57 protein-coding genes (2 of these 57 running past the window's edge) are annotated in these 57,671 nt (G+C 44.7%); 40 read left to right on the top strand and 17 right to left on the bottom strand.

Going from position 1 to position 57,671, the window contains the following annotated elements; all coding sequences use genetic code 11:
* The 8 genes from OZ660_RS13725 to OZ660_RS13690 all read right to left on the bottom strand — a co-directional run.
* Window positions 1-410: the 5' portion of a rhomboid family intramembrane serine protease gene (locus OZ660_RS13725; RefSeq protein WP_226432974.1), read on the bottom strand. The gene continues 130 nt to the left of window position 1, outside the view; only the first 410 of its 540 coding nucleotides appear in the window; its start codon is at window positions 408-410; the stop codon falls past the left edge of the window.
* 18 nt (window positions 411-428) lie between these two features.
* Window positions 429-1,595 carry a glutathionylspermidine synthase family protein gene (locus tag OZ660_RS13720; RefSeq protein ID WP_274741279.1) on the bottom strand — a complete coding sequence of 389 codons (1,167 nt, stop codon included), beginning with the start codon at window positions 1,593-1,595 and terminating at the stop codon, window positions 429-431.
* Window positions 1,596-1,597: 2 nt separating this feature from the next.
* Complete coding sequence (locus OZ660_RS13715) at window positions 1,598-2,230, bottom strand: DUF1190 family protein (RefSeq protein WP_159627071.1); 633 nt, start codon at window positions 2,228-2,230, stop codon at window positions 1,598-1,600.
* 10 nt (window positions 2,231-2,240) lie between these two features.
* Window positions 2,241-2,657, bottom strand: coding sequence for a DUF350 domain-containing protein (locus OZ660_RS13710; RefSeq protein ID WP_159627070.1), 417 nt, complete (start codon window positions 2,655-2,657; stop codon window positions 2,241-2,243).
* Window positions 2,658-2,670: 13 nt separating this feature from the next.
* Window positions 2,671-3,315 carry a YjfK family protein gene (locus OZ660_RS13705; protein WP_274741278.1) on the bottom strand — a complete coding sequence of 215 codons (645 nt, stop codon included), beginning with the start codon at window positions 3,313-3,315 and terminating at the stop codon, window positions 2,671-2,673.
* 12 nt (window positions 3,316-3,327) lie between these two features.
* On the bottom strand, window positions 3,328-4,383 hold the full coding sequence (locus tag OZ660_RS13700) for a potassium channel protein (protein WP_274741277.1): 1,056 nt from the start codon (window positions 4,381-4,383) through the stop codon (window positions 3,328-3,330).
* 129 nt (window positions 4,384-4,512) lie between these two features.
* Window positions 4,513-5,193 carry a PspA/IM30 family protein gene (locus OZ660_RS13695; RefSeq protein WP_274741276.1) on the bottom strand — a complete coding sequence of 227 codons (681 nt, stop codon included), beginning with the start codon at window positions 5,191-5,193 and terminating at the stop codon, window positions 4,513-4,515.
* Between the two features lie 23 nt (window positions 5,194-5,216).
* Window positions 5,217-5,606 (bottom strand): DUF2170 family protein, encoded by a 390-nt coding sequence (locus OZ660_RS13690; RefSeq protein ID WP_159627067.1) that lies wholly within the window; start codon window positions 5,604-5,606, stop codon window positions 5,217-5,219.
* A 276-nt stretch (window positions 5,607-5,882) separates the two neighbouring features.
* On the opposite strand from OZ660_RS13690, the gene OZ660_RS13685 reads away from it, so the two are divergent.
* The 6 genes from OZ660_RS13685 to secF all read left to right on the top strand — a co-directional run bounded on the left by OZ660_RS13685 (window position 5,883) and on the right by secF (window position 12,003).
* The gene (locus OZ660_RS13685; protein ID WP_232369772.1) at window positions 5,883-6,086 is read left to right on the top strand and encodes a DUF6471 domain-containing protein; all 204 of its coding nucleotides are present in this window, start codon (window positions 5,883-5,885) and stop codon (window positions 6,084-6,086) included.
* Window positions 6,087-6,471: 385 nt separating this feature from the next.
* Window positions 6,472-7,518, top strand: coding sequence for a tRNA preQ1(34) S-adenosylmethionine ribosyltransferase-isomerase QueA (queA, locus tag OZ660_RS13680; protein ID WP_202262058.1), 1,047 nt, complete (start codon window positions 6,472-6,474; stop codon window positions 7,516-7,518).
* Window positions 7,519-7,675: 157 nt separating this feature from the next.
* On the top strand, window positions 7,676-8,788 hold the full coding sequence (gene tgt, locus OZ660_RS13675) for a tRNA guanosine(34) transglycosylase Tgt (RefSeq protein ID WP_202262057.1): 1,113 nt from the start codon (window positions 7,676-7,678) through the stop codon (window positions 8,786-8,788).
* 24 nt (window positions 8,789-8,812) lie between these two features.
* Window positions 8,813-9,151 carry a preprotein translocase subunit YajC gene (gene yajC, locus OZ660_RS13670; protein WP_274741275.1) on the top strand — a complete coding sequence of 113 codons (339 nt, stop codon included), beginning with the start codon at window positions 8,813-8,815 and terminating at the stop codon, window positions 9,149-9,151.
* Window positions 9,152-9,206: 55 nt separating this feature from the next.
* Window positions 9,207-11,051 carry a protein translocase subunit SecD gene (gene secD, locus OZ660_RS13665; RefSeq protein ID WP_274741274.1) on the top strand — a complete coding sequence of 615 codons (1,845 nt, stop codon included), beginning with the start codon at window positions 9,207-9,209 and terminating at the stop codon, window positions 11,049-11,051.
* A gap of 10 nt (window positions 11,052-11,061) precedes the next feature.
* Window positions 11,062-12,003 carry a protein translocase subunit SecF gene (gene secF, locus OZ660_RS13660; RefSeq protein ID WP_202262056.1) on the top strand — a complete coding sequence of 314 codons (942 nt, stop codon included), beginning with the start codon at window positions 11,062-11,064 and terminating at the stop codon, window positions 12,001-12,003.
* Between the two features lie 79 nt (window positions 12,004-12,082).
* Here secF and OZ660_RS13655 read toward each other — a convergent pair whose 3' ends face one another.
* The gene (locus OZ660_RS13655; protein ID WP_274741273.1) at window positions 12,083-12,973 is read right to left on the bottom strand and encodes a LytR/AlgR family response regulator transcription factor; all 891 of its coding nucleotides are present in this window, start codon (window positions 12,971-12,973) and stop codon (window positions 12,083-12,085) included.
* Window positions 12,974-13,082: 109 nt separating this feature from the next.
* On the opposite strand from OZ660_RS13655, the gene OZ660_RS13650 reads away from it, so the two are divergent.
* On the top strand, window positions 13,083-14,366 hold the full coding sequence (locus tag OZ660_RS13650) for an acyltransferase family protein (protein ID WP_274741272.1): 1,284 nt from the start codon (window positions 13,083-13,085) through the stop codon (window positions 14,364-14,366).
* A gap of 152 nt (window positions 14,367-14,518) precedes the next feature.
* On the opposite strand, the gene suhB is transcribed toward OZ660_RS13650, so the two are convergent.
* Window positions 14,519-15,295 carry an inositol-1-monophosphatase gene (suhB, locus tag OZ660_RS13645; RefSeq protein ID WP_274741271.1) on the bottom strand — a complete coding sequence of 259 codons (777 nt, stop codon included), beginning with the start codon at window positions 15,293-15,295 and terminating at the stop codon, window positions 14,519-14,521.
* Window positions 15,296-15,562: 267 nt separating this feature from the next.
* Here suhB and trmJ point away from each other — a divergent pair, with 267 nt between their 5' ends.
* From trmJ to OZ660_RS13535, 22 genes are all read left to right on the top strand, one after another.
* Window positions 15,563-16,324, top strand: a complete 762-nt coding sequence (gene trmJ / locus OZ660_RS13640) for a tRNA (cytosine(32)/uridine(32)-2'-O)-methyltransferase TrmJ (RefSeq protein WP_274741270.1) — start codon at window positions 15,563-15,565, stop codon at window positions 16,322-16,324.
* A gap of 6 nt (window positions 16,325-16,330) precedes the next feature.
* Window positions 16,331-17,155 carry a serine O-acetyltransferase gene (cysE, locus tag OZ660_RS13635; RefSeq protein ID WP_202262052.1) on the top strand — a complete coding sequence of 275 codons (825 nt, stop codon included), beginning with the start codon at window positions 16,331-16,333 and terminating at the stop codon, window positions 17,153-17,155.
* Window positions 17,156-17,266: 111 nt separating this feature from the next.
* Entirely contained in the window at window positions 17,267-17,752 is a 486-nt protein-coding gene (gene iscR / locus OZ660_RS13630) for a Fe-S cluster assembly transcriptional regulator IscR (RefSeq protein WP_202262051.1), read from the top strand.
* An 18-nt stretch (window positions 17,753-17,770) separates the two neighbouring features.
* Window positions 17,771-18,937, top strand: coding sequence for an IscS subfamily cysteine desulfurase (locus OZ660_RS13625; RefSeq protein ID WP_274741268.1), 1,167 nt, complete (start codon window positions 17,771-17,773; stop codon window positions 18,935-18,937).
* A 280-nt stretch (window positions 18,938-19,217) separates the two neighbouring features.
* The gene (sufB, locus tag OZ660_RS13620) at window positions 19,218-20,654 is read left to right on the top strand and encodes a Fe-S cluster assembly protein SufB (RefSeq protein WP_159627053.1); all 1,437 of its coding nucleotides are present in this window, start codon (window positions 19,218-19,220) and stop codon (window positions 20,652-20,654) included.
* Between the two features lie 3 nt (window positions 20,655-20,657).
* Window positions 20,658-21,419 carry a Fe-S cluster assembly ATPase SufC gene (sufC, locus tag OZ660_RS13615; protein WP_274741266.1) on the top strand — a complete coding sequence of 254 codons (762 nt, stop codon included), beginning with the start codon at window positions 20,658-20,660 and terminating at the stop codon, window positions 21,417-21,419.
* Window positions 21,416-22,672 (top strand): Fe-S cluster assembly protein SufD, encoded by a 1,257-nt coding sequence (gene sufD, locus OZ660_RS13610; RefSeq protein ID WP_274741264.1) that lies wholly within the window; start codon window positions 21,416-21,418, stop codon window positions 22,670-22,672. The genes sufC and sufD overlap by 4 nt, the downstream gene beginning before the upstream one ends.
* Complete coding sequence (locus tag OZ660_RS13605; RefSeq protein WP_274741263.1) at window positions 22,669-23,886, top strand: aminotransferase class V-fold PLP-dependent enzyme; 1,218 nt, start codon at window positions 22,669-22,671, stop codon at window positions 23,884-23,886. Before sufD ends, OZ660_RS13605 begins: the two co-directional genes overlap by 4 nt.
* A gap of 9 nt (window positions 23,887-23,895) precedes the next feature.
* On the top strand, window positions 23,896-24,252 hold the full coding sequence (locus OZ660_RS13600; RefSeq protein ID WP_202262046.1) for a HesB/IscA family protein: 357 nt from the start codon (window positions 23,896-23,898) through the stop codon (window positions 24,250-24,252).
* A gap of 38 nt (window positions 24,253-24,290) precedes the next feature.
* Window positions 24,291-24,824 carry a putative Fe-S cluster assembly protein SufT gene (gene sufT / locus OZ660_RS13595; protein ID WP_131092201.1) on the top strand — a complete coding sequence of 178 codons (534 nt, stop codon included), beginning with the start codon at window positions 24,291-24,293 and terminating at the stop codon, window positions 24,822-24,824.
* 55 nt (window positions 24,825-24,879) lie between these two features.
* The gene (locus tag OZ660_RS13590; RefSeq protein ID WP_159627048.1) at window positions 24,880-25,290 is read left to right on the top strand and encodes a SufE family protein; all 411 of its coding nucleotides are present in this window, start codon (window positions 24,880-24,882) and stop codon (window positions 25,288-25,290) included.
* Window positions 25,291-25,528: 238 nt separating this feature from the next.
* Window positions 25,529-25,960 (top strand): nucleoside-diphosphate kinase, encoded by a 432-nt coding sequence (gene ndk, locus OZ660_RS13585; protein WP_012519000.1) that lies wholly within the window; start codon window positions 25,529-25,531, stop codon window positions 25,958-25,960.
* 273 nt (window positions 25,961-26,233) lie between these two features.
* Window positions 26,234-27,352, top strand: coding sequence for a bifunctional tRNA (adenosine(37)-C2)-methyltransferase TrmG/ribosomal RNA large subunit methyltransferase RlmN (locus OZ660_RS13580; RefSeq protein WP_159627047.1), 1,119 nt, complete (start codon window positions 26,234-26,236; stop codon window positions 27,350-27,352).
* 24 nt (window positions 27,353-27,376) lie between these two features.
* The gene (gene pilW, locus OZ660_RS13575) at window positions 27,377-28,564 is read left to right on the top strand and encodes a type IV pilus biogenesis/stability protein PilW (protein WP_274741262.1); all 1,188 of its coding nucleotides are present in this window, start codon (window positions 27,377-27,379) and stop codon (window positions 28,562-28,564) included.
* Window positions 28,565-28,570: 6 nt separating this feature from the next.
* Window positions 28,571-29,596, top strand: a complete 1,026-nt coding sequence (locus tag OZ660_RS13570) for a RodZ domain-containing protein (RefSeq protein WP_274741260.1) — start codon at window positions 28,571-28,573, stop codon at window positions 29,594-29,596.
* Between the two features lie 8 nt (window positions 29,597-29,604).
* Window positions 29,605-30,723, top strand: coding sequence for a flavodoxin-dependent (E)-4-hydroxy-3-methylbut-2-enyl-diphosphate synthase (ispG, locus tag OZ660_RS13565; RefSeq protein WP_159627044.1), 1,119 nt, complete (start codon window positions 29,605-29,607; stop codon window positions 30,721-30,723).
* A gap of 82 nt (window positions 30,724-30,805) precedes the next feature.
* Complete coding sequence (gene hisS / locus OZ660_RS13560; protein WP_159627043.1) at window positions 30,806-32,086, top strand: histidine--tRNA ligase; 1,281 nt, start codon at window positions 30,806-30,808, stop codon at window positions 32,084-32,086.
* A gap of 15 nt (window positions 32,087-32,101) precedes the next feature.
* Entirely contained in the window at window positions 32,102-32,722 is a 621-nt protein-coding gene (locus tag OZ660_RS13555; protein ID WP_274741259.1) for a YfgM family protein, read from the top strand.
* 45 nt (window positions 32,723-32,767) lie between these two features.
* Window positions 32,768-34,027 carry an outer membrane protein assembly factor BamB gene (bamB, locus tag OZ660_RS13550; RefSeq protein ID WP_274741258.1) on the top strand — a complete coding sequence of 420 codons (1,260 nt, stop codon included), beginning with the start codon at window positions 32,768-32,770 and terminating at the stop codon, window positions 34,025-34,027.
* 250 nt (window positions 34,028-34,277) lie between these two features.
* On the top strand, window positions 34,278-35,723 hold the full coding sequence (gene der / locus OZ660_RS13545) for a ribosome biogenesis GTPase Der (RefSeq protein WP_159627040.1): 1,446 nt from the start codon (window positions 34,278-34,280) through the stop codon (window positions 35,721-35,723).
* Window positions 35,724-36,098: 375 nt separating this feature from the next.
* Window positions 36,099-36,824: a choice-of-anchor E domain-containing protein gene (locus OZ660_RS13540; RefSeq protein WP_274741257.1), complete on the top strand. Its 726-nt coding sequence runs from the start codon at window positions 36,099-36,101 to the stop codon at window positions 36,822-36,824.
* A gap of 163 nt (window positions 36,825-36,987) precedes the next feature.
* Complete coding sequence (locus tag OZ660_RS13535) at window positions 36,988-37,164, top strand: exodeoxyribonuclease VII large subunit (RefSeq protein ID WP_226432956.1); 177 nt, start codon at window positions 36,988-36,990, stop codon at window positions 37,162-37,164.
* On the opposite strand, the gene OZ660_RS13530 is transcribed toward OZ660_RS13535, so the two are convergent.
* Window positions 37,161-38,261: a hypothetical protein gene (locus OZ660_RS13530; RefSeq protein ID WP_274741256.1), complete on the bottom strand. Its 1,101-nt coding sequence runs from the start codon at window positions 38,259-38,261 to the stop codon at window positions 37,161-37,163. The two genes, OZ660_RS13535 and OZ660_RS13530, sit on opposite strands and share 4 nt — an antisense overlap.
* A gap of 15 nt (window positions 38,262-38,276) precedes the next feature.
* Complete coding sequence (gene xseA, locus OZ660_RS13525) at window positions 38,277-39,629, bottom strand: exodeoxyribonuclease VII large subunit (protein WP_274741255.1); 1,353 nt, start codon at window positions 39,627-39,629, stop codon at window positions 38,277-38,279.
* Between the two features lie 100 nt (window positions 39,630-39,729).
* Between xseA and guaB the strand changes: the two genes are divergently transcribed.
* The 11 genes from guaB to OZ660_RS13470 all read left to right on the top strand — a co-directional run bounded on the left by guaB (window position 39,730) and on the right by OZ660_RS13470 (window position 52,524).
* Window positions 39,730-41,199, top strand: a complete 1,470-nt coding sequence (guaB, locus tag OZ660_RS13520; RefSeq protein WP_274741254.1) for an IMP dehydrogenase — start codon at window positions 39,730-39,732, stop codon at window positions 41,197-41,199.
* 169 nt (window positions 41,200-41,368) lie between these two features.
* Window positions 41,369-42,946, top strand: coding sequence for a glutamine-hydrolyzing GMP synthase (guaA, locus tag OZ660_RS13515; RefSeq protein WP_274741253.1), 1,578 nt, complete (start codon window positions 41,369-41,371; stop codon window positions 42,944-42,946).
* 482 nt (window positions 42,947-43,428) lie between these two features.
* Window positions 43,429-44,094, top strand: coding sequence for a PEP-CTERM sorting domain-containing protein (locus OZ660_RS13510; RefSeq protein WP_274741252.1), 666 nt, complete (start codon window positions 43,429-43,431; stop codon window positions 44,092-44,094).
* 462 nt (window positions 44,095-44,556) lie between these two features.
* Entirely contained in the window at window positions 44,557-46,191 is a 1,635-nt protein-coding gene (locus tag OZ660_RS13505; protein ID WP_274741251.1) for a methyl-accepting chemotaxis protein, read from the top strand.
* Window positions 46,188-47,210, top strand: coding sequence for a cytochrome-c peroxidase (locus OZ660_RS13500; RefSeq protein ID WP_274741250.1), 1,023 nt, complete (start codon window positions 46,188-46,190; stop codon window positions 47,208-47,210). The genes OZ660_RS13505 and OZ660_RS13500 overlap by 4 nt, the downstream gene beginning before the upstream one ends.
* 11 nt (window positions 47,211-47,221) lie before the next feature.
* Window positions 47,222-47,545 (top strand): plastocyanin/azurin family copper-binding protein, encoded by a 324-nt coding sequence (locus OZ660_RS13495; protein WP_274741249.1) that lies wholly within the window; start codon window positions 47,222-47,224, stop codon window positions 47,543-47,545.
* Between the two features lie 3 nt (window positions 47,546-47,548).
* Complete coding sequence (locus OZ660_RS13490; protein WP_274741248.1) at window positions 47,549-48,247, top strand: c-type cytochrome; 699 nt, start codon at window positions 47,549-47,551, stop codon at window positions 48,245-48,247.
* The gene (msrP, locus tag OZ660_RS13485; RefSeq protein ID WP_274741247.1) at window positions 48,247-49,104 is read left to right on the top strand and encodes a protein-methionine-sulfoxide reductase catalytic subunit MsrP; all 858 of its coding nucleotides are present in this window, start codon (window positions 48,247-48,249) and stop codon (window positions 49,102-49,104) included. Before OZ660_RS13490 ends, msrP begins: the two co-directional genes overlap by 1 nt.
* Window positions 49,105-49,108: 4 nt before the next feature.
* On the top strand, window positions 49,109-49,834 hold the full coding sequence (locus OZ660_RS13480) for a sulfite oxidase heme-binding subunit YedZ (RefSeq protein ID WP_202262026.1): 726 nt from the start codon (window positions 49,109-49,111) through the stop codon (window positions 49,832-49,834).
* A gap of 99 nt (window positions 49,835-49,933) precedes the next feature.
* Window positions 49,934-51,556, top strand: coding sequence for a methyl-accepting chemotaxis protein (locus OZ660_RS13475; protein WP_274741246.1), 1,623 nt, complete (start codon window positions 49,934-49,936; stop codon window positions 51,554-51,556).
* 68 nt (window positions 51,557-51,624) lie between these two features.
* Window positions 51,625-52,524: a histone deacetylase family protein gene (locus tag OZ660_RS13470; RefSeq protein WP_202262024.1), complete on the top strand. Its 900-nt coding sequence runs from the start codon at window positions 51,625-51,627 to the stop codon at window positions 52,522-52,524.
* 13 nt (window positions 52,525-52,537) lie between these two features.
* Here the strand turns inward: OZ660_RS13470 and OZ660_RS13465 are convergent, their stop codons facing one another.
* The 5 genes from OZ660_RS13465 to OZ660_RS13445 form a co-directional block, all read right to left on the bottom strand.
* Window positions 52,538-53,533, bottom strand: coding sequence for a phospholipase A (locus OZ660_RS13465; protein ID WP_202262023.1), 996 nt, complete (start codon window positions 53,531-53,533; stop codon window positions 52,538-52,540).
* Between the two features lie 35 nt (window positions 53,534-53,568).
* Entirely contained in the window at window positions 53,569-54,411 is an 843-nt protein-coding gene (locus OZ660_RS13460) for an MBL fold metallo-hydrolase (protein WP_274741245.1), read from the bottom strand.
* Between the two features lie 37 nt (window positions 54,412-54,448).
* A complete protein-coding gene (locus tag OZ660_RS13455; protein WP_274741243.1) occupies window positions 54,449-56,167 on the bottom strand; it encodes a proline--tRNA ligase in 1,719 nt (572 codons plus the stop codon).
* Between the two features lie 87 nt (window positions 56,168-56,254).
* Window positions 56,255-56,971 (bottom strand): tRNA (N6-threonylcarbamoyladenosine(37)-N6)-methyltransferase TrmO, encoded by a 717-nt coding sequence (gene tsaA / locus OZ660_RS13450; protein ID WP_159627028.1) that lies wholly within the window; start codon window positions 56,969-56,971, stop codon window positions 56,255-56,257.
* Between the two features lie 199 nt (window positions 56,972-57,170).
* Window positions 57,171-57,671: the 3' portion of a DUF1415 domain-containing protein gene (locus tag OZ660_RS13445; protein ID WP_274741242.1), read on the bottom strand. It continues 75 nt past the right edge of the window; the window shows 501 of its 576 coding nt (coding positions 76-576); the start codon falls outside the window, past its right edge — the gene reads right to left on this strand; the stop codon is at window positions 57,171-57,173.

Genomic DNA, 57,671 nt, shown 5'->3' with positions numbered 1-57,671 from the left:
GATATTAATAAATAGCGTACTTTGTTGCTTCGAAAGCCTGCGAGCACTAAAAAGCCAAAGTATCCGTACACCATGCCACTGGCTCCAATGTGCGTAGCACTGCGACCAAATAGCCACACGCCTAACCCACCGATAAGTAATGCACTGACCGTCGCGATAATAAATGAGCGCTTGCCCCACTGCATGGTGAGCCACATGAACAACAGCAGCGGTACTAAATTTGCCATTAAATGGGTTGGTGTGCCGTGTAGAAAAGGCGCTGTAAAAATGTAAGGTAAGTGTGCTAATGAGCGCGGTACTACACCAAACTGGTTAAGTGCATTGCCAGTAAGTAGGTTGGCCACCTCTATCGCAATAAGTAACGCACCCAGAGTTAAAAGAACACGTATTTGAAAAGAAAGGGGCTTCATAGAGACTCCTTAATCTCTTTACAGGATGATATGCGGCAAATAACGAGATAAGTCTTGCGTAATTGCAGATGCATCTTCCCTTACCGAAATGCCAGCGGGCATATCATCAACTAACCAACTGCCTATAAGTGTATGGTTACCTTCAAATACGGGTAATGGTTCAAAAGCTTGAATTATAAAGCCTTCCTCGCCGTAAGGGCCACTGCTGAGTTCTTTTTCTTGGCCATGCTCAATCAGTGACACGTTGGCCCCTTCCCTTGAAAATAATGGCTTTTTAATCCATTTACCCGATTGTGTTTGAGAACCAATTTCATCCGAAAAGAAAGAGGGCAATAAATTAGGGTGCCCTTCAAATTGTTTCCATAATTGGGGGAGTAACGCTTTATTTGAAATGACGGCCTTCCAAGGAGGCTCAAGCCAATTCACGCCAGCATCTACTAACTCGCTACCAAATTCTTCGCGCAACATAAACTCCCATGGGTACAGCTTGAAGCAGTCGGTAATAGGGCTATTGTGCAGATCAGTAAACACACCCGTATCTGCAATGCCAATATCTTCAATAAAGACAAAATCAGTATGAAGGCCAGCTTCACGGGCACAATCTTGCAGGTATTGCACTGTGCCTCTGTCTTCTGTTGTGTCTTTACAGCACGCCATGTGAAGCTGGTTGATATTGTAATGCAGGGCTATTTCGCGAAATCGGTGCACCAACTTTTCTTGCAAGCTATTGAACTGATCTGCATGACGAGCGAGTTTCCCATTGTCGACATTTTGCTCTAGCCATAGCCATTGCCAGAAGCCTGATTCGTATAGGCTAGTAGGGGTATCAGCATTGTTTTCCAGTAGTTTCGCCGGCCCTTTTCCGTTATAGACAAGGTCGAGTCTGGAGTACAAGCTAGGATCTCGTTGTCGCCAACTGTCTCTCACTAAATCCCAGTGGTGTTCAGGAATACAAAAACGTGAGAGCAACGCTTCGCTGTTGACCACTTCATCCGCTACGGCTAAACACATTTGATGTAGCTCGGCAGTGGGGTCTTCAATATCCTTTTCTATTTGTTGAAGCGTGAACTGATAGTAGGCACTTTCATCCCAATAAGGCTCGCCATACATAGTGTGAAAGTGAAAGCCAAACTCGTTGGCCAACTGCTGCCAGCCCTTGCGTGGCTGGCATGGCATTCTAAACATGGTTAACCGCCCCAGCCGCCTTTACGGCTGCTGCTTCCCCACGAAGATTTGGCGCGTACGCTACTACCAAAACCACCGCGTTTCATCGTGCGATTTACCGTTGGTTTTGGTTTGTAAACGTCCTTATTTACGCGATAGTTTCGTTTGCGAATATCACCATCAAACACGTAACCATCAGCCGTTATCCAGCGTGAGCGAAAGGGAGAATTATAAGAGTACGACGTATACAGTGGTTGAGAGTAGTAGCGATTGGGCGAAAGCAATGAACTTACCATGTAGCCTGCCATGAACGGCATAAAAAAGCTGCCACTGTTATTGTTGACGTATTGGCACTGATTAGGACCAAATTCATACTCGCAGTCATATTCCGAATTAAAACGCGGACTAGTACGCATAGCTTCGTCTAGTGCCGTTTGATAGGCTGCTTCGCATCGCTCGACTGCATCAGGGAAGTCCTGTTTGCAGTCTTCAAGCGATGTATAAATAGTGGCATCTTCACGCTCTGAGCCACAAGCACTTAACATGACGCTGGCAACACCTAATGCAATAGGCTTCACACTGAACGCTTTGCGCATGCGTGTTAAGTCAATGTGCTTGGTGCGCTTTGTCCTGAGCTTGTCGTTATTCGTTGTCATCACAGCCCCCTTAATAGGTCATGCAAGCTGCGTTTAACAGACCCACTGCAATTGACATACTTGCCAACATAACGCCTGCTGATACTTCGTTGTTGTTTATGCGCTCTGCAATTTTAGGCATAAAGCTAAATCGCAAAATGGCGAAAGCCAGTGACTGTGCAACCACTGCAACCAACGCCCAAATCGCGAAATCGACAATGGCTACAGAATTTGAAGCTGCGCTTCCCAGCGCAATGGCAAAGCCAATAATTGCGCCGCCAAAACCAATCGCTGCCGCTACATTCTTTTCTTCTTTAACTAGCTTCCATTCGTCATGGGGCGTGACTAATGCGTAAACTAACTTGAAAATAAATAAGAAAACGATTGATAGGCCAAAGTACAACGCGAAGTTATCAAGGCCCGCCAGAGAATGCATAATTGTATCCATAGTTAATCCTTTTTTATCCGTTTATTGTTATATCAGTAGGTTGAATATCAAAGCCTGTTGAAATCACTAAGCATCTGTCTAAGTTAGAACCCACTTGCTTCTCTTCACCGACAACTAAAAGTGTTTCCACTTTATCATTATCCAGAGGGCGCTCATAAAGCATCATGAATTGATCAGTTTTACTAATATCGCCATCTTCTTCGTAGGTAGTTTCAGTTACCGCAACAGGTGGAGACTCTTCGCCCACAGCTTCCCAAACACGGGTAAATATCTTGCCATCCAATTCGTAGGTAGGTTGGCTGATGATATTCTTCAAGCACTCATCCCATTGGGCGGTACTGCCAATAGTTTTCGTATCGTAGAAATGCCACAGCTTTACATCAGTAATATGATTTTCCGTCATGCCACCATCTAATATAACCTGAAGGAAGGCGTCGTCATCGGTGTAAAAGCGCAACAGCGTGCCGCCTGTATCAAGCGCAGCCTCGCCTACCGCTTGAATGAGTTGCGAACGAGCGGCCCCTTCTATGGTTAATTCAGGCTCAAGTAAAGAGAGCTTTAAGTTATCCAATTCAAACGAGCCACCTAAATAAAGCCCCATTACTTCAGGTGCTTTAGGTTTTTTTGGCGCTGATTTTTTAAATAGTTTGCTGAACATACTCAATGCCCTTTAGTCGGCGTCAAGCGACGACCAATTAATAGCATTGATGCGTCGCTCGGCAATGTAGAATAATGTATCACCCGCATTCAGCGTGGCTTCAAGTGGTGGATTGACAACCATTTCTTTTACTTGGCTATTCGGCGCATAGCCGATGAAAATGGCGTTGTGTTTGCGTTTTAAATTAACAAAGAGTTTTGCTACTGAAATAGCGGCACTGTCGTCTGGAATTTTCACCGAAAATTGGGCTTGGCCCTCATCAACACTGAGTAAATCGTGATGCAGCATACTTGAACCAGGGTCAAATGCCGCCTTCGCAAGCATCTCGACTGCCACACTCGGAGTACATTCTACCTTAGGGCAGTGGTCCTGCAGCAGTCCTACTAGGCTTTCATCTTCAAAGTAAGCCACTTGATGGGCATCTGGGTTTCGTTTGGCACAGTAAAGTGCGGTAGTCATAGTGATATCGTCTTGCGGATTGTCAATAAGGATAGTTCTGGCATTGGCAATGCAGGCGCGATCCATATCTTCGTCCTTGTTGAACGAGTCAACTTTTACAAATTCAACTACGCCAGGAAGTGGGTTAGTGATATCGGCTTTTACACACAACACAATGTCTGGTCGATCGGGCATGGCATCGCGCTCTCGCAATAATAAATCTAAAAGCAGCATAGTGCGCTGACCATTCCAGCCAATAACCAATATATGTTTATCAAGATGTAAGTTATTCATTCCCAATAACCCTTTTTTCCATTGCTGAGAGACCCACGCGGCAATACGGCCGATGACCATTGCAAAAATACTTAAACCCAGTGGAATTACGTAAAGTGCGACTACTAACTTACCTGCAGATGTGACAGGGGAAAGATCACCGTAACCCACGGTGGAGGCGGTAACTGCAAGCCAGTAGAGAAAATCAACATCGGCAATGAGGTCAACTTCACCTGCAGCGAAAAGTAACCAGTAACTTGAAACGGCGTAAAACGCAGTAGCACCTAAAATGGTGTACCATCGAGATTCTGCAAAATATTGCAGCATAATTTTACGCAGTTTAATCCATGGAGACATAAAACAAACAGCCCTTGTTATGCGTGCTAGTACTCTGCCTTTATGCGTGAAAATTGTCTATGGTTTATGTGTAACAAAGCATTGAAAACCATGTTCAAAAAGAAAGGGAGCGGTGAGCTCCCTTTGGTATTACTTACCTAAGATGCGCGCCAGTTCATCATCAGCAGAGGTCTTTCCGCCTTTGATACCAGCTTCTGCTAGGCGCTTTTCCAAATCACTGCTTGATGCATCACCAGCAAGCTCTTCGGCTGCCTGAAGCTCAGCATTACGCATTTTCTGTTTTTCTTGAATACGAGACAGCGATTCTGTCGCCGTTTTCATTTTGCTGTTAGCCCCCATATGGCGAGATGACACGGCAACTTGCGCTTTTTGCACGCTTTCAGTTGCTTTCACCATATCAACTTGCTGCTCTAATCGGCGCAAGTTAGCTTTTGCCTGCTGAATGTTCTGAGCAAGCTGTTTTTCAGACTGTTGGAACTGATCAAGATAGGCTTGTTCTTGGTCGCGCTCTTCTTTCAGTTCTGAAACTTTCTGGGCACAATCAAGCGCTAGCTGACGGTCTGTGTCAATTGCTTTTCGCGCATGCGCTTCGTATTCTGCGATGGAAGAGTCAAAGCTATCGACTTTTTGTTGTGATAGTTTGCACTTCGCCAAAATTTGCGTACGGGCATGATCTGACTTGCGCAATTCTTCTTTGGCTTCTCTAATTTCTTGTTCCAGAATTCGAATAGCCTGACTGTCTACTACTGACTGCGCAGCCTCGGTCGCACCACCTTTTACTGCAGTTACTAATTTTTTCCACACTGACATTCGCTTCTCCTTAGAAGTAAATTTTAGTTAAGGTGTGTTTCGTAAGCATCAAGGAATGATGCAACATTCTGAAACAGGGTTTCGACTTCAATAACAATACTTTCCGCTTTAGACTGCGCGCTTAGCGCACCGAACGCGGTGTAGTATTCTTCACCTCCAATATTCGATATGCCCACAGTTGTTAATGGGAACACCATATGAGATGACAAAATTTCATGATCTAGCGCAGGCTTATCCTTAACCTCCGACGCTGAAAACAACAAGCTTTCCACTAATATTTGCTCACCGCTAATGGCAAGCCATGCATCAATGCCGTCTTGATTAGCAATTAGTAAGCAGTTTTCCTCTCGTGTTACCACAAAGTCATCGTGCTCTGTAAATAAGGCTTCGATGCTTTCTAGTTCCCAGCTCATACCTTTCTCCTTTAATTATTGAAGCGATAATGTCGTATATGAATGTCGCGTTGCGTGATTTCAACCGTTCCACTGTAGCGACTATTTTCATCTACGCCAATATCTTGACTTGCAGTGTAGACTCACTGTGCCATAATCGTCAATAGCAAATTTGCTTTTTAAGTGTAAAAAAGTGTGTTTTTGTAAATTATATATCACAAATGGGTGGTTTTGGAGTGGCAATTGAGTGCTAAAAATGCATGGCGTCAAACCGTCGCAAGGGTTGTAAAATCTGAAATGTCAGTGCGAGGGGTTAAATATCAAGCATTAAGCCAGCGCTTAGAAGAAATAGGCGTAGAGCAAAGTGCAGATAACCTTAGAAATAAGGTTAACAAAGGGATAATGGGGGCGGACTTGCTTCTACAAATATTGTACGTACTAAAAGCAAGACCGCTAGATAGTGCACTTTTAGAAGAAATCTTAACTGACCTTAATGAATAAACCGCGTAAAATGTCGGTTTAAAGCGTCGGCATGCAGCCTGGGGTGAGTACCGCAATGCTTTTATCAGGCAAAAAAATACCCAGCACCTAGCTGGGTATCAAAAGATAAGGAATGTTATGGGAGAACATCATCACTATCTGTACGTATCTTAACCGTTTAAGATGGTGGGCGCTATTTATAAATCCCTGTCAAAAGTATGCGGCCTTATAATGCGTTATTTTATTTAATACCTTTAAGAGTAAGTGTTTAAATGTGTTGTGCTTTTTTGTATCTGTTCTGGCTTAACTTCAATAGAAGTTCGGTGTCGTACAGCTAGATCGTTTCACAACATGAGACTTAATCCTATTATTTGGTTAACCGAGTTAGTAAAGCAGTACTGTATTTATGAAACTATCTGATTTTAGCTTTGAGCTTCCCGAAAAATTAATCGCAAAATATCCAACGGAGCAGCGAGCTGCTAGCCGTTTGCTTCATTTAGACGGCAAAACCGGCAAAGTAACACACAGCATGTTTGCAGAAATGCTGTCACTGGTAGACGAAGGTGACTTGTTAGTCTTTAACAACACGCGGGTTATTCCAGCTCGCTTGCTAGGCAAGAAAGAAACCGGCGGACAGGTTGAAGTGCTGATTGAACGCATTACCTCCGACAATAGTGCGCTGGCGCACGTTAGAGCAAGTAAAGCGCCTAAGCCTGGCACTAAGCTAATTCTAGAAGATAAAGTTAATGTGACCGTTACGGGCCGAGATGATGCGCTGTTTATTCTACAGTTTGATCACGAAGAGACAGTGTTGTCGCTGCTTGAGGCACACGGTCACATGCCATTACCTCCTTATATCGACCGTCCAGACGAAAACTCAGATAAAGAGCGTTATCAAACTGTCTACAATGAAAAGCCGGGGGCGGTAGCAGCGCCTACCGCGGGTCTTCATTTTGATGACGCCATTTTGGCGGCACTTAAAGAAAAGGGTGTAAACTTGGCGTTTGTTACGCTGCACGTTGGAGCAGGTACATTTCAACCGGTACGCGTTGACAATATTCAAGAGCACAAAATGCATGCAGAATACGCAGAAGTGCCGCAGGAAGTGGTAGATGCTGTATTGCAAACCAAAGCCAACGGCAAGCGTGTAATAGCGGTTGGGACCACATCGGTTCGCTCACTAGAGTCAGCTGCTAAAGCAAGTAGTGAACGCAGCCACGACGCTATTATTGCGCCCTTTTACGAAGATACTGAAATATTTATTTACCCTGGTTTTGAATTTAAAGTTGTGGATGCCATGTTCACAAACTTCCACCTACCAGAATCTACATTGATGATGCTAATCAGCGCATTTGCGGGTAAAGATAATGTGATGAATGCTTACCAACAAGCCATTGAAAATGAGTATCGCTTTTTCAGTTATGGCGACTCAATGTTCATTGAACGAGCCTAGTTGATTAACGGTGAATTGGCTTTGTATCGTTTTATTCAGGTTTAGTTACAGATAAACATAGATACGGGGCATGATCTCAGCTGAATTACTGGTATAATCGCCGCCAATTTATTTTTATACCCGGCGCAATGGCGCACTAAAGTGGGAATGCTTTCACATGCAATTTGAGTTGTTAAAAACCGAAGGTCGTGCACGACGCGGTCGTTTGGTATTCGAACGTGGTGTAGTTGAAACGCCAGCGTTTATGCCAGTAGGTACGTACGGTACCGTTAAGGGAATGACCCCAGAAGAACTTGAAGACAGTGGTGCACACATCTGTCTTGGTAATACATTTCACCTAATGTTGCGTCCAGGGACTGGCATTATTCGTCAGCATGGCGATCTGCATGATTTTATGAATTGGGACAAACCCATTCTTACCGACTCAGGCGGCTTCCAAGTATTCAGTCTTGGTGATTTACGCAAGATAACGGAAGAAGGTGTTACGTTCCGCTCGCCAATTAATGGTGAGAAAATACTTCTTACGCCTGAAAAGTCGATGGAGGTTCAGCGCGACCTTGGCTCTGACATTGTGATGATTTTCGATGAGTGCACGCCATATCCGGCAACGGAGCAGGAAGCGCGTGTATCAATGGAAATGTCGTTACGTTGGGCAAAGCGCAGTAAAGATGCACACGGTGACAACCCTGCTGCACTGTTTGGTATTATCCAAGGCGGTATGTACGAAGGGCTTCGCGATGTGTCATTAGCCGGTCTTGAAGCCATTGGCTTTGACGGTTATGCCATCGGTGGTTTGTCGGTAGGTGAGCCAAAAGAAGATATGATCCGCATTATCGATCATACAGCGCCAAAAATTCCAGAAGATAAGCCACGCTATCTAATGGGTGTTGGTAAGCCGGAAGATTTAGTTGAATCGGTTCGCCGCGGTATTGATATGTTTGACTGCGTAATGCCAACGCGTAATGCGCGAAATGGACATTTGTTTGTCACCGAAGGTGTCATTAAGATTCGCAATGCTAAGCATCGAAACGACACTTCACCACTTGACGAGAATTGTGATTGTTACACTTGTAAAAACTATTCTCGCTCATACTTACATCATTTGGACAAGTGTAACGAAATTTTGGGTGCGCGTTTGAACACCATTCACAACCTTCGTTACTATCAACGTGTTATGCAAGGTCTTCGCGATGCGATTGATGCAGGCACGCTCGATGAGTTTGTACAAGAATTCTATGAACAAAAAGGGTTGCCGGTTCCGGCACTATAACAACGATAATATTTGGGGAATTTTATGAGCCTATTTATCTCAAACGCATACGCGCAATCTGCTGGCGGTGCTCAACAAGGCGGTGGCATGGAAATGCTGATCATGTTGGCGGTTTTCGGTTTGATTTTTTACTTCTTACTTTACCGTCCGCAAGCGAAACGCGTAAAAGAGCATAAGAACTTAGTGTCTTCGCTTAGCAAAGGCGACGAGGTACTAACTCAAGGTGGTTTAGTAGGTAAAATCACAAAAGTGTCTGAAGAGAAAGACTTCATCGAAGTGGCACTTAACGACACTAACAATATTGTTGTTCAGAAGTCTTCTGTGACTGCAGTGCTGCCTAAAGGCACTATGAAGTCACTGTAAGTAACAACCGCCGGGGCCGGGATGCTACCCGGTGCTGGCACGAAAGGATTATCCAGTGCTAAACAAAAACTCAATCTGGAAAGTGCTTAGTGCGCTCATTGTTGTTGCAATGTGCGCGCTTTATGCGCTTCCGAACATTTACGGCGAAGATCACGCTGTACAAATTTCTGCGGGTCGCGACGCTGTAGTCTCTGATGCTACGGTTGAACAAGTTAAAGCGACACTTGCTGCAAAAAACATTTCACCTAAACGCGTTGAATTTGAAAACGAACAAATACTTGTGCGCGTATCAGATTCTGATACCCAACTAGTCACGCGAGAAGCGCTAGAAAAAGAGCTGGGTGACGATTATTTCGTTGCTATGAACCTTGCGCCCGACACGCCTGAGTGGCTAGAAGGGCTAGGTGGCGCGCCAATGAAGTTAGGCCTTGATTTACGCGGCGGTGTTCACTTCTTAATGGAAGTGGATATGACAGAAGTTATCGCTAAATCACTAGAAGATGCTGAAAGCGGTTTTCGTACTTCATTGCGTGAAGAAGGGATTCGTTACCGTGGCGTAAAGCAGGTAGATGACCATATTGACATCACGTTTCGCGATGAAGACGCCCTTGATAAAGCTGAGTTCTTTTTGCGTAATCAAAGCCGTGACTTAACCTTTAACCAAATTGATGACCTTACGCTTCGCGCCGTATTTGCAGAAAGCAAATTGCAAGAAATTCGCGAGAATGCCGTGAAGCAAAACATCACCATTATTCGTAACCGTGTAAATCAACTAGGTGTTGCCGAGCCACTTGTACAAAAGCAAGGTGCTGATCGCATTGTGGTTCAACTACCAGGTATTCAAGACACTGCACGCGCTAAAGAAATTCTAAACGCTACCGCAACGCTTGAATTTCGTATGGTTGACCAGAAAAACGATATTCGCGACGCGTTAAATGGTCGCGTGCCTCCTGGTTCTCAAGTTATTGAAGATCAGCAAGGTATTCCACAACTTCTCGAGAAGCGCATAATGCTAACGGGAAGTCATATCATTGATGCGAATAGTGGTGTTGATGAGTATGGATTGCCTAATGTAAATATCTCGCTTGACTCAGAAGGTGGTAACAAGATGTCGCGTTCAACGCGTGGCAATATTGGTAAGCCGATGGCGACGGTGTTTATCGAATATAAATCGACTGGCGAGCGCAACAAAGACGGTAAACTTGTTTTTGAGAAGCACGAGCAGGTTATTTCTGTTGCAACCATTCGTGCACAGCTTGGCAGTAAGTTCCAAATCACTGGCCTAGACTCTCCAAAAGAAGCCCGCGACTTGGCACTACTACTTCGCGCTGGTGCGCTTATTGCGCCAATTCAAATTGTTGAAGAACGCACAGTCGGTCCAAGCTTAGGTAAAGAGAATATTGAGCTGGGCATGCAGGCCATTATCTATGGTTTGGCCGCAGTACTTATCTTCATGCTTATTTACTACAAAGCGTTTGGCGTGGTAGCGAATATTGCACTTGTTACTAACTTGGTCATGATTGTTGGCATTATGTCTATGATCCCTGGTGCAACGCTTACACTACCGGGTATGGCAGGTATTGTATTAACCGTTGGTATGGCGGTAGATGCAAACGTGCTCATATTTGAGCGTATTAGGGAAGAGCTTCGTGACGGACGCAGTCCACAACAAGCAATTCACCATGGCTACGACAGTGCATTCTCAACCATTTTGGATGCAAACATTACTACGTTCATTGCAGGCCTTATTTTGTTTGCTGTGGGTACTGGCCCAATTAAAGGCTTCTCAATTACGCTTATGATTGGTATTGCTACGTCGATGTTTACCGCTATTTTAGTTACTCGCGTTATTGTTAACGCAGTATGGGGCGGCAAGCGCGTAGAGAAATTGGCGATTTAAGGAGCGTAACATGCAATTATTAAAACTTTCCGATACCGTCAATTTCATGCGCCTTCGCATTCCTGCGATGGTGCTGTCAACGGTGCTTATTTTAGGCTCATTCATATCGCTAGGCGTAAATAGCCTCAACTGGGGCCTTGATTTTACTGGCGGGACTTTGATTGAAGTCGGTTACGAAGATGCTGCGAATCTTGAATCTATTCGTAAGCAGCTAAATAACGCAGAGTTTGAAGACGCTATTGTACAGAACTTTGGTAGTAGCCAAGATGTGCTTATTCGCATTGCACCGCGTGACGGCGTAAAAGCCGTTACCATTGGTGAGCAAGTCCTTGCAGCTTTGCGTGCAGATGGCACCGCAGTAGATATGCGTCGTATCGAGTTCGTAGGGCCTAACGTAGGTGAAGAGCTTACCGAGCAGGGTGGTCTAGCAATGCTAGTCGCTTTACTGTGTATCTTGGTTTATGTAGCAATGCGTTTTGAATGGCGCTTTGCACTGGGCTCAGTATCAGCCCTTGCTCATGACGTTATTCTTACTTTGGGTTTATTCTCAGTACTACAGATTGAATTCGACTTAACGGTACTAGCGGCAGTTTTAGCTGTTATTGGTTACTCACTGAACGATACTATCGTTGTGTCGGACCGTATTCGTGAAAACTTCCGTAAAATTCGTAAGGGTGAACCGGTAGAGATTATCAATATCTCGTTAACGCAAACCTTAAACCGTACCATCATCACTTCATTAACTACTGTGTTGGTATTGGTAGCCTTGTTTTACAAGGGCGGTGCGTTAATTCACGGGTTTGCTACTGCATTGTTATTTGGTGTAGTAGTAGGTACTTACTCGTCTGTCTATATTGCGAGTTCAGTAGCGCTTGCGTTAGGTATCAGCAAGGAAGACTTGATGCCACCTCAAGTGGAAAAAGAAGGTGCAGACTTAGATCCCATGCCTTAATCGCTTTTGATTCGTAAAAACAAAAACCGCATCTGTGATGCGGTTTTTTTATGTAAGGATTAGAGCTCTCACTAGAAGTTTATGGCGCTAAAACTTGCTTTAAGTTGTCTTTGTAGCGTCTTGAGAGCAACACGGTTTGGCCGTTGTTAAGGGTGATAAGGCCGTCTCCTGTATCGTCATACGTGATAGATTGAATGGAAGGAATTCTTACGGCATGTGATCGATGGACACGTACGAACCCGTGCATCGCACCTTCTTCGCAAAACCTGCTTAAGGTATACCGAAGCGGATAAACACCAACGTGAGTGTGTAAGTTGATATAGTTACCTGAGGCTTCCACTCGCTGAACATCACTGACTTTAACTAAGAATTCTTTATTGAGTTTTTTTACTAGTAAATAGTCAGGTAGTGCAAGTGCTTCACTTTCAACTTCGGGAAGCGAGGTGTCACGTTTAATCAGTGACGCTTCACCTATTAGTCGCTGGTAGCCAAATCGCGCAATGTAGTAAAAGGTTACAAGTGTAATATAACCCCAAACATCTTTTCGGTATTCGTAGACAAACTCACTAATCCAAACCCCAAAGTCGTAACTACGTTCAGACATCAAATAGGCGAGCTTGCGCAGGGCAACCATGAAAACGACATGGGAAACTGAAAATACGCTGGCAAATACAAAATGCCATCCCAACCAAACGGCGCTGGACTTTTTACTTTTATCAAGAACACGTATGGCTAAGATTAAGGGAATAACCAATATCGCAGTACTTAGTGCACTGCTGTATTCCCATACATAAGGCTCCCAGAGTGCCACACTATTACTTTCACTGCGCGAAAATTCCGTCCAGCTAGATGCAGCATTTATCGAGTTATTAATAAATAGGTACACGACAAGTAGAAGAAATGCCGCATATTTATGTTTTGGCTCAGTATCGCGAAGATACTGGCTCCATTTTTCATCCCAACTATTCACCGCTTATCCCTAAATCCCTTGTTTGTCGTCACTTAGGCCTTGTTGGTCAGCAACGCAACACAGTAGATATACCAAGTTGATTTGTCACTATTGAATAGGAGTGAAGGCATTGACGCAAGCATATGTTGTTCATGAGCCACGATTAGTTTCTGAAGAAGTAGACGCGTTTTCGCTAGGAAGGGAGACAACTAGTGCGCAGTTAACCCAGCGCTATTTTGAGTTGGATGCGTTGCGCGTTTTCGCATTTGGTGTATTGATTCTGTATCACATAGGCATGTTTTACGTTCTTGATTGGGGATGGCATATAAAAAGCGATATACAGTTTTCGTTGCTGCAAGACGTCATGATCTTAACCAATCAATGGCGTATGTCACTCTTGTTTTTAATTTCAGCAATGGTGTTCACTGTTGTATTGCGCCGGGGATATGAACAACATCCTTCTCGTTGGTTGTTTTCACTGAGCATTCTAGGAAAGCGAACACTGCGAATATTAGTGCCATTGTTATTTGGGATGTTTGTCATTGTGGCGCCACAAGTCTTTGTTGAGTGGACGGCAAGTGGAAAACTCGAAATACCGTTTATCGATTTCTACCTTGCCTATATCAACCCCAATACCGATTTATTTACAGAGAAACAATCGATTATTGGGTTACTTACGTGGAATCACCTGTGGTTTTTGCCTTACCTTTTTGTTTATAGCGTACTTATCTTGCTTCTGTTTCCACTTATACGCTGGGTTGGGATAGTTAAATCTACCTTACTCGATAGCTTGCCATTGTTTAGCATCATTGTAGTGACATTGATGACTTATATCTGGCTTGAACTACGTACGGCTTACCCAACAACTCATGATCTTGTCAGCGACTGGTACAGCCATGCTAAGTATTTTTGGGTGATGCTTGTGGGCATGGTAATCGTGCTTCGGCCTGCGTTATACACGGCGGTGATGAGAGCGCGCTATATAAGTCTTACTTTCGCGATAACGCTTTATAGCGTGATTATACTAGATCGACATGACATGCTTGGCGCGACAGGAGAATTAATGGAGTCCTCTTTTAGCTTTCGGGTATTAGTGGGCGTTATTGTTGTGCTCAATCATTGGGCTTGGCTTGCGGCAATTTTGGGGTTTGGCCAAAAGTACTTATCTAAACCGAGCAAAGTTATTAGCTACTTAAACCGTGGCGTGCTGCCTTATTACATGGTTCATCAAACACTTATCGTGGTAGCCGCATTTTATTTGAGTTCTCGCGTTTCTTCTACATTGGCAGAGTTTTTGGGTATCACGCTAATCACACTTGTTGGGTGTGCAATAACTTTTGAGATTGCAAAACGATTTTTAGTGTTACGATTTTTGTTTGGCTTGAAGCTAAAGGGTGCTCAAAAGAGTGAGTAAAAAGAAATCCGTTAAATGGCCGTGGGTAAGTGAATGTATTTGCCTTGCGACAACACGCTGATACATACAAAAAAAGGCGCTATATTTGATAGCGCCTTTCGATTCGTAGCAGTGTTTATGGCTGTGAGTAATTGCCAGGTGAGCTAGGTCACTTATTTAAGGTGCTTAACAAGCCCTTGAACCACTTTCACACTACCTGCGACAATTTCGCCTTTGTGCAATGGATCGTTGCCACCTTTAAAGTCTGTTACCAGGCCGCCAGCTTCACGAACAATAAGCTCGCCTGCTGCGATATCCCAAGACTTTATGCCGCGCTCCCAGTAACCGTCGTGGCGACCAGCTGCAACGTAGGCAAGATCAAGCGCAGCACTACCACCGCGACGAATGTCACCCACTTCGTGGAAAATCTTATTAAGGCTTAGCGCATACTCGCCAAACTGAGATTTGTTCTTGAACGGTAGGCCCGTTGCAATAATAGTTTCAGTTAGGTCGCGAGGCTTAGAGGCACGAATACGGTAACCGTTAAGCTGTGCGCCTTGACCACGGCTCGCAGTAAAAAGTTCGCTACGGATAGGGTCGAATACTACAGCTTGGTCTAAACGACCTTTGTGTAAAAGTGCAATAGAAACGGCAAAGTGAGGAATGCCTTTAACAAAATTGGTGGTGCCATCTAGCGGGTCGATAATCCACTGATAATCAGTTTCTTTCCCGTGAATTTCACCCATTTCTTCGCCCAAGAAGCAGTGCTCTGGGTACGATTGCTGAATTTTGTAAACAATAGCTTGTTCTGCTTCTTTATCAACTTGTGTAACAAAGTCGTTCAAGCCCTTAGACTCAGTCGCAACTTCATTATGTTTTTCAAAACCACGAACAATAACTGTTCCAGCCGCACGCGCAGCGCGCACCGCAATATTCAGCATAGGATGCATAGATAAACCACCAATTGTAAAAGACCAATGAAACTAACCAGCTGTACAAAAAATAGCTAGTTGTTTTCGAAAACGGGCGGAGTCTACCAGAATCATTCTGTGATGCAAATGAAATTACCATCGGTAGATATGATGTGCTTAAAACCATTTCCCTTAAATAGCCATCTATACTGCTACTGTGCTACACTCGCTCACAAATGAAGTAGTAAGATTCAGCGTGATTAGTCGCTGGTGTCTTGTTTTAGAAAGTACGTAGGTATCGCAGGCATGCTCGAAAATATTCGCATTATTTTGGTTAACACCTCACACACTGGCAACATCGGCTCAACGGCGCGTGCCATGAAAACGATGGGGCTAAGTAGTCTGTATCTTGTGGACCCGGTAAATGAACCAGATGGGCAAGCCAGTGCACTTGCTGCTGGTGCAGGTGATGTGTTGGCAAACGCGAAAATTGTGAGCACATTGGAAGAAGCGGTAAAAGACTGTGGGTTAGTGGTTGGAACTTCTGCTCGCTCCCGCACGCATTCTTGGCCAATGCTTGGCCCGCGCGATTGTGGCGAGAAGTTGGTTCAAGAAGTCGAAAAGTACCCGGTTGCATTAGTATTTGGTCGTGAAAACAGTGGGTTAACTAATGAAGAGTTGCAACAGTGTCATTTTCATATGTGTATTCCTGCTAACCCAGAATATAGCTCGCTAAACTTGGCGGCGGCTGTTCAAACCCTGTGTTACGAAATTCGTATGGCATTTTTGAATCGTGAAACTTATCCGAGTGTGGAAGAAGAATACCCACTTAATGAAGACCTAGAGCGTTTTTACGTGCACTTGGAGTCAACGTTAGAAAGTACTTCGTTTATTCGTAAAAGTCACCCAGGTGTGGTGATGACAAAGCTACGTCGCTTATTCAACCGTGCCCGTCCTGAGTCACAAGAGTTAAACATTCTTCGTGGTATATTGGCGTCAATTGACAAGTCTGTTGAGCAAAACGATGAAGACGAGAGCGCGTCTGGCACTGGTTCTGAAAAAGAGTAATCACTTATGTTTGCCCGTATAAAAGACGATATACAAGGGGTATTTCATCGCGATCCGGCCGCTCGAAATACGTTTGAAGTATTAACCAATTACCCTGGGCTTCACGCGGTATGGTTACACCGCCTTAGCCACAAATTGTGGAAAGCTGAGTGGAAGTGGTTAGCTCGCACATTATCGACCTTCAGTCGTTGGTTAACCGGGATTGAAATTCATCCCGGCGCAACGTTGGGCAGGCGGGTTTTCATTGACCATGGAATGGGCGTTGTTATCGGGGAAACCGCGGAAATAGGTGACGATGTTACTCTTTATCACGGCGTCACACTTGGCGGCACAAGTTGGAAAGCGGGCAAACGTCACCCTACGTTGAAAAACGGTGCAGTAGTAGGGGCAGGTGCAAAAGTCTTAGGGCCGATTATCATTGGAGAAAATGCCAAAGTAGGCTCTAATTCAGTGGTTGTTAAGGATATTCCAGATGGCGCTACCGCCGTTGGCATACCTGGTCGTATCATCATTTCTAAGCAGAAAGAATTGACAGCCAGTACAAACCCACAGCGCGACAAGATAGCACAAAAGTACGGCTTCGATGCGTATGCAGTAGCGCCAGACAATCCAGACCCGGTGGCCAATGCGATGGGCATTATGTTGGAACATATGCATCAGATGGACACGAAAGTAGAAGAAATGTGCAAAGTTATCCAGTCACTGGGTGGCGATGTTTGTACCGATAATCTGCATAATATTAGTGCCGAAGACTTTGCTAATACCGGTATAGAGCTGACTGATTCTCAGCAGAGAGAAAAAGCCCATTCCTCGTTTGACCCTGCAATCTAAGAATGTAATTGGGTTAATCTATAATACCTGACTAAATTACTAGGTCTTATACTTGACCATTTTAGTCGGGTATGTGAAAATTCCCGCCATCAAAAACGGCGGGAGAATTCAATGAAACTCACTTCTAAAGGGCGCTATGCAGTAACTGCGATGCTTGATGTAGCTTTGCACTCTAAGCGTGGTCCAGTGCCTCTTGCCGATATATCAGAACGACAAGAAATATCCCTATCATATTTAGAACAGCTCTTTTCTAGACTGCGCAAAGAGCAACTTGTAGACAGCGTACGCGGTCCTGGCGGTGGTTACTTGCTTGGACGTGAAGCATGTGAAATTGCCATAGGTGAAGTTATTCGGGCGGTAGATGAGTCTATCGACGCTACTCGATGCCAGGGGCAAGCCGATTGCCAAGGTGGCGACCGTTGTTTGACTCATAGCTTATGGCAAGACTTAAGCGATCGTATTTCAGTGTTTTTAGACTCAATCACATTAGGCGAGTTAATGGCGAAACGCGATGTACAAGAAGTCGCTGGACGCCAAGACTCTGCAGCATCATTGCGCAATATTGCTAACGACATTGAAGTTAGTATTCAACTTTAAATAGGTTTTGAATAACCCATGGCTTTATCAACACCCATTTACCTCGATTATGCTGCTACCACGCCGGTAGACCCAACTGTTGCAGATGTTATGGCCAAGTGTCTGACACTCGACGGAAACTTCGGTAACCCCGCATCACGAAGCTATCGCTTTGGGTGGATGGCGGAAGAAGCAGTAGACGTAGCGCGTAATCAAATTAGTGATGCCTTAAATTGCGATCCTCGCGAAATTGTTTTTACTTCAGGGGCCACCGAGTCTAACAACCTCGCTATCAAGGGAGTGGCGCAGGGTTACGCAAGTAAAGGCAAACACATTATTACCGTAAATACAGAGCATAAAGCTGTGCTCGATACCTGTGAATACCTTGAAGAGCAAGGGTTCGAAGTAACCTACCTTTGTGTACAGCAAGACGGATTAGTGAATCTTGACGATTTAAAAAGCGCCATGCGTGACGACACGATCTTAGTCTCTGTGATGCATGTAAATAATGAACTAGGTGTTATCCAAGATATTCAAACTATCGGTGAGTTATGTCGAGACAAAGGGATTTTGTTCCATGTCGATGGCGCACAAAGTGTTGGCAAGATAGCGATTGACCTTGCTGAACTTCCCGTGGATTTACTGTCTATTTCCGCTCATAAAATGTATGGGCCAAAGGGCATGGGAGCGCTTTTCGTTCGTCGTCGTCCTAAAATTAATCTGGTTGCTCAAATTCACGGCGGTGGCCATGAGCGTGGTATGCGCTCTGGTACGTTAGCCACCCATCAAATTGTAGGCATGGGAGAAGCAATTTCGCTTGCAGTGACAAATTTAGCCGACGAGGGTAAACGCATAATGGCTTTGCGGGAAGCGTTGTGGAAGGGAATAGAGCAGATAGGTGATGTGTATTTAAACGGGCATGAAACCCAACGTATTCCAGGCATTTTAAATGTCAGTTTTGCGGGCGTAGATGGTGAAAGCTTGATGATGGGGCTTAATGATATCGCCGTGTCATCGGGTTCAGCATGCACATCAGCAAGCCTTGAGCCGTCTTATGTGCTAAAGGCCATCGGTCGAAGTAATGAACTCGCACACGCAGGTATACGCTTTAGTGTGGGTAGATTTACAACCCAAGACGATATTGATTACGTAATAACGAAAGTGACGGATGTTGTTACTCGATTACGAGAAGCAGCAATCGCATAAGTAAGCGTTATAGCGCGTTAAAGAAATTTTAAGCTTGGCGGCGGTAAATAAACGGCTGAATATTTGAGTGAAATAGTCGGGTATTATATAATACCGCACCAATTTTTTAGGCTGCCCTTTTTGTAGCGAGTGGTTTGTATGAGATTTGCGTGGTGAATTCTTTGAATGTAAACGCACTCAAATACACAGAAACCCAGTAATCACCAAGACCGTGGGGTGGTTGCTGTGCTGCGTAAACAGCAAATGGCAGCAAATGCAGGCAAACAAGTGAGATCCCAACATGAGTGAACAGATCGAACAGGCGTTAGAGAGAAAGTACGAAGCCGGTTTCTACTCTGAAATCGAATCGGAAACGTTTGAAAGCGGCCTGGACGAGTCGGTTATCCGCCGCATATCAGCAATGAAAAACGAGCCTGAATGGATGCTTGAATGGCGTTTGAAGTCTTATCATGCTTGGCTAGAAATGGAAGAGCCGGACTGGGCGCACGTCGACTATCCAAAAATAGACTATCAGGCCATTTCTTATTACTCGGCACCAAAGAGTATGAAAGACAAGCCTAAGTCACTTGACGAAGTAGACCCAGAACTTCTTCGCACCTACGAAAAGCTTGGTATCCCGCTTCATGAGCAGGAAATGCTGGCAGGCGTTGCGGTAGACGCAGTATTCGACTCGGTATCTGTTGTGACTACGTTCCGTGAAAAGCTGGAAGAAGCGGGCGTTATCTTTTGCCCAATTTCTGAAGCGCTTCAGAAGTATCCAGACCTTGTAAAAAAATACATTGGCTCGGTAGTTCCGCGTACAGATAACTACTTTGCTGCACTTAATAGCGCTGTATTTACTGACGGTTCATTTGTTTACATTCCCAAAGGCACACGCTGCCCAATGGAGCTTTCTACCTATTTCCGTATTAACGAAATGAATACCGGTCAGTTCGAGCGTACATTGATTGTTGCTGATGAAGGCAGCTACGTGAGTTATCTTGAAGGCTGTACAGCACCTCAGCGTGACGAAAATCAGCTGCACGCGGCAGTTGTTGAGCTAGTGGCAATGGATGACGCACAAATCAAATACTCAACGGTACAAAACTGGTACCCGGGTGATGAAAACGGTAAAGGCGGTATCTACAACTTCGTTACTAAACGGGGTGTAGCGCATACCAACGCCAAAATTTCATGGACACAGGTAGAAACGGGTTCTGCGGTTACGTGGAAATACCCAAGCTGTGTTCTTAAGGGCGATAACAGTGTAGGTGAGTTCTACTCGGTAGCACTAACACGCGGTCGTCAACAAGCAGATACCGGAACTAAGATGATCCACGTGGGTAAAAATACCAAGTCGACCATCATCTCAAAAGGTATATCAGCAGGTAACAGCAACAACGCTTATCGCGGGCTGGTTCAAATGGGGCCGCGTGCAGATGGTGCACGTAATTTCACCGAGTGCGACTCGCTACTGATTGGTGACAAGTGCGGCGCACACACGTTCCCGTATATCGAAAGCCGTAACCCTTCAGCCATTGTTGAGCACGAAGCAACAACATCGAAGGTGAGCGACGAACAATTATTCCTGTGTCAGCAACGTGGCTTAGACACAGAGAAGGCCGTTTCTATGATTGTTAACGGTTTCTGTAAAGAAGTATTCAAAGAGCTACCAATGGAATTTGCCGTAGAAGCCGGCAAACTGCTCGAAATTAGTCTTGAAGGTTCAGTGGGGTAATCAATGCTTAGTATCAAGAATTTACATGCCAGCGTGGAAGAGAAAAACATCATCAAAGGTCTTAACCTTGAAGTTAAACCTGGTGAAGTACACGCTATCATGGGCCCCAACGGTGCCGGTAAAAGTACATTAGGTTACGTGCTATCTGGCCGCGACGGTTACGAAGTAAGCGAAGGCGAAGCCACGCTAAACGGTAAAGACCTGCTTGAGCTTGAAGTAGAAGAGCGCGCTCGTGAAGGCCTTTTCCTTGCTTTCCAATACCCGGTAGAAATTCCAGGTGTTAGCAACATGGAATTCATGAAAGAGTCGGTTAACGCTATGCGTGAACAACGTGGCGAAGAGCCGTTAAGCGCTGCAGAATTTTTAAAGAAAGCAAAAGAAGCGTGCAAACAAGTACAGCTTCCTTTGGATTTCTTAAAGCGTGGTGTTAACGAAGGTTTCTCTGGTGGTGAGAAAAAGCGTAACGAAATTATGCAAATGATTTTGCTAGAGCCAAAGCTTTGTATTCTTGACGAATCAGACTCTGGCCTTGACGTTGATGCACTACAAGTTGTTGCGGACGGTGTAAACAGCCAACGCGACGGTGAGCGCAGCTTCATCGTTGTTACTCACTATCAGCGCCTTTTAGACTACATTAAGCCTGACTTCGTACATATCCTTGCTGACGGCAAAATTGTGAAAAGCGGAGACGCGTCACTTGCGCTAGAAGTAGAGAAGAGCGGTTATGCTTTCCTAGGTAAAGGCTATGAGGAGGCTGAGGCATGAGTCAATGGCTAGACCAGGTCATTGATGCGGCGCAAATCTCCGATTATTTAGCGCCCGTGCGTCAACAGGCCTTAACACAGTTAAAAGCCGATGGCTGGCCCGCACGCCGTAACGAAAGCTGGCGGTTTACACCACTTACGCCAATTGAAAAGCGTGAGGCGAAGCAAGCCGTTCAGGCAGACAATTTGCCAGTGCCGGCAATTGACAATTTAAATGCTATCGACCTTGTATTTGTCGATGGTGTTTTGGTGACGCAGGTTAACACCCTAGACGTGCCAGCTGGCATGACAATTACATCACTAAACAGCGATGACGCTGCTACCCAGCAAGCTATCAGCAGCGTATACGGTCAGGTTAAGCCTACACGTCATATGTTTGGCCTAGTGAATGATGCATTATGCCAACACGGTATATTCATCAATGTAGAAGCTGGTGCGAAAATTGACACGCCAGTTCGCATCGTGAACATGACATCACAAGATGTAGATGCTCACACGCGTGTCGTAGTAAAACTAGCCGAAGGCGCAAGCGCCACGGTTATTGAGCAAGGCTTTGGTGATACCGAAAGCCTAACGACTGCTTTTGCTGAATACGACTTGGCTGATGACGCGCATCTTGAGCACTATCGTTTTGCTATGTTCACCGGTAAAGCAAAGCAGCTAGGTGGTAGCCACTTTAAACTGCATAACCGCACCACGCTAAACAGCACCATGGTAGGTTATGGTAGTGAACTTTCGCGTTTAGACGTAGATATTCATCACGCTGGCGAGTATGCCGATGCGAAAATGAATGCCATTTATCTTCTGGCAGAAGGCGAGCTATTCGACCTTCACTCAACCATTGAGCACGCTATGCCAAATGGCACGACAGAAGAGAATGCGCGCGGGATTGTAGGCGATAAAGCACGCGCTGTATTTAACGGTCGTATCCATATTCATCGCGATGCGCAAAAGACATTGGCTGAACTTAACAACCGCAACTTGTTGCTATCTCGCCGCGGTGTTATCAACACTAAGCCAGAGCTTGAAATTTATGCTGACGACGTAAAATGTGCCCACGGTGCAACGGTGGCAGAAATTGAAGAAGAAGCTTTGTATTACTTGCTAACTCGCGGTGTTTCTCGCAGCAAGGCACTAGTAATGCTTAACTTTGGCTTTATTCAAGAGCTTATTAACGACGTACCAAACACTGCTGTACGTGAATGGCTAGCGCCAATTTTGAGTGAGCGTTTCGCCCAAATGGAGGTGAAATGAGCTTAGACGTTGCAGCACTTCGTGCCCAGTTTCCCATTTTATCTAAAACGGTAGACGGCAAGCCGCTGGTATACCTTGATAACGCGGCTACCACACAAAAGCCTCAGGCTGTGATTGACGCATTAATGGATTTTTACACGGGTACGAATGCAAACGTGCACCGCGGTGCGCACCATTTGTCTGATGAAGCCACGCGTCGCTATGAAAATGCACGTAGCAGCGTTGCGAGTTTTATCAACGCAGGTGCCCGCGAAGAGGTTATCTGGACGTCAGGTACCACTGAAGCCATTAATATTGTTGCTAATGGCCTTGGTCAACTTCTTAGTGAAGGTGACGAAGTGATGGTGACTGAACTTGAACACCACGCCAACTTGGTTACATGGCAGCAGGCATGTCGCCGCTCTGGCGCAACGCTAAACGTTGTGCCTATTTTTGACAGCGGTGAGCTTGATGTTGATGCTTTCGATAGATTGCTGTCTGACAATACCAAGATGGTGGCGTTCCCGCATGTATCTAATGCATTGGGGACAGTAAACCCGATTAAACAGCTTACTCAAAAAGCTAAAGCGGTTGGTGCATGGGTGTTGGTTGATGGCGCACAAGGTATTGCTCACGGCGGTGTTGACGTACAAGACATCGGCTGTGATTTTTATGCGTTTTCAGGGCACAAGCTCTTTGGTCCAACGGGCATTGGTTGCTTGTGGGGCAAAAAAGACGTGCTTGAAACATGGCCTGTATGGCAGGTAGGCGGCGAAATGATTAAAGACGTTACCTATCATGAAGCCACATGGGGTGCATTGCCAAACCGCCTTGAGGCGGGTACGCCAAATATTGCTGGAGCCATCGGCATGGGCGCAGCGGTAGATTGGTTTAGTGCACTTGATGTACAAGCGCTACATGCACATGAGCAACAGCTACTTGCCTACGCGACCGAGCAAGCGCAGGCCCTCGAGGGAATGCGCATTATTGGTACTGCTCCTAATAAAGTTGGGGTACTAAGCTTTTTACTGGACGGCGCGCACCCGGCAGATGTCGGTTTTATTCTTGACCGACAGGGCGTGGCGATCCGCACAGGTGATAACTGCGCGCAGCCATTAATGAAGCGCTTTGGTATTCCGGGCACGGCGCGTGCGTCGTTCTCAATTTATAACACGCTTGAAGAAGTCGACAGCTTATTTGCTGCACTTAAGAAAGCAAAAATGATGTTGGCCTAAGGAGGCATTATGAGTGTTGAAACCTTTGTACCAAGTACAAAACTCATTTCGCTAACTGACAGTGCCGTTAAGCATTTCGAAAGTAAGCTTAAAGACAAGCCTGGTCAGTTAATTCGTTTATCGACAAAAGTAAGCGGCTGCACAGGTTACGCTTATGTACTTGATTTCGCAGACAGCGCACAAGCGGATGATGAAATCATCGAGATATCACCAATGCTAAATGTGGCAGTAGCATCAGACGCGACAGAGCTTTTACGTAATACAGAAATAGATTACGTAATGGAAGGCGTTAACGGCGTGATCAAATACAACAACCCTAACGTGGTTGACGAATGCGGTTGTGGCGAGAGCTTTAACGTAGGTTAATGGTTAAGGCCAGCAATAAAATAGGCACTAAGTAGTATATGAAGCAGAAGATGGTGACTACTGAGCGCGACTGTAAAGCGCGTTTAGTACCCGCGGGTAACCCAACCGTTATTCCTGAAGGCGAGTTTGTGAATATCACGCAAGAGCTCGGTGGTAATTACACGGTTACGTGGCGTGGAAACATGTATCGTATTGACGGTACAGACGCGGGGGCCATTGGCCGCAAAGCTATGACGCTGAGCTTCGATGCACCAGAAGACGGTAACATTAGCGAACAGCAGGTGTGGGACGCGTTAGAGACCATCTTTGACCCAGAAATCCCTATTAACTTGGTGTCGCTTGGCCTTATTTACAAAGTAGACATCGACCAAGCCTCAGGTGATGTGAACATTGATATGACGCTAACTGCACCTGGTTGCGGTATGGGGCCAGTACTTGTTGGTGACGTGGAATATCGTGTTGCTATGGTGCCTCACGTTAAGAATGTGAATGTTGAGTTGGTCTTCGACCCAGCATGGTCACGCGAAATGATGAGTGAAGAGGCGCAGCTTGAAGCCGGGCTGTTTTTCTAAGTTGTATTTTTACAACATTTTCAATTTACCTTTTACAGTTTAAACGGAAATAACCATGCAATTACCTAGCAGTGATGAAATTATTGATGATTTAGCGTTCTTCGACGATTGGGAACAGCGTTATCAGTACATTATCGACTTAGGTAAATCGATCCCTGGTTTATCTGAAGAGGCAAAAACGCCAGAGCGTTTAGTAAAAGGGTGTCAGAGCAGTGTATGGCTCGTTGAGTCATACGATGGCAACAAAATTACCTTCGATGTCGACAGCGACGCGGTTATTGTCCAAGGCCTTTTAGCGCTTGTGTTGGCGGCCTACAACGACAAAACCCCCAGCGATATCATTGCATTTGATATTGATGGCTACTTTGAAGCGTTGGATTTAGAGCGCCACATTACTCCAACACGCGGTAACGGTTTACGCGCTATCGTGGGTAAAATTCAAGAGCTTGCAAAAGCCAACGCATAAGTTGTTAACACCGATATTCGCCTGACAGGTATTTCTAACTAAGTGCCTGTCAGCGCAATGTAATGTGTACATTGTCATCATATTGTCATATACCATGCGCTACTCTAGCGCTAGCTTTGCCCTTAAAAACAATACTTTAAGTTTCATTTCACATAGGCTCTAGTCAAGCTGGTATTTATTGCCTATAATTCGCGACCAAAATTTTTAAAGATACATACTATTTGTTTGGAGAGAGAACATGGCTCTTGAGCGTACTTTTTCGATTATCAAGCCTGATGCGGTAGCTAAAAACGTTATCGGTGCAATTTACAACCGTTTCGAATCTGCAGGTCTTCGCATTGTGGCATCTAAGATGATCCACATGAGCAAAGAGCAAGCAGAAGGTTTCTATGCAGAACACAAAGAGCGTCCTTTCTTCGGCGCACTTGTAGACTTCATGACCTCTGGTCCAGTTATGGTTCAAGTACTAGAAGGCGAAAACGCTGTTCTAGCTAACCGTGAAATCATGGGCGCGACTAACCCAGCTGATGCAGCTGCAGGTACACTTCGCTCTGACTACGCAGCGTCTATCGACGAAAACGCAGTTCACGGTTCTGACGCACCTGAGTCAGCAGCACGCGAAATCGCATACTTCTTCTCTGAAGAAGAAATCTGCCCACGTACTCGCTAAGATTACAGAAGCAGAGAAACGGGGCCTAAAGGCCCCGTTTTTGTTTCTATTTAGGCATACTAAACTACGCGTCTCGCCCATAGCCAAACTTAACCTTTCTCTGCGTTAAATCGGCTTTTTCTCAAATCTCATCTGTGGTAAAATCCGCGCAAATTTTAATCAGCGCTTTTCTTTTTCTTAAATGTCGCTCAAGACATAGTCGAATCGCTGGTTTTTACACCATATTCAGCAGTAAGAGGGGTATCCCTCGAAGGTAAAAGGGTCATCTTATTCATGGCAAAAACTAACTTATTAAACTTAAATCGCGAAGGCTTGCGCAATTTCTTTAAGGAAATGGGCGAGAAACCATTTCGTGCCGACCAGGTAATGAAGTGGATTTACCAGCACGGTATTAGCGATTTCGAGGAAATGAGTAACCTAAATAAAAACCTTCGCGCGATGCTCATTGAAAACTGCGAAATTAAAGCGCCTGAAATTGCGTACTTCCAAGAAGCGAGCGACGGTACTATTAAGTTTGCGCTTACCCTTGAAGGTGGTCAGGAAGTTGAATCTGTGTGGATCCCTGAAACAGACCGCGCAACGCTTTGCGTATCATCACAGGTTGGTTGTGCACTAGAATGCACATTCTGCTCGACTGCGCAGCAAGGTTTTAACCGTAACCTAAGCGTTAGCGAAATTATTGGTCAGGTTTGGCGTGTTGCTACCTTCCTTGGATTATCAAAAGATTCTAGCAAACGCCCAATTACTAACGTAGTGATGATGGGCATGGGTGAGCCGTTGCTTAACCTTAAAAACGTAGTGCCGGCTATGGACATCATGTTAGACGACTTTGGCTTTGGTTTGTCAAAACGTCGCGTTACCTTAAGTACATCAGGTGTTGTGCCTGCACTTGATATGTTAGGCGACCAAATTGATGTGGCGTTAGCAATATCGCTTCATGCGCCAACAGACGAGTTGCGCAATGAAATTGTGCCTATCAATAAAAAATACAACATTGAAGCATTCTTGGCTGGCGTGCGTCGCTATCTAGAAAAGTCAAAAGCAAACCAAGGTCGTGTTACTGTTGAGTACGTTATGCTGTCAAACATCAATGACAGTACTGAACAAGCGCATCAGTTGGCAAAAGTATTAAAAGACACACCAAGTAAAATAAACTTAATACCTTTTAATCCATACCCGGGTTCACCTTACACTTGCTCGAGTAACTCACGCATCGATAGGTTTGCAAAAGTGCTTATGGAATATGGGTTTACCACCGTTGTGCGCAAAACACGGGGTGACGATATCGACGCTGCTTGTGGTCAATTAGTGGGTGATGTCGTCGATAGAACGAAAAGATTATTAAAAAAACAGATGAAGGGCGAAGCAATTTCGGTAAAAATGGCCCAATAATCATTAAGATATTAGGGTAAGACTATGCTAGCGGAATTGCAATCAGGGCTAAAGAATACATTACTCGGTGCTGCCTTAGTGGCGGCACTTGCCAGTACAGGGTGTGTCAGTAATGATCCATCGGGTGTCTACGGCGGTAATTTCGATAGGGAAGAGGCTGCCAAAACACGCATGTCGCTTGGTCTTACCTACCTACAAAACAACAACTATTCTCAGGCCAAGAAAAATCTCGATAAAGCGCTTGAATTCAATCCCCGTTCTGCAGACGTTCAATATGCGATGGCGTATTACTACCAACTCGTTGGCGACAACCAGCGCGCAGAATCTTTTTATGAAGCGGCTATTGATTTGGCGCCCAATAATGGGGATATCGCCAACAGCTATGGCGCGTTTAAATGCCAAAATGGTCAATACGAGCAGGCCAAAACTTACTTTTTCGACGCCATCAATAACCGCCTTTACTCGAACGCTGCGCAAACCTATGAAAACTTGGCGTTGTGCGCACAAAGCCAAGGGCAATTAGAAGAGGCGATAGGTTATTTCAACGAGGCGCTAAAACACCAGCCCGCGCGTGGAAAAAGCCTATTCTTACTTACTGAACTTTATGTTGTCTCTGAGCAGTATGATTTAGCGAAAGCGACCTTAGATAAATATGAAAAGGTGGCGCGAGTCACTCCTGATTCACTGTGGTTAGCGTATGAAATAGCTAAAGGGCAGGGGGATTTTGAAACAGCCAAAGGTTACGGCGACATGATGGTATCGGTGTACCCAGATAATGCATTGACGAAACGCTACGTGGAAGATAGCAAGTCGCTTCAACGCAAAGTTGTGAAAACCGTAAAGTCTACTCAATCTGAAAATGTATTAAGTTCGGGTCAAAAAGCGAATGTAGCTGAAGTTAAAACAGCCATTGTTGCAAAAAGTGATGAGCAAGCGCCAGAATCAACGCAAACCGAATCAACGGAACCTGAATCCACCTCTCAAAGCACATTTGCGACAGACACAGATACCTCTAATGATCAAAATACTGAATTATCTGAACAAACAGCTAAAATCCATGTAGTAAAACCCGGCGAAAACTTATATCGTATTTCTCTATTACACAATATCAAAATGGCGACGCTGCGAGAGTGGAATAACCTAGACAATACTGGCGCTATAATTGCTGGTCAGTCGCTTTGGTTAGTACCACCTAATATGCAGGAGGAATAAGATTTAATGGTGTCAGAAGAAAACGCGAAACATGATGTAAATTCGCAACAACAAGAAAGCACGCCAAGTCCAGGGGCCATGCTGAAAGCGCGACGCGAAACGCTTGGCCTTTCTCAACAGGATATCGCTGATAAGCTATTTTTAAAAGTAAACCAAATCAATGATTTAGAGTGTGATGTTATTGACGAAAAGTCGTCAGTCACCTTTACCAAAGGCTATGTAAGAAATTATGCCAAACAATTAGGACTCGATTCTCAAGCCGTCATTGAAGCCTTTGAGCGTTATCATAATCAAACGTCGGTACCTTCATCGGAGAAGCTTCAGAGCTTTTCGAAACGTGTCGCAAAACAGACACATGACGACCGTTGGATGATGGTGACTTATATTATACTGCTGCTTATCATTGCAGGCGTGGTTGCATGGTGGTACCAGCAACCAAGTGATGACACTGTTTCCGATCTCACATTGCCTGAAGCCGTTAAGCGCGAAGCCGCTAATACACCCATTCCTTCACAACCCGCTGACGACAATATTGAGTTTGCTGAAAGCGCGATAGATGATGAGCCTAGCGAGAGTGATTTATCTTCAGAAAATGAAGTGACTGAAGGTGCGCAGCCATCAACGGATTTATCGAGTTTGGATAATGATGGGTTCACACAAGAAGGTGACTTGGATGACGGTGCGATATCATCACCTGATACGGCGGTGAATGATAGCAATAATCTGACAAACTTACTGAATAGTGATGCTGTAGAATCAGAACCTTCGCTTGAGTTGTCTAGCGATGCAGCGCCGATTTCAATGTCATTCACTTTTGATGATGATTGCTGGGTAAATATTAAAGATGCCACGGGCGAGGCAATTGCCTATGGTGTTAAGCAAAAAGGTCGAGTAATGGAAATTCAGGGCGTACCTCCTGTTGAAGTTACGCTCGGCGCACCGGATAATGTGCGCATATCAGTTAATGGCGAGTCTGTTGATATTTCTTCATACCAAAACGGTAGAACAGCTCGTTTCACACTTCCCATGTAGGTAAATAGATGTTTGCAGAAAGCCCTATTAAGCGCAGAAAGTCTACGCGTATTAATGTAGGAAATGTTCCCATTGGCGATGGTGCCCCCATTGCTGTTCAATCAATGACAAACACGCGTACCACAGATGTGGCTGCGACTGTCGATCAAATAAACCGTATAGTTGCTGTAGGTGGTGAGATCGTTCGTGTATCTGTGCCTACCATGGAAGCGGCTGAAGCATTTAAAGAGATTAAAAAGCAGGTGAGTGTGCCACTTGTGGCCGACATTCATTTTGATTACCGCATAGCGCTTAAGGTTGCCGAATATGGTGTGGACTGCTTGCGTATAAACCCAGGTAACATAGGAAATATGGAGCGTGTTCGCTCTGTTGTTGATTGTGCCAAAGACAAAAACATTCCTATTCGTATTGGGGTAAACGGTGGCTCGTTAGAGAAAGACTTACAAGAGAAGTACGGTGAGCCAACACCCGAAGCGCTAGTTGAATCGGCTATGCGACACGTAGATATTCTCGATAAGCTTAATTTTGACCAATTTAAAGTAAGCGTAAAAGCATCAGATGTCTTTTTGGCAGTAGGAGCATATCGTTTATTGGCACAAAAAATAGACCAGCCGTTGCATCTTGGCATCACTGAGGCCGGTGGGCAGCGAGCAGGTGCTGTGAAAAGTGCGGTTGGTTTAGGAATGCTGTTAGCTGAAGGTATTGGCGATACATTACGCGTATCACTTGCTGCCGACCCAGTAGAAGAAATTAAAGTAGGCTTTGATATTCTAAAGTCGCTGCGTATTCGCTCTCGCGGTATCAACTTTATTGCTTGTCCTAGTTGTTCAAGACAAGAGTTCGATGTTATCGGTACGGTCAATGCGTTGGAGCAGCGCTTAGAAGATATTCTAACGCCTATGGATGTTTCTATAATTGGCTGCGTAGTTAACGGTCCCGGCGAGGCTGAGGTTTCAGATCTAGGGCTTACGGGAGCGCGTAATATGAGCGGCCTGTATGAAGACGGTAAACGTGTAAAAGAACGTCTTGCTAATGATGACCTAGTCGACAAATTAGAAGCGAAGATCCGCGCCAAAGCTGCGCGAATGAGCGATGAAAACAAAATTCAGGTTTCTGTAAAAGAATAAGCCAGTTTTTGTTCATTGTTGTTTACTTCCAAAGCCCCTATAATGCGGGGCTTTTCCCCATTTAGCAGTATGAGAATTTCACGTGGCTAAGACTATTCAGGCAATTCGAGGCATGAATGACTGCCTACCGGAGATTTCCGGCACATGGCAAAAGGTAGAATCTGTACTTCGTCAAGTTGTGGCGAACTACGGCTACCAAGAAATACGCACTCCCATTGTTGAAAGCACAGATTTATTTAAACGTTCAATCGGTGAAGTAACCGATATCGTTGAAAAAGAAATGTACACTTTTGAAGACCGTAACGGCGATAGCTTGACTTTGCGCCCTGAAGGCACGGCAAGTTGTGTACGTGCGGGTAACGAGCACGGCCTTCTTTATAATCAACAACAGCGCTTATGGTACATGGGGCCCATGTTCCGTCATGAACGTCCTCAAAAAGGTCGCTATCGTCAGTTTCACCAATTCGGTGTTGAAACCTATGGTATGGATGGCCCAGATATCGACCTAGAAGTCATTTTACTGAGTGCTCGTTTGTGGAAGGCGTTTGGTATTGAGCAACACGTTAAGTTAGAAATTAACACGTTAGGCTCAAACGAAGCGCGTGCTGCATATCGCGACACCTTGGTGGCGTTCCTCAAGGAAAGAGCTGACCAACTAGATGAAGACTCTTTACGTCGTTTAGAAACAAATCCACTTCGTGTATTAGATAGCAAAAATCCTGATGTGCAGGCAGCCATTGCTGACGCACCAGCACTTATTGACCATTTAGATGAAGAATCAAAAGTGCATTTCGATACATTGTGTAATCGATTAACACAGGCTGGCATTGAGTTTGAAGTAAACCCTCGTCTAGTACGCGGGCTTGATTACTACAACCGTACTGTTTTTGAATGGGTGACAGATAGCTTAGGTGCACAAGGCACTGTGTGTGCTGGCGGTCGTTACGACGGCCTTGTGGAGCAATTGGGGGGTAAAGCAACCCCAGCAGTTGGTTTTGCCATGGGCATAGAACGTCTGGTACTGTTGCTGACCACATTGACAGAAGAAGGGCAAGATACCAGTTTTGCTGATGTCTACGTAACAGCAATGGGTGATGACGCACAATCCTATGCCATTGAAGTTGCTGAGCACCTTCGCAATGCATTGCCAACTGTGCGCATCATGATGCACTGCGGCGGTGGTAACTTTAAGAAACAACTTAAGCGTGCGGATAAAACCGGCGCTCGTCTAGCGCTGCTATTAGGCTCAGACGAAATGCAGTCACGTGTGGTGGGCATTAAACCACTTCGCGATGGGCAAGAGCAGATAACCGCAAGCTTCGACACGTTAGCAGAAAAAGTGTCAGAGATGCTAAGCGCGTAATATTAAGAGGACATCATGGAACAGTTCGCAACAGAAGAACAACAAGTAGAAGCGATTAAGCGTTTTTGGAAAGAGCATGGCACCGCAATTATAGTAGGCGCACTGCTTGGTCTAGGTGGTCTTTATGGCTGGCGTGCCTATTCAGAAGCCCAGATTGAAAGTAAAGAAGCGGCATCAGTTGCTTATCAGGAAGCTGTCGAGACTTTCGGTAATGAAGGTAGCGACGCGAAAGTGAAAGCGTTTATCGAAGAAAATAAAGACAGCGGATATGCTAGTGCGGCAAGCCTTCTTGCAGCAAAGCAAGCTGTTGATGCAGGTGATCTAGATAGCGCAGCTTCTCACCTAAATACGGTTGTTACTTTTGCAGAAAGCGATGAATTAAAAGCATTGGCGTCACTTCGTCTTGCTCGAGTTCAAATTGAAATGAACCAGCTTGACGCTGCGTTGTCTACGCTTAGCAATGTAACTAACGACGCATTCTCAGCAGAAGTTTCTGAATTAAAAGGCGATGTGTATCAAAAGCAAAATAAATTTGATGACGCTCGCTTAGCTTACTCAAGTGCGTTAGAAAAAAATGCCAACAACCCGCTTTTAGAAATGAAGCTAGATAATCTTTCCGTGGCACAACCACAGTAAGACGCGGGCCGATAGGCAAGGATAAAAAATAAAGAGGTACGCAATTTGTTTCACAATACGTGTGGCCGCAGAGGTCGATTTGTTCGCACGATAGGTATGGCGCTTGCCGTGTCGATTACTATGTCAGGCTGTTCGACGGTTTCAGACTGGTTTGCGGATGAAGAAGAGTTAGAAATACGTAAACTAAAGCCGATTGAAGCGAAATTTCAACCTAAGCTTAACTGGGAGCGCGACATCGGTGACGGTGTAGAACATTATTTCTCTCGCTTACGTCCAGTTTATGCGTACGACAAACTCTATGCTGCTGACCGTCACGGTGCTGTAGTTGCAATGGAGCCTACTACAGGTAAAGTTATTTGGCAGAAAAACTTCGCACAGTTTCGCGACGAAGGCATGATGAGTTCAGTAACGCGTTTATGGCGCAGTGGCGAAACAGCGCGTATCGGTGGTATTGCTGTTGCTGAAAAGCTTGTGTTCATTGGTACTGAGAATGGTTATGTTGCAGCGCTTGATGCCGAGTCCGGCGAGTTGGTGTGGGATGCGACTGTGCCTGGTGAAGTGCTTGCAGCTCCTGCAATAGACGAAGGTATTCTTGTGGTGAATACGGGCGCAGGCAGCTTGTTTGGCTTTAGAACCCGTGATGGTGAGCAGTTGTGGCGCCATGAAGGGGATACGCCTCCGCTAACGCTTCGCGGAATCTCTGGGCCTATCGCGTCAAACGGCGGTGCGATTATTGGTACGCCTACAGGTAAAATACAGGTAAATCTAATCGACTCTGGTGTGCTTGCGTGGGAAACCGTTATTGCTACACCAACAGGCGCAACGGAATTGGAGCGTATCGTAGATATAGACACCACACCAATTCTGTTTGGCGGTACGATTTACACCGTTAGTTACAATGGTACTTTGGCTGCGGTTGAATTGCGTACAGGGCGTGTTATCTGGAAACGTGAATATGCGTCGTTTAGAAACCTCACACTAGATGGCAACAAGATTTTCGTTGTTGATAACAACTCGAATGTGTATGCACTAGATAGACGTAACGGTGTTGAGTTATGGTCGCAAAGTGGGTTGAAGCTTCGTTCACTTACAGCAGCAACACCAGTAGGCGAACACGTAGTTGTGGGTGATAACTGGGGCTTCCTACATTGGATAGAACAAGAAAGTGGTAAAATAGTTGCTCGCCTAGATGTTGGCGGTGACGATGAAGATGACGCTATTTTTGCTGCGCCACTAGAAGTTAACAATACCGTGGTAGCGGTAACTAGAACAGGTACTGTAGCCTCGGTAAGCATTTCGCAATAAATTACCTAGCACTTTATTAAAGCGGCGATGTAACCTAACGGTTGTATCGCCGTTTTTGTTTTTACGCGCAGTTTCAGTTGTTTTTAAGACCCTGGGCAATCGCTTTCTTGCCGATTGGTATTAGAAAGTGAACAGGGTATAATGCGCCCATTCTCAAAAGCTGCATATCACATTACCGATTTACTAAAGCGTTAATTCGGTCAATTTGCGGCTTATGCTTTTAGCTTTCATGACCTTTAGGATCTGATAAATGTTACCCGTTGTTGCTTTGGTCGGCCGCCCCAATGTTGGCAAGTCGACCTTGTTTAATCGTCTTACCAATACCCGAGATGCACTTGTTGCGGACTACCCGGGCCTAACGCGTGACCGCAAATACGGCCAGGCGAAATTTGATAGACGCCAATTTATTGTAGTAGACACTGGCGGGATTACGGGTGACGAAGAAGGCATTGATGCGGAAATGGCACAACAGTCTTTGCTTGCTATCGAAGAAGCTGATGTTGTGATGTTCCTGGTTGATGCGCGCGCAGGCTTGTTACCTGCTGACCAAGGTATTGCCGATCACCTACGCCGTATCAATAAAAAGGTGTTTGTGGTTGCCAATAAAGTGGACGGTATTGATGGCGACAGCGAAAGTGCCGAGTTTTATTCCCTAGGTTTGGGTGAAATTAAGCAGATCGCCGCTGCCCATGGTCGTGGTGTTAGCCAATTATTGCAGGATGCCCTCGCGCCATTGGAATCTGAATTTCCTGATATGGAAGTGGTAGAAGAAACACCACAAGAAGATGAAGACGCTGAAACGCAACGTCAACGACTGCAAGAATTGCCAATAAAGCTTGCGATCGTGGGTAAGCCTAATGTAGGTAAGTCTACTCTCACTAATCGAATCTTAGGTGAGGAACGTGTGGTGGTTTACGACATGCCAGGTACCACCCGTGACAGTGTATATATTCCTATGGAACGCGACGAGCGCGAGTATATCTTGATTGATACCGCAGGCGTTAGAAAGCGTAAGAAAATCAGTGAAGCCGTTGAGAAGTTCTCAATCGTTAAAACATTACAAGCGATTGAAGAAGCGAATGTGGTCCTTCTTGTGATTGATGCAAGGGAAGGAATTACCGATCAGGATTTGAGTCTACTTGGCTTTGTCCTAAACTCAGGTCGCTCTTTGGTGGTAGCGGTTAATAAGTGGGACGGGCTTAGCACTGACATTAAAGATGAAATAAAACGCGAAATGGATAGACGCCTGGGCTTTATCGACTTTGCCCGAATTCACTTTATCTCAGCACTTCACGGTTCTGGCGTGGGTAATTTATTTGAGTCTGTCCAAGAAGCATACCTAAGTGCAACTAAGCGTATTAACACAGCCTTACTTACGCAAATAATGGAAATGGCTCAAGATGATCACCAACCTCCGTTGGTGAGAGGTCGTCGCGTTAAAATGAAGTATGCCCATGCCGGCGGTTATAACCCTCCGGTTATTGTTATTCACGGAAACCAAGTGGACGACTTGCCAAGCTCTTACAAACGCTTTTTGATGAATTACTTCAGAAAAGCATTAGAGATAATGGGGACACCCATAAAAATTGAATTTAGAGAAGGCAACAACCCGTTTGAGGGTAAGAAAAACAACCTAACGCTTGCACAGCAACGCAAACGTCGCAGAATGATGTCGTATTATAAAGAGAAAAAATAGCCATTTTGCAAATACGTTTGTGTTGTGTCGCAAATAGTGAACAAAAAGACATTTCTAAAAGCCGCGCAAGCGGCTTTTTTGTATCCTCAATTTAAGTATTTGAAACTTAGACTATAAAATTTTTAGAAATAGAAGGCCGCACGTTATCAATTGGCAACACTTCAGTTGCTCCTTATTTACAATCAAGTGTAAGTATTACCCAAAAGTATAAATTTTAAAAAATGCAATTAATTATTCTTAACCTTTGTATCGCACTGGTGACGGGCGTTTGCGTTAGGCGCAGTTGATGGTGTCTTTCTTGCAGTTTGAAGTGACGTCTTTTACAGACGGTGAAGTATTAGGACACAACACTAAAAAACGATTAGGAAGAAAATTATGAAGAAGCAAGCTTTAGCTGCAGCCATTTTAGCATGCACCGCCATGTCATCAAATGCCGCAATAATCACGCAAGAAGTTTCATTTGGGCAACAGGGCAGCCCGTTTGATGTTGCTGATGTGTCACCGCTTTCACAAAGTTTATTTTTGGATGCATTTGACCAGACTTTGGGTGTGCTAAACGCCGTTAATATTATGGTGTTTGGGCAGATAGACAGCGAAGGAACATCAGTGAATGGTAGTGCAGAGCCTGGTAGAACAGATGTTGAGATTTTCCTTGCCTCTGATTGGCAGGTGTCAAGTGCAGCCGCTGATACATTTACTTTTGCATCAGCAAATTTTGTAAATCCTTTTGTATCAGCGCAAAGTTCTGCGCCAGGTACATTTACAATGTTACCTAATGATCCATCTGCGTCTTTCATGTTTGATGTTTCATCAGGTGAACGTAACGGCATGTTGTCAAATGTGGATATATCTGCATTCTTGCAAGGTTCACAAGTTGAATTCTTATTTACCACAGACGCAAGAACTAATATCTTCAATCAAGTTCAAGGTGGAACGGGAAGCTTTGCAAATGACTTCTCAACTGGTTCGTGGGGGAAAGTTGCGGTTGAATTTGATTATACGCCTAATGCTGTCAGCGTATCTGAGCCAGCAGCGCTCAGTCTATTTGGCGCTGGCCTAGTATTGCTTCTTTCTAATAGAAGAAAACAGCGCAAGCAATAATTACTGCTGTATCAGAAATTAGGGTACGGACTAGCCATTAGCAGTACTAGTCTGGCTCTGGTTCAACACCAATACTTAAATTCCGCATTCAGTAAGCTCACCACTTGTAGGCTATCTCTGCTAGTCGGTAGCGTTTTGCGGCACCACACTTTAAGGTACTAGAATGTCAGTAAGAAGGCTTCACCAATCAACTACGCCGCTTAAGAAAAACCAGGTTTATAATTGGTTTGATAGATATAAGCCGCAAAGCGAAACTAAAATCTACACCATTAGAAATGACGTCAAGCCTAAAGAAAGCTTTGTTCAACGGTTTGTGAGACGTACAGTTGATGAGTACTAGTTGATTTGCTTTGATAACATCTCGCGAATATTCTTCATTAAGGGCGACTCTTTTGGCACCTGGACGTGTGTTATCAGCTCATTGACGAGTGGGTCTGAAAAATGTGTGGGAAAAGTAGTCGCGACCTTAACAAATTTGTCTTCTTTGCGAAAAACGTAGGTAGATGCATAAATTGGATCTGCCGTCTCAGATTCAGCCTTTAGCCCCAAACGCCATCCTTGAATGGTCGGATTTACCGAATAAGGTGACGCAGGATCTGATAAACTCAAGGTTAGCTGTTGCGCAGATGCCACCGAGTTTGCTTTCTCGTAATCCTGATCTAGCTGGCTGTTTAGTAATAAATTCACTTCTGTATCTAGAGAATCTAAAATTGGATAAACCGTTACGTCGACTAAGGCATCTTCGTAAGATGGATGCGTGTATCGAGTGATTGCTCCACTAAACGGGTCTGCATAAAGCTGGGTATCAAGTTTGGTGAAATCTCCGACTCTTTCTGGAACAGTAAGGCTGCTTTCGTAGTTACTTGCATCTAAAGCCGAGTAAAGGTATCGCGTCGAAAATATATCGCGAACCTTTATGTGTTCAACCCACTGCATAACTAATTCGCTAGCAAGCTGGTCTTTTGAAGAAGCGCGTTGTGCAGTGTTAAACATTGCACTGTCAATTTCGATGCCGCGCCACTGCAGTGTAAACTCAACAAATTGCGAGCTTAAGTCAATCTCGCTGTGGCCCACATTCGCTATAAGTAGTTCGTAGTCACTTCCTTCGGCAAATGGTGTTAATGCACTGAAAACCCGAGTGGTTTGAATTGCATTAATCAACGTTGTGGGCGCAATTGCATCTTCGCTACATGACGCTGTTAGCGTAGATTGTGAGCACAACGATTCAAGCGCTTCACTGGGGTATGTTGAAAACACGGACACTGAATTATTTATCTGCTGACTGTTCGCCTGATGTCCGAACAATGTACAAACAGACAACAGCAGCACGGCACTAAATACGTGTTTAGTGCGAGGTTTAACCTTCTGTCTGTTTTCTGCTGCACTCATTACGTGATAATCACGTGATGAGCTCGAGTCAGTGGTGTATGGTGCCATGTTGTCGCAGCATTCCTATTGCTGGTGAATACCTGTTACTGTACTGGTTATTTCGCCATCAGTCACTCGCGTTTTTATCTCATCGCCAATATTTACAGTTGCTACTTTGTTAACCGTATCTTTATCTGACAATGTAATTGAGTAGCCTCTTGCTAGCGTAGAGAGCGGGCTTACCGACTGTAAGAGTGACACTTTGCCTCCAAGTTCACTTTTTTTCGCTTTTATAAATGCCTGCATTGCGCTGTTAAGACGGCTCTGCTCGCTCGATAATTTGTTTTGTGCTGCGGCAAGCTTTGATGCAGGTGATTGCTGAGTTAGTCTGGAGACTAGAGAATGCAACTGTCTGTCACATCGAGAGATGTCACGTTGAATCTGATGCTGTAGTCTCAATTGCAACCTATCTAGGGTCTGCCACTGATGTTGTATTTTACTTTGTGGATGCAGGGCGTTTAGTCGTTGATTCTGTAACTTCAATCGCTGTTTATTGGTTTCAATGACGTGATAAATAGCGCGACCTAAACGCTGTTGATGTTGTGCAATTAATGCATACAGTGCTTTGGCATCTTGGCTTAAAATCTCGGCAGCTGCGGATGGGGTAGGGGCTCTTACATCTGCCACAAAATCAGATATTGTAAAGTCTACCTCGTGCCCTACAGCACTTACCACAGGAAGCTCACTAAGGGCTATTTCGCGGGCCAGTCGTTCATCATTGAAACACCACAAATCTTCAAGTGAGCCACCACCACGCGTGAGCAAGATAACGTCAACTTCATTGCGCTGGTTTGCAGTTTGAAGTGCATGAATAAGCTGTGTCGGTGCAGTATCACCTTGGACCATTGAGGGGTAGACAATGACTTCCGTCTGCGGGCTTCTACGTTTTAAAACGCTTAGTACATCGTGAAGCGCAGCGCCGCTAGAAGACGTAATGACACCAATTCGATTGATTTTTTCAGGAAGCGGGCGCTTGCGAGCAGCATCAAACAGGCCTTCATTATTTAACTTAAATTTTAGCGCTTCAAAGGCTTGTTTTAACGCACCCTCGCCATCGCTTTCCATGTGCTCAACCACAAGCTGATAGTCGCCACGTGCCTCATAAAGCCCAACGGATGCGCGCACTAGTATTTTGTCACCCTCTTTCGGGCGAATACGCACATTGCGATTTGCGCCTTTAAACATTGCTGCGCGAACTTGCGCTTTATTATCTTTTAGCGTGAAGTACCAATGTCCTGACGCAGCGGCAACAAAATTGGAGATTTCTGCCGATAGCCAGATAAGGCCAATTTCACCTTCTAGTACGGTTCTGGCTAAGCGATTTAGCTTAGTAACTGTTAAAATTTGTCGAGAGGTAGATGGCGAATTTGTAAACATAAAAAAAATCACTGGGTTTAATACATTTAGAGTTTACCTGAAAACTAAAAAACACTACAATTGCGCCGCAATTAACCCTCAACTGAATAGGTGTTGTTGCATGCTACGTATCATCCAAGAAGCCCTGACGTTCGACGATGTGTTGCTGGTTCCCGGCCACTCGACCGTCCTCCCTCACACAGCCAACTTACAAACACGCCTTACGCGTGGCGTAACGTTAAATATTCCAATGGTGTCTGCAGCCATGGACACGGTTTCTGAAGCCCGTCTAGCTATTGCGCTAGCGCAAGAGGGTGGTATTGGATTTATTCATAAAAACATGAAGCCTGAAGAGCAAGCTAAGCACGTACGTGAAGTGAAGAAGTACGAAAGTGGTGTGGTCTCTGATCCGGTAACCGTGTCACAGGACGCGACAATTGGCGAAGTCATTGCACTTTCTAAGCGCCTTGGTTACTCAGGTTTTCCTGTAACTGATGAAGATAACAACCTTATCGGTATTGTAACAGGTCGTGATCTACGTTTTGAAAAACGTCTTGAATTGCCAATCAGCAACGTAATGACCGGTAAGGATGATCTGGTTACAGTTAAAGAAGGCGCAAGTTCAGACCAAGTACTAGACCTTATGCATGAGCATCGAATTGAAAAAATCCTCGTGGTTGACGATGCTTTTAAACTAACAGGTCTTATTACGGTTAAAGACTTCCAAAAAGCGGAAAACAAGCCAAACGCATGTAAAGACTCACTAGGTCGTCTTCGCGTGGGTGCAGCAGTGAGTGTTGGCCCAGGTACTGACGAGCGTATCGCGCTATTAGTAGATGCTGGTGTTGATGTGTTGCTTATCGATACATCACACGGTCACTCACAAGGTGTTATCGATCGCGTTAAGAAAGTACGCGCTGACTTCCCAGATGTGCAAATTATTGCAGGTAACGTAGCAACAGGTGATGGTGCGAAAGCACTGGCAGAAGCTGGTGTTGATGCGGTTAAAGTGGGTATTGGCCCTGGCTCAATTTGTACTACGCGTATTGTTACAGGATGCGGTGTACCACAAATTACTGCAGTGTCAGATGCTGTTGAAGCGCTTAAAGACACCAATATTCCTGTCATTGCTGACGGTGGTATTCGTTTCTCAGGTGACATCGCTAAAGCCCTAGCCGCTGGCGCGAGCTGTGTAATGGTGGGCAGCATGTTAGCCGGTACAGAAGAAGCGCCTGGTGAAGTAGAGCTATACCAAGGTCGTTATTATAAGTCTTATCGCGGTATGGGCTCACTCGGTGCAATGAACCAAAGCCACGGTTCATCAGACCGTTATTTCCAAGAATCTAATAATGCAGAAAAGCTCGTGCCTGAAGGTATTGAAGGTCGCGTTGCATACAAAGGCCCAATTGCGAACATTATTCACCAACAAATGGGTGGCTTGCGTTCAGCAATGGGGTTAACGGGTTGTGCAACTATTGAAGAGCTCAACACCAAAGCACAGTTTGTTCGTGTAACATCAGCCGGTATGGGCGAGAGCCACGTGCACGATGTAAGCATTACCAAAGAAGCGCCAAACTACCGTTTAGGTTAAGGCGAGTTACCACTCAGCGTGGTCATAGTGTTTGACACAACCACGCTGTAAACCCATCCATGGGAGCTTGGCCTCGGCATCCATGCCTTGGACAGGCTGTTTACAAACACTTTGCCCACGCTATATCGCGACACGTTGCTTAGTGGTTGGAAAGAGAAAAAGGCTTTTTATGAGTTTAAACATACACGCTCAACGCATACTTATTTTGGATTTTGGCTCGCAATACACGCAGTTGATAGCACGTCGTGTTCGCGAAATTGGTGTTTACTGTGAGCTTTGGGCTTGGGATGTGACCGAAGAGCAGATCCGCGAATTTAATCCGCAAGGCATTATTTTGTCAGGTGGCCCAGAGTCAGTGACTGAAGCAGGTTCTCCGCGTGCGCCGCAATACGTTTTCGAAGCGGGCGTACCCGTACTAGGTGTGTGCTATGGCATGCAAACTATGGCTGAGCAATTAGGCGGCGCGGTACAGGGTTCTGACAAGCGCGAGTTTGGTTATGCGCAAGTTGAAGTTATCAAGCCAAGCCCGCTGTTGGACAAAATTGAAGACGCCATTAGTGACAATGGCTCGGCATTACTTGATGTATGGATGAGCCATGGCGATAAAGTAGCGTCTATTCCAGCTGGATTTGAAACTGTTGCGCAAACGCCATCGTGTCCGCATGCGGCAATGTATAACGAAGAAAAGCAGTTCTACGGCGTACAATTCCACCCTGAAGTAACACATACACGCCAAGGTATGCGTTTACTTACCCATTTCATTATGGATATCTGTAAGTGCGAGAAGCTTTGGACCGCTGGTGCCATTATTGACGATGCCATTGAGCGTATTAAAGAAAAAGTGGGTGATGAAGAAGTTATTCTTGGACTTTCTGGTGGAGTTGATTCATCAGTCACGGCTATGCTTCTTCACCGTGCAATCGGCAAAAATCTGACGTGTGTTTTCGTAGATAACGGCTTATTGCGTTTAAATGAAGCTGACCAAGTAATGGAAATGTTCGGCGATCATTTCGGACTTAACATCATTCGCGTTGATGCTGAGGACAGATTCCTTGAGCGTCTTAAAGGCATTGAAGACCCTGAACTTAAGCGCAAAGCCATTGGTAATGAGTTCGTTCGTGTATTCGATGAAGAAGCAGGCAAGCGTGAGAACGCGAAATGGCTAGCACAAGGTACGATTTACCCTGACGTGATTGAGTCTGCTGGCTCTGCAACGGGCAAAGCGCATGTCATTAAGTCGCACCACAACGTGGGCGGCCTTCCAGAAGATATGGAACTAGGTCTTGTTGAGCCGCTGCGCGAACTATTTAAAGACGAAGTACGCAAAATTGGTCTCGAGCTAGGTTTGCCGTATGACATGCTTTACCGTCACCCGTTCCCTGGGCCAGGTCTTGGTGTTCGTGTACTTGGCGAAATAAAGAAAGAATATTGCGATTTATTACGTCGTGCTGACGCTATCTTTATTGAAGAGCTTTATGCAGCCGACCTTTATCAGAAAGTAAGTCAGGCATTTACCGTATTTCTACCAGTGCGCTCAGTAGGCGTAATGGGTGATGCGCGTAAATACGATTGGGTGGTGAGTCTGCGAGCTGTTGAAACCATCGACTTTATGACGGCACATTGGGCACACTTGCCATACGATTTCTTAGGTAAGGTGTCGAACCGTATCATCAATGAAATCGACGGCATTAGCCGCGTGGTTTACGATATTTCTGGTAAGCCGCCTGCGACTATCGAATGGGAATAATTAATCAATAATAATGGATTGATTTATAAGGCTACTTTATTTTTGTAAAGTAGCCTTATATATATGGCCTGCGAAGGTGCTTACTATCGAAAGCCTTTAAGCACAAAACATGTTGGTACGGCTATAGCTAAAGCTAAGAACAAGTTGTCTGATATTACTGCAATGATCAACTCGGGCAAAAAAGGTTTTTTGAATCACAGTCGTGGAGAGCGTTCAGATACATCTAGACAGTCAACAACGGTATGTCGAACTTGGTTTGCTCGGCTAGGGCAGACATTGAAAAATATAACCTCTCTTGAAACTTTACCCCTCATTAACAGTAGTGGATTGAAACACTCACTCTGTCAGTATATTTTACATACAAAAACAGAATAAAAAATATTATTCGAAATATTAGGATCTTATAGATTGGTACGTCTAATGCTTATAACCCTGTTATGCATATCGCATCGAATAGTTAATATAAAATAGGTGTCAATCTAATGAAAAAATTATTCTGTTTTGTACTTTTAAGTCTGATGAGTTTTGTAACTCATTCCGCTATTATCACAGGTATTGCTAATGATTTACTCAAAACGGACGTTAGCAATGACGGTTGGACGATACAATACCAAGGCGCTTACTCGGGCTCTTTTTCTTGGAGTTCACTATTAGCCGGAGTTGATTCATCGAAATATATGGCTTTGGCATCATCTTCTAGTGATGGTGCTACTACATATGATCTATTCGCTGCGATAAAAGTGTCTGATTTTTTAGTACTATCCACTGCTCTAAATGAGACTCAATTGTTCAATGGGGCGTATTGGTACAGAAGTTCAGGAAGTGGCTCTGTAGGTTTTTCACCAACATCTGGAATTTTCCAAAATAGCGCAGATGTTTGTAATTCATCCCTTTTCGGCGATCCTGGTTGTGCCGGTGATGATGGTTCTGAGCGTTTGTCTTGGCATATGAGTAGTAATGATAATGTTTTTGGAGGGTGGAGATCTGGTTTAACTACAAACCTTAACTCTGATAGTACTTGGCAAAGATACGTTCTTTTAATTGACGCTCCACAGCAAGGCCCTACTCCGGCTCCAGAGCCAGGCTCGATTGTTATGATTGGCCTAGGTCTAGCTGGACTGATGGTTCGCCGCAGAATCAAAAAGTAACTAAATTCTATTTTAGGTGCGTAAAACATTTACGCACCATCTTCTTCTTCAGAGCTATCACAACAATAATGTCATTCTCAGCATCAATTCATACCAACAGCTATACATTTGACGCCGAGTCAGTATTCCCGCATCACGAAAAAACACGTAATTATCACAGGAATAATGTTCCGTTCCGGAACTAATTTCGTCACAAAAACGGATTTGCAATAGCGATAACAATACGTGCTTGCCGCACCTTAGGCGCCTCTTCTAGCTCCACGATCGTCACCAATAATAGTGCTTAAAATTATCTACTAGAAAACGACTGACTCCTCCTATTACCTGTAACTTACTTAGAGGTATTAAATGTCCTGAAACGCACAACACGCTCTACAATCTCAAATTTTTTGCAGGTTGTGCGAACTCGTCTATTCTTTCGTTAAGTATTATTGAAAATTAAACTTAAGAAGAATTGACAGGATGTTTTCAAACCTAAACATGGCAAGTTGGCAGTTTAAGCTCTACCTTGTTGGCGCGGTGCCAATTCTGGTGTGCTTGTCTATTGTCGGGTTAGCAGCAAATACACTTTTTTCTCAAAGTGAGTCGCTTCAAGACGCTATCGATGACCTCAAAAGTCGGCAAGATATGGCGTTAACATTCATGGTAGCGAATCTAGCGCTCAATGCCGAAGTAAAGTCGTTGATAGCCGCGTCTTCTCAGGATGATATCAGGCAAAGCGCCATTGCAACTATCAAGGCTACGTCTACGGTTGAGGAAGAGCTAACACATCTAAATAATGCTCTTGGAAATGATCCTAAACTGGTTGAAATGCGCAGTTTGTTTGATGAGATTAAGCCCAGACAAATGCAAGTTATTGGCAAGGCAAAGCGAAATCTAGATGCAGAGGCAATGATTATCGCTAATGAAATGAAGCCGCTGATATCAAGCCTTGAAAAAATAAGCTTAGAACTTGTAAAGCGAGAGTCTGAACAGCTTACACAACTTAAAGAGGCAAATTCTTCACAAAACACGCGTTTGGTTTATACGTTGATAATATTTTGCTGCGTGGGTGGCTTGGTGTCTCTGGGAATTGCACTCTACTTCGGTAAAACGTTGAAAGATAGACTTAATTACGTGCGAAAAGTATTAAATAAGGTCAGTGAAGGCGATTTAACAAGTCGAGTAGAAAAGCGCAGTGAGTGTGAAATAGGCGAAGTAAATGACGCTATTTCTGTCACCATCGACAAACTTGAAAAAACGGTTCATCAGATATCAGACAGAGCAGCAAGCCTATTTAGAAACGTATCAGTTGTAAAAGACGCTACACACCAGTCAATTGAGAATGTAAACGCATTAACCACAACTTATGAACGTATTGATATAAGCGCTAAAACAAATATCGACATAAGTGAACAAACTGCAGAGCAATTGCACATTGCCCAAACGAAGAGCGCAGAAGCGAGCGCCACGGCTTTGCGAGCACTGGAGCAAGCGAAGGTGACCAAGCGTAACATCGCAGAGGTGATTGATGCGATAAACGTATCAAATCAATGTGCTGAGCAAATGGGGCTTGCCGTTCAGAATATCACTTCTATTTCTGAAAACATTGCGGCCATATCAGAACAAACCAACTTACTTGCGCTTAACGCAGCTATAGAGGCAGCAAGAGCAGGGGAGAGCGGTAGAGGTTTTGCGGTCGTTGCGGATGAAGTGAGAAACCTTGCGTCGCGCTCTAATGAGTCGGTTGACGAAATTGCCGCACTTGCTCAACAACTAACATCTAGCGTGACAACGATGGTTACGCAGATGAGTGAAACCAGCAACAAAGTTGAACGTCAGGGGCATGAGTTTGAGTCGACGTTAGACAATATCCTTAATGCGGAGTCACTTATACGCAACAGTGAAGAGCGCATAGAAGAAACATCCTTATTGGGGGATAAACAGCTTGAGGAAACACGTGCGATTATTGCCGCGATGGAAAAGTTAAAAGGCGTTATCGATTCAACTACGCTTTCTGTTGCAGACATGGAAGGGTTATCCGACAGCTTAACCAAATCATCAAGCAGGTTGCAGTCGCTTGTTTCTTATTTCAAATTGATAGGAGATCCCAAGTGAAACGACTTGTATTAGTTGTGCTTTTAGCTGTGTCCTTGCACGCTCTTGCAAACGATTATGTGTATAAAGCAGGGCATCCATCGTTACAAGAATGGCTCCTGCCTAAAGATGTTCCAACGCCCAAAGATAATCCCCTCACACCCGCTAAAGTAGAGCTTGGAAAAATGCTGTTTTTTGATCCTCGATTAAGCGGAGACGGCAATATGTCTTGTGCTTCGTGTCACTCGCCTTTGTTTGGCTGGTCAGATGGTCAGAAAACGGCGAGAGGTCATAAGAGTATGGTGTTGGGCCGTGCATCACCGGTTGTTGTTAATACTGGGTATAACGACATTCAAATGTGGGATGGACGCGAAAAAACATTGGAAGATCAGTCTATCGGACCTATGCGTAATACCGCAGAAATGAATATGGATATCCCAAAGCTCATCGATTTTCTAAGTGAGTCTGAATATAAAGAGCACTTTGAAGAGGCATTTCCCGGCGAGCCCATAGGCGTGGAGCAAATAGCCAAAGCACTTGCGTCTTTTGAACGCACCATTGTCAGCCGAGACTCCCCGTTTGACAACTGGGTAAGAGGCGATGAAAACGCATTGACTGCACAGCAAATCAGAGGTTTTGCGCTATTTGTTGACCCAGATAAAGGAAATTGCGCCGTTTGCCATAGCGCACCAAATTTTACCGATAACGGCTTTCACAATTTGGGGCTCGCGTCCTTTGGTGAAGAGAACCCTGACTTGGGCCGCTATACTCAGCGCCCTTTGCGACTGATGAAAGGCGCCTTTAAAACACCCACTATTCGTGACATAACGCTTTCTGCTCCGTACTTTCACGACGGTAGCGCCGAAACATTGATGGAAGTTGTTGAGCACTACGCCATTGGTGGCGTGGTAAAAGAAAATCGTTCCCCAAATATGAAAACGCTCAACTTATCTCAGCAAGAAAAAGAAGACATTGTCGCTTTTATGGAGTCGCTAACGACACCACCAAAAGCATTTGTTTTACCTATATTGCCTCTTTAAGGATTACGTTTATGTATAGATTTTTCACTGCTCTTGTTTTTTTCAGCTCAACCACTGTATTAGCAAATGACCCCGTAGTAGTGGGGCAAAAAGATAAAGCGTTCACCGTAAGTGAAGTATCGATAAAAGTGGGAGATACCGTGCGCTTTGTAAATGAAGATTCGTTTTTTCACAACGTCTTTTCACTGTCGGATGCGGCCCTTTTTGATTTGGGTTCATTTCCACAGGGGGAGCACCGTGATATTCAATTCGACACAGCAGGAGAAGTGGAGGTTGAGTGTGCGATTCACCCTTCAATGCGAATGGTTATACATGTTGAAGAGCCTGAGGGCTAAAAAATGAAAACTTTCTCACTATCCGTGTTGAGTAGTTTGCTCTTACTTTTGCCAACCTTAGCGATAGGGGCTCAGCAACAAGAAACTGAGCCAACTGTCGAAATCGGTGCCAAAGTTTATCAAGAACGTTGTGTACTTTGCCACGGAATGCAAGCTATGGGAGAAGGCGTTCTCCCAATGAAGCTTAAAAACTACCCGAATACGAATCTACTTAAACGTATTCGAGCAAAAAGCCGTGGCGAGATACATGATGTGGTAACCCATGGTGCATCGCTTGAACATATCTCTGATTTTATGCCTCCGATGGGGGCTGAATTAACGTGGACAGAATTGGAAAGTGTTGTTGATTTCCTCATGTTGCTCAAGCGTGACACGCAGCAAGGCTTAGCCATGCTAAAGAACAAAAGCTCTAGTGTGATAGATACTATGGACTCGTTTGCTGGCAGAGATATCTATGAAACGCGGTGCGTTTTGTGCCACGGGCCAACTGGCGAGGGAAATGGGAGAATGAGTAAAATCATTAAATCTCCACCTCCTTATAACCTCACACTTTCAAGGCTTCCAAAAAAGTACATTGTGAGTATTGTTACAAAAGGAGGGGAAGCCATGCAACGGTCTGGTCAAATGCCCCCGTGGGGCGATCAGCTCAATAAGGAAGAGATTGAGCACGTAGTTAATTATGTGATGTCGTTGAGGAAGTGATGCAACGCTTTACATCTTTGCCCATTACGCAAGAAGCATTATTTTTAAATAGACGCCATTTTATTAAGCAGGCCTTTTGTACCGGTTTATTGGCGTCTATGCCTAACTACGTGTTTTCTCAAACAAGTGGTAGCCAACTGGTAACCCCTATGAAAACCGCTTCTACTTACTGCAATTACTACGAGTTTTCAGATAACAAAAAAGTCATTCATCACCTTGCTAAAGCGCTCGCTATTTCACCTTGGACTATAACTATAGACGGCGAGGTAGAAGAGCCTACGGTTTTAAATGTTGACCACATTACGCCAACGGTTTCTCGAGTCTATCCTATGCGTTGTGTTGAAGGGTGGACAGCAGTTATTCCGTGGCAAGGTATCCAACTGCGCGACTTATTGACGCTAGTTACCCCTAAAAGCAGCGCTAAATACGTTAAGTTCTATAGCGTTTACAGACCGTCTGAAATGCCAATGCAAAGGCGTGAGCATTTTTCCTGGCCCTATGTTGAGGGGTTGAGGCTAGACGAAGCAATGCATCCTCTTACCATTCTAGCTTTGGGGATGTACGACAAACCACTAACAAAACAAAACGGAGCGCCAGTGCGCTTGGTAGTGCCTTGGAAATACGGTTATAAAAGTATAAAAGCCGTAACGCGCATAGAGTTCACAAGCTCACAGCCAATCGGTTCTTGGGAGCAAGCTAGCCCCAGCGAGTATTCTTTCTATGCCAACGTAGATCCGAAGAAACCTCATCCAAGATGGAGTCAAAGAAGGGAACTGTTACTTGGAGAAAAGCAAAAGCGACCTACACAGCGTTTCAATGGGTTCGCCAAGCAGGTAGCTCAGATGTATAGCGAGTAGTAATGTGGAAAGAACACTACGCTTTTTGGGGCGCCATTGCGCTTTTCTCCGTTATGCAATCTATGTCTCTGGTTTCTTGCTAAGTGGTTTTTTAGTCTGGAACTATATCGATACTCAGCACAACGTATATCAAACGTTAATGGCACTTACAGGGCAATACTCACTTGCGTACCTCATTCTCGTATTGCTCATTACGCCTCTGCGAAGGTGGTTCGTTATAGTATGTCAGTACTGGCACCTTTCTTACGGCAAGCGTTTGAGTGACTGGAATTGGCTAATAAAGCTACGCCGAAGTCTAGGGTTGGTAAGCACGTGGTTTGCCTTCACGCATCTATTAATTTACCTATGGCTTGACCTTGCATGGTATTGGCAAGAGATTGTATGGGATGCGCGTAATCGATATTTTGTAGCCTTTGGGTGGTTAGGCTGGTCGATATTGACGGTATTGGCTATAACCAGCCCCGATATTGCTCAAAGGGCGCTAAAGCGCAGGTGGCGCCAGATTCATCGTAGTATTTACCTATTGGCAATTATCGTACTGTGTCACTTCATGCTTAGCGAGAAACAAGGCAGTAACGAGGTTGTACCCTGGGCAATTGGTATTTTTATCTTGTTACTTCATAGGGTGTGGTTTGGCGTTATGAAAAATAGTAAAAATGCAACGGACAACGGTATGCTCGTATATCGTCACAATAAAGGACGTGGCGCTAAATACCTTGAGCAAGATTAATCTAAATTCGCGACTTGTTTGCTGCTGTGTAACAGTATTGTCATAAAAATAACATTTAATAGCGGCATCAATTTTCGACACCTCCCAAAAGGTTATATTGTGTTCAATTACACTAGCATTAGCCGTTTAGTAATGACGCCTGTTCTCGCCAGTTTATGTTTACTTGTTTTGCTCAATGACGCCTCAATCTTAAAATCTTTTTCGGTACTCAGTTCGTTTGATGAACTAGAAAATACGTTGGTGCAATCTGAACGCGATGTAAATAGTGTACTAAGTACATTCAAGACACAGGTACAAGAATGGAAAAATGTATTACTTCGTGGCCATAAACAAGAGGATAGAGAAAAGTACTGGAACCGCTTCAAGCAACGCGAGACTGAAATTACCCAACAGTTCGAGTTGATGCTTACCAATGATGTCATTAGCGATAAAGCGAAATCAGAAATACGTCAATTTCAAAAAGCGCATGCATTGATGGCGGCAAAATATCGAGAGGGCTATGAGGCGTTTGTGGCATCTGGCTTTGACCCGAAAGTGGGAGATAGTTATGTACGTGGAATTGACCGTGAGCCAGCAAAGTTACTCTCTAGTATCGCTGATGACATTGCAAGCGAGTCCGCCAATGCAATTGCAACGCTAAAAGCGACAACGCGCAGTATGCTGTGGATGATCTTGCTAGCAGCAATAATACTATCTATCGCATCGGTAGCTTATGTTATTTCCAGATTGCGTTCGCAGGTTATCAAGCCCACTAAACAAGTGGCGGCATGTATTGCCAATTTGGCCAACAGCAAATATGACTATGCGTTAAATTACACCAGTCAACATGAATTAGGTGTACTAGCAGACTCTGCAAGAGCACTACAAAGCAAACTCAATGAGTCTGTGGTTCAGCTTCAAGAGGCTGAACGTGAGATGGAGCGCGCGTTTGGTACGCTGAATCATGTGGGTCAATCAATAATGGAAGGCGCTAACGAACAGCGTGACGCTTCTCGCTCTCTTGATAATAGCACTGATAAGCTTAGAGAGATTGTGCAAAATCTGGTGGCTATTACTGATCAGGTTGCAGTGGCGACAAATAACTCAGAACAAAATGTCGCTAGTTGCTATACGACATTTGAAAAGGCAAACCTTGGGTTTAAACAGCTTGCTAAAACGGTAACCGAGTCGAGTAATATCGTGTCAGAGTTACAAAGTCGTAGTACTAATATTTTGAAAGTGGTTAATGTAATCAACGAAATTGCTGATCAAACCAACTTGTTAGCCCTAAACGCTGCAATTGAAGCTGCAAGGGCAGGTGAACACGGTAGAGGTTTCGCTGTTGTTGCTGACGAAGTTCGCGCTCTGGCAGCAAAAACGCAACAATCCACCAAAGAAATTAATGACATTTTAAGCAGCTTTGAGTCGGAAGCAAAAGGTGCCGTTGCTGCTATGGCATCAGGTAAGCAACTGTCAGATACCAACGCCTCTGAAGCCGCTACAGCGTTAGAAACACTTAATAATGTGGTTCGCGATATTCAAGAAACGGCCAGTGTCGTTGTGGCCCTCAATGAAGCCGCGGATGAACAAGAAGCCGTGTTACACCAAGTAGAGGCGATTATTAGCAAGGTAGTAACGTCATCTGAACGCTATCATCAACTTGCGCAAAAAGATGATATGTCACGTTCGATGAAAAGCATGTCGCATAACGTGGAAAAGGTCGTCAACAGTTTGACCCGATAAGTTAGCTTTGTCAGTATTACAAAAGGAGCTTCGCGCTCCTTTTTTTGCAATAAAGGTACTGTGTTTTAATGACCCCGTTAGTTTTTCATCCGATTTACAGTCAACTTGACTTGCCAGAGCGACATCGCTTTCCAATAGAAAAGTACGTAGGAATACGTGACGAGCTAGTCAAAAGAGGCATTGAGTCAAGTCGCTTTGTTGCGCCAACCCCCATAGACAATGAAACCCTTCTTACCTATTTTTCAGAGCACTATGTTCGTACTTTGACAACCGGAGAGTTAGATAAACAAGCAATGCGTCGAATCGGCTTTCCCTGGTCGGAGCAACTCATCGAGCGCACGCGTACTGCTGTTGCAGGTACTCGTTTAACCGCGCAATTGGCCCTTGAGACAGGTAAGGCTCTAAATCTAACCGGTGGCTACCATCACGCTTTTTCAGACTTCGGCTCAGGCTTTTGCCTATTTAACGATTTATATATTGCAGCCAAAACAATGCAACAGTCTCCAGAAATTGAAAACGTACTTATTGTTGATCTGGATGTTCATCAAGGGGATGGTACCGCCAAGCTGGCCGAAAATGACCCCGACATATTTACCCTGTCGATTCATGGTGAAAAGAACTTCCCTTATCGCAAACAGCAATCGGATTTAGATATTGGTTTAGCAAAGGGCACAGGCGATGATGAATACCTGTCGACGTTGGAAGAAGCACTTACACTCGCACTAAGACAATTCCAACCTGACGCCATTATTTATGATGCTGGAGTAGACGTACACATTAATGACGACTTAGGTCATCTTAATATTACGACGGAGGGTGTTTATCAGCGCGATAAGCAAGTATTTGAACTAGCGCATAGACTCGGCGTGCCTATTGCGGCAGTTATTGGTGGAGGATACCAGCGCGACATTGCCGCACTGGTTGATGTACATATTCAGCTCTACCGCGCGGCTGGTGTAATCACGTAAACGGCGAGACAACTTACAAGAAATGCAGTTGAAAACCGATACCAATACGTTCTTGTGAACGGTTGTAATCGATAAGTGAGTCGCCGTAACCATTAAAGTACTGCAATAGCACTTCGTATCTATCCGAAATAGGATAAGTAAGATCTAGCTGTATGCTACCTCTATTTGAGTCCAAATCTAAGTTGTTGCGAAGCAGCGCTAGCATCTTGAACGCGCCAACTTTGCGGCCATAGCCTAATTCCACACGACCGTAGTAATCTAGAATATCTGGGTTGTCATCGCCAGAAGGGTCAGAAGGGCTCTCCTTTTCATCTTCAGGAATGCGATACCAGGTTTTTAGGTAGTAAATGTCGTCGTCATCGCTAAATACGATAGAGGCAAATATTCGATTCCAGCTTCTAGAGCGAAAGCCGCTTTGCCCATTAGACATGTGGTTAAAACCAACTTGAAAGGTATTAAATTTGTAGCCTAATACAGAATAATCGGCGGTTTCTTGCCAAAAAATTTCAGGTTCGTAGTTAGTTTCTCTAAACGGTTTAGACACTTCGCTATTATATAACTGCCAGAATGAAGTAAGCGTAAAACCGAAATAGACACCATCAAAGCCACTTTCTTCAAGATACAGAGGCAGCTTCGCACTTACTTGAAATTTTGCTTCGTTGTTATCAACGTTCTGTTCATTAAGATCTTCATTACCTATTGTGTTAGGTGATGATGCATAAGTGTAAGGAAGAAAATAATTTTGCCGATGTTGGGTTATTGCAAACACATTATCGAGCGCTTCCTTATCACCTTCTAATCGCTCATCAAGGGCACTTTGAGTGGTCGTGTCGCGTTTGATAATATCAATAACTTCAATTCCACTTTTTTCCTCTTCCTGATTAGATTGCGCTTCTTTGGTTGTTGAAGGTAGCTTCTCTTCTTCGTAATCGGTGGGATGGGTTTGCGAATACACAGGGGAACACACGGTAGCAATCACTGCTACCAATAAAGGCTTTAACACTGACACCTTTTAATCTCCATAATAAGGGTTTTGAGTTGTGCTTAACTGAAGTCCAGTGTTTGGCCTTCCGAAGATGCAAATACATGTAAAGTAGACTCTGCAATAGTGACATATTCATTACAGTGGGTCACCACATCATCTATATCGTCGTCAGTGCGTTCTGGATCATGACTATACAGCGCTAATTTTTTTGCATTACATGCCATTGCCAACTTTACTGCTTCTTCGGCAATTGAATGGCCCCATCCGGTTTTTGCTGGCATATCAGACAACATGTATTGTGCATCATGAATGAGAAGGTCAGCATCGAGCGCAAACATAACAAACTCTAAAAAATCAGTTTCTTTTTTGTAAGGCGGATAGAGTTCATTGTCTGTGATATAGGCAACTTTGAGTCCGTCTGCTTCAATACAATACGCACTGCCTTTGCCCGGATGATTCATGCGTAAGCGCTTGACGACAGCGCTACCGATAGCGAATTTATCTTGCCCTTCAGGCAATTGTTCGATGGTGATGTTGGCCTTTAGCGCTTCAGGTGGGACTGGAAACAGCGAGCCTTCCATTTGACGAATAATCTGGTCAGGCTCATTGAGCATGGTTTGTCCGGGGTAAATGTTAATTTCACGGTTTTCTTGATAGATAGGCGTAAAAAATGGAAACCCCTGAATGTGATCCCAGTGATTGTGGCTCAATAGCAAGTGTATGGGCGTTTGCTTTTTAACGAGCTGCCCGCCTAACTTGCGAATACCCGTTCCAGAGTCGAGAATGATATCAGTACCGTCCTCAAGCTCTATATGGACGCATGCAGTGTTGCCACCATAGCGAATAAAATCGGCTCCCGGTGTGGGAATTGACCCTCTTACGCCATAAAAAGTTAACCGCATACGCCCCTCGTTCTTACTTATTGGGCAAGTTTAGATGTTAGAGTGCGGCGACAAACTCTCTCGCTGCGCTTAAATCTAATAACTGCTTCTCGCCCGTACGTCTATTCTTATACTCAACTTGTTGATTATCTAGGTTTCTTTCACCAATAACAATACTGTGTGGAATACCGATAAGCTCCATGTCATTGAACATAACACCAGGACGTTCTTTTCTGTCGTCAAACAGAACTTCAACGCCAAGCTCAACAAGCTCTTGGTAGAGCTTTTCCGCTGCTTCTTTGATGCGGTGAGATTTGTGCATATTCATAGGTATAAGTGCAATTTTAAACGGTGCAATAGGATCTGGCCACTTAATGCCAAATTTATCGTGGTTCTGTTCAATGGCTGCCGCAACAATACGTGAAACGCCAATACCATAGCAGCCCATGGTTAAGGTTTGATGCTTGCCAGTTTCTGTCAATACGCCACAGTTCATTGCTTCAGAGTACTTACTGCCTAGCTGGAAGATGTGGCCAACCTCAATGCCGCGTTTGATATTAAGCGTGCCTTTGCCATCAGGAGAAGCATCGCCTGCAACCACGTTGCGAATATCAACGCCAGTGACGTCTTCAGACCAGTTAGCATTCATATTCACTTTGCCGCCGGCGCCTGCACCAGTGGTGAAGTCTGCAAGGGCTGCTGCACTGGCATCAATGAGTGCTGGTACAGGTAAGTTAGTTGCATCTGCAAACAATGGTGAAACGCCAAGCACTTCTTTTGCTTGCTCAAACGACGCTTCAACAAGTGGACTAGCAACGTTGTCCAATTTTTCTGCTTTGACATCGTTAAGTTCGTGGTCCGCGCGAAGCACAAGCGCTACCCATTTGTCGGCAATGACTTCTTCGCCTTTGCTGTTTACATCACAGGTCGCCTTTACCAATACAACTTTGACGGCGTTTGTTGCGTCGGCTTCTACGCTTTTTAAAATAGCATTAAAATCTTTGCCTTTAGCATCCTTGGTTTCAACTGCGGCACCTGAAGCAACTGACTTCTCAGGGGCAACTGCCGCGGCCATTTCGACGTTAGCTGCATAATCACTATCACTTGAGAAAGCGATGTCGTCTTCACCTGACTCTGCAAGTACATGGAACTCATGAGAATGGTTACCACCAATTGAACCTGAATCGGCAATAACTGCTCTAAAGTCTAGACCCATTCGCGAGAAAATATTGCAGTATGCGTCATACATTTTCTGGTAAGTTTCTTCTAGACAGCTTTCCTCCAAGTGAAAGCTATAAGCGTCTTTCATCGTAAATTCACGACCGCGCATAATGCCAAAGCGAGGGCGAACTTCGTCGCGGAATTTAGTTTGTACCTGGTATAGGTTCAAAGGAAGCTGTTTGTAACTACTGATTTCATTACGTACAAGTGCGGTAATAACCTCTTCGTGTGTCGGACCAAGCACAAAGTCTCGCTGATGACGATCTTTAACGCGAAGTAGTTCAGGGCCATATTCGTCCCAGCGGCCAGACTCTTCCCAGAGATCAGCGGGCTGAACCACAGGCATAAGCACTTCAATGGCGCCTGCTTTGTTCATTTCTTCACGAACAATATTGGCTACTTTATTGAGAACGCGAAGACCAGACGGTAGCCAGGTATAAAGTCCTGATGCTAACTTTCTGATCATACCAGCGCGAAGCATAAGCTGGTGGCTGATAACTTCTGCATCTGCAGGGGTTTCTTTCTGCGTGGCAAGCAAATATTGACTAGTGCGCATGTAAAGCAGGTTTCCTGTAAAAATTATTTATCGTAGATCTGGCGTATTCTAATTAACTGTGAGCAATTTCGCCACAAACGCGTTAGCTTAAAGCGGATTTATCTGCGTCACTCTCACGCATCCACCTAAAACAATGAAGCTGAGGTCAACATTGTATAGTGCAACTTTATAGGTTTTGGGGTCATTATCGCATTGTTGCTTGTACGCTGGTCTAGGGTCTTGAGATAACACGCTCGTGGCGAGTGATTTAAAGTCACCGTGCTGTTTTTCCAGTTCCTCAAGTGTTGCTGATAAGACACTGTCAAATTGAACCGTTCTTTGCGGAATTGGATGATATGAGCTTAATTTATCGGTAGCGCCGCTAATCGCATCAGCATAGGGTAAGTAAGGTTTAATATCGATTATTGGTGTGCCATCTACAAGGTCGACACCCTCTACGGTAAGCGCATAGGAATCACCGTGTTTTACGATGCCTTTATTTAGTACTACCGACATGCCAACGCTGTTTGGTCTATGTGTGCTTCTCGTTGCTAATACGCCAGTACTTGCATTGCCACCTAAACGAGGGGCTTTAACTTTACTCTTCCAGCCTCTGGCTTGAGTTTGGTGAAAGATAAAAAGTAACCATAGATGTGAAAAGCCGTCGATACCTTCAAGCATATTGATGTCGTCAAAGCCCGGTAAAAAGCTGATAGTCCCTTTTGCTTTTGCTAAACCCGGCTGGCGAGGGATGGCAAATTTCTGTTTGAAGGGAGTCGCAATGGTCGCAATCGGTGAGAAAGCGTAATTCTTTGACGTCATCATGAACACCATCAGGTTTATCTAAAAATCTGAAAAAAAGGGCGAAGTGTCACATAACTCTCATAAACATCGGGTAAGTTAACACTTCAAGTGAATACTTGAGCCGCATTTAAGCACTAATCAGTTTTGACTGATAGCAATTGTAAAAATGTGGTCCCTGGATCCAATCAAATTTAGGCTCACGCTATCGTGAGCCGCTTTTTTATTTCCGTGTTTTCATTTTTTCTAACTGCGCTTCAAAGTATGGGCAACCTAGTGATTTTGCTTTAGCAATGTTGTGGCTGAAGATTTTTTCAGCATCATCTTCATTTTTCATGTAACGAGATATATCACTTTCTCTAATCAGATGAAGAAGCGGGTAGGGTGAGCGGTTTGTATAGTTCTCACTGTCGTTCTCGGTGTTGCCATCAAATACGTAGTTTGGATGGAAGCTCGCTAGCTGATAAGTACCGCTATAACCCCAATCATGTAACATGCGCTCAGCAATCGCGAGTACGTCGAGGTATTCGTCAAAATCAGCTAACGCCTCATGAGTTAATATCAGCAGCGTGGTTGCAGTCTTGTCGTCATTGTCTAAATGATGAAGTTCATTAAACAAGCCTTCGAGAATGTCGCCAGTATCGCCAGCGAGTACTTCAAGGCGAATTTGATTAGGAGAGCGAACATATTTTGCAAAAGGACAAAAGTTATGCGCAATAACAAT

Origin of the sequence: Alteromonas sp. 009811495, assembly GCF_028865455.1 — a bacterium.
Lineage (GTDB): Bacteria > Pseudomonadota > Gammaproteobacteria > Enterobacterales > Alteromonadaceae > Alteromonas.
The sequence above is the reverse complement of the archived record's forward strand: the minus strand, read 5'-3'. Positions and strand labels throughout refer to the sequence as shown.

Coding starts and splice junctions, on each gene's coding strand:
- OZ660_RS13720 (WP_274741279.1), bottom strand. CDS start 1,595: ATGTTTAGAATGCCATGCCAGCCACGCAAGGGCTGGCAGCAGTTGGCC.
- OZ660_RS13715 (WP_159627071.1), bottom strand. CDS start 2,230: ATGACAACGAATAACGACAAGCTCAGGACAAAGCGCACCAAGCACATT.
- OZ660_RS13710 (WP_159627070.1), bottom strand. CDS start 2,657: ATGGATACAATTATGCATTCTCTGGCGGGCCTTGATAACTTCGCGTTG.
- OZ660_RS13705 (WP_274741278.1), bottom strand. CDS start 3,315: ATGTTCAGCAAACTATTTAAAAAATCAGCGCCAAAAAAACCTAAAGCA.
- OZ660_RS13700 (WP_274741277.1), bottom strand. CDS start 4,383: ATGTCTCCATGGATTAAACTGCGTAAAATTATGCTGCAATATTTTGCA.
- OZ660_RS13695 (WP_274741276.1), bottom strand. CDS start 5,193: ATGTCAGTGTGGAAAAAATTAGTAACTGCAGTAAAAGGTGGTGCGACC.
- OZ660_RS13690 (WP_159627067.1), bottom strand. CDS start 5,606: ATGAGCTGGGAACTAGAAAGCATCGAAGCCTTATTTACAGAGCACGAT.
- OZ660_RS13685 (WP_232369772.1), top strand. CDS start 5,883: ATGTCAGTGCGAGGGGTTAAATATCAAGCATTAAGCCAGCGCTTAGAA.
- queA (WP_202262058.1), top strand. CDS start 6,472: ATGAAACTATCTGATTTTAGCTTTGAGCTTCCCGAAAAATTAATCGCA.
- tgt (WP_202262057.1), top strand. CDS start 7,676: ATGCAATTTGAGTTGTTAAAAACCGAAGGTCGTGCACGACGCGGTCGT.
- yajC (WP_274741275.1), top strand. CDS start 8,813: ATGAGCCTATTTATCTCAAACGCATACGCGCAATCTGCTGGCGGTGCT.
- secF (WP_202262056.1), top strand. CDS start 11,062: ATGCAATTATTAAAACTTTCCGATACCGTCAATTTCATGCGCCTTCGC.
- suhB (WP_274741271.1), bottom strand. CDS start 15,295: ATGCATCCTATGCTGAATATTGCGGTGCGCGCTGCGCGTGCGGCTGGA.
- trmJ (WP_274741270.1), top strand. CDS start 15,563: ATGCTCGAAAATATTCGCATTATTTTGGTTAACACCTCACACACTGGC.
- cysE (WP_202262052.1), top strand. CDS start 16,331: ATGTTTGCCCGTATAAAAGACGATATACAAGGGGTATTTCATCGCGAT.
- iscR (WP_202262051.1), top strand. CDS start 17,267: ATGAAACTCACTTCTAAAGGGCGCTATGCAGTAACTGCGATGCTTGAT.
- OZ660_RS13625 (WP_274741268.1), top strand. CDS start 17,771: ATGGCTTTATCAACACCCATTTACCTCGATTATGCTGCTACCACGCCG.
- sufB (WP_159627053.1), top strand. CDS start 19,218: ATGAGTGAACAGATCGAACAGGCGTTAGAGAGAAAGTACGAAGCCGGT.
- sufC (WP_274741266.1), top strand. CDS start 20,658: ATGCTTAGTATCAAGAATTTACATGCCAGCGTGGAAGAGAAAAACATC.
- sufD (WP_274741264.1), top strand. CDS start 21,416: ATGAGTCAATGGCTAGACCAGGTCATTGATGCGGCGCAAATCTCCGAT.
- OZ660_RS13605 (WP_274741263.1), top strand. CDS start 22,669: ATGAGCTTAGACGTTGCAGCACTTCGTGCCCAGTTTCCCATTTTATCT.
- OZ660_RS13600 (WP_202262046.1), top strand. CDS start 23,896: ATGAGTGTTGAAACCTTTGTACCAAGTACAAAACTCATTTCGCTAACT.
- sufT (WP_131092201.1), top strand. CDS start 24,291: ATGAAGCAGAAGATGGTGACTACTGAGCGCGACTGTAAAGCGCGTTTA.
- OZ660_RS13590 (WP_159627048.1), top strand. CDS start 24,880: ATGCAATTACCTAGCAGTGATGAAATTATTGATGATTTAGCGTTCTTC.
- ndk (WP_012519000.1), top strand. CDS start 25,529: ATGGCTCTTGAGCGTACTTTTTCGATTATCAAGCCTGATGCGGTAGCT.
- OZ660_RS13580 (WP_159627047.1), top strand. CDS start 26,234: ATGGCAAAAACTAACTTATTAAACTTAAATCGCGAAGGCTTGCGCAAT.
- pilW (WP_274741262.1), top strand. CDS start 27,377: ATGCTAGCGGAATTGCAATCAGGGCTAAAGAATACATTACTCGGTGCT.
- OZ660_RS13570 (WP_274741260.1), top strand. CDS start 28,571: ATGGTGTCAGAAGAAAACGCGAAACATGATGTAAATTCGCAACAACAA.
- ispG (WP_159627044.1), top strand. CDS start 29,605: ATGTTTGCAGAAAGCCCTATTAAGCGCAGAAAGTCTACGCGTATTAAT.
- OZ660_RS13555 (WP_274741259.1), top strand. CDS start 32,102: ATGGAACAGTTCGCAACAGAAGAACAACAAGTAGAAGCGATTAAGCGT.
- der (WP_159627040.1), top strand. CDS start 34,278: ATGTTACCCGTTGTTGCTTTGGTCGGCCGCCCCAATGTTGGCAAGTCG.
- OZ660_RS13540 (WP_274741257.1), top strand. CDS start 36,099: ATGAAGAAGCAAGCTTTAGCTGCAGCCATTTTAGCATGCACCGCCATG.
- OZ660_RS13535 (WP_226432956.1), top strand. CDS start 36,988: ATGTCAGTAAGAAGGCTTCACCAATCAACTACGCCGCTTAAGAAAAAC.
- OZ660_RS13530 (WP_274741256.1), bottom strand. CDS start 38,261: ATGGCACCATACACCACTGACTCGAGCTCATCACGTGATTATCACGTA.
- xseA (WP_274741255.1), bottom strand. CDS start 39,629: ATGTTTACAAATTCGCCATCTACCTCTCGACAAATTTTAACAGTTACT.
- guaB (WP_274741254.1), top strand. CDS start 39,730: ATGCTACGTATCATCCAAGAAGCCCTGACGTTCGACGATGTGTTGCTG.
- guaA (WP_274741253.1), top strand. CDS start 41,369: ATGAGTTTAAACATACACGCTCAACGCATACTTATTTTGGATTTTGGC.
- OZ660_RS13510 (WP_274741252.1), top strand. CDS start 43,429: ATGAAAAAATTATTCTGTTTTGTACTTTTAAGTCTGATGAGTTTTGTA.
- OZ660_RS13505 (WP_274741251.1), top strand. CDS start 44,557: ATGTTTTCAAACCTAAACATGGCAAGTTGGCAGTTTAAGCTCTACCTT.
- OZ660_RS13495 (WP_274741249.1), top strand. CDS start 47,222: ATGTATAGATTTTTCACTGCTCTTGTTTTTTTCAGCTCAACCACTGTA.
- OZ660_RS13490 (WP_274741248.1), top strand. CDS start 47,549: ATGAAAACTTTCTCACTATCCGTGTTGAGTAGTTTGCTCTTACTTTTG.
- msrP (WP_274741247.1), top strand. CDS start 48,247: ATGCAACGCTTTACATCTTTGCCCATTACGCAAGAAGCATTATTTTTA.
- OZ660_RS13470 (WP_202262024.1), top strand. CDS start 51,625: ATGACCCCGTTAGTTTTTCATCCGATTTACAGTCAACTTGACTTGCCA.
- OZ660_RS13460 (WP_274741245.1), bottom strand. CDS start 54,411: ATGCGGTTAACTTTTTATGGCGTAAGAGGGTCAATTCCCACACCGGGA.
- OZ660_RS13455 (WP_274741243.1), bottom strand. CDS start 56,167: ATGCGCACTAGTCAATATTTGCTTGCCACGCAGAAAGAAACCCCTGCA.
- tsaA (WP_159627028.1), bottom strand. CDS start 56,971: ATGATGACGTCAAAGAATTACGCTTTCTCACCGATTGCGACCATTGCG.